General features: G+C 56.1%; 47 protein-coding genes, 2 tRNA genes and 1 other RNA gene. 19 read left to right on the forward strand and 31 right to left on the reverse strand.

The genetic code is table 11. The features are described 5' to 3' along the window. Positions 1-181 precede the first annotated feature (181 nt). The 4 genes from rlmB to ispD form a co-directional block, all read right to left on the reverse strand. Positions 182-1,168, reverse strand: a complete 987-nt coding sequence (gene rlmB / locus HMPREF2958_RS01045) for a 23S rRNA (guanosine(2251)-2'-O)-methyltransferase RlmB (RefSeq protein WP_070695885.1) — start codon at positions 1,166-1,168, stop codon at positions 182-184. 61 nt (positions 1,169-1,229) lie between these two features. Next, entirely contained in the window at positions 1,230-2,660 is a 1,431-nt protein-coding gene (cysS, locus tag HMPREF2958_RS01050; protein WP_070695886.1) for a cysteine--tRNA ligase, read from the reverse strand. Positions 2,661-2,741: 81 nt separating this feature from the next. Further along, entirely contained in the window at positions 2,742-3,266 is a 525-nt protein-coding gene (ispF, locus tag HMPREF2958_RS01055; protein ID WP_070695887.1) for a 2-C-methyl-D-erythritol 2,4-cyclodiphosphate synthase, read from the reverse strand. A 34-nt stretch (positions 3,267-3,300) separates the two neighbouring features. After that, positions 3,301-4,071, reverse strand: coding sequence for a 2-C-methyl-D-erythritol 4-phosphate cytidylyltransferase (ispD, locus tag HMPREF2958_RS01060; RefSeq protein ID WP_070695888.1), 771 nt, complete (start codon positions 4,069-4,071; stop codon positions 3,301-3,303). Positions 4,072-4,357: 286 nt separating this feature from the next. Here ispD and HMPREF2958_RS01065 point away from each other — a divergent pair, with 286 nt between their 5' ends. Next, positions 4,358-5,062 (forward strand): hypothetical protein, encoded by a 705-nt coding sequence (locus tag HMPREF2958_RS01065; RefSeq protein WP_037232124.1) that lies wholly within the window; start codon positions 4,358-4,360, stop codon positions 5,060-5,062. A gap of 90 nt (positions 5,063-5,152) precedes the next feature. On the opposite strand, the gene HMPREF2958_RS01070 is transcribed toward HMPREF2958_RS01065, so the two are convergent. From HMPREF2958_RS01070 to HMPREF2958_RS01090, 5 genes are all read right to left on the reverse strand, one after another. Continuing rightward, positions 5,153-5,839 (reverse strand): response regulator transcription factor, encoded by a 687-nt coding sequence (locus tag HMPREF2958_RS01070; RefSeq protein WP_004006589.1) that lies wholly within the window; start codon positions 5,837-5,839, stop codon positions 5,153-5,155. 41 nt (positions 5,840-5,880) lie between these two features. Beyond that, a complete protein-coding gene (locus HMPREF2958_RS01075) occupies positions 5,881-7,038 on the reverse strand; it encodes a sensor histidine kinase (RefSeq protein WP_070695889.1) in 1,158 nt (385 codons plus the stop codon). A 170-nt stretch (positions 7,039-7,208) separates the two neighbouring features. Then, positions 7,209-7,946: a phosphoglyceromutase gene (locus HMPREF2958_RS01080; protein ID WP_070520904.1), complete on the reverse strand. Its 738-nt coding sequence runs from the start codon at positions 7,944-7,946 to the stop codon at positions 7,209-7,211. A gap of 200 nt (positions 7,947-8,146) precedes the next feature. Further along, positions 8,147-8,491: a DUF2516 family protein gene (locus HMPREF2958_RS01085; RefSeq protein ID WP_070520825.1), complete on the reverse strand. Its 345-nt coding sequence runs from the start codon at positions 8,489-8,491 to the stop codon at positions 8,147-8,149. A 7-nt stretch (positions 8,492-8,498) separates the two neighbouring features. Further along, positions 8,499-9,692: a trans-sulfuration enzyme family protein gene (locus HMPREF2958_RS01090; protein WP_070536715.1), complete on the reverse strand. Its 1,194-nt coding sequence runs from the start codon at positions 9,690-9,692 to the stop codon at positions 8,499-8,501. Between the two features lie 132 nt (positions 9,693-9,824). On the opposite strand from HMPREF2958_RS01090, the gene tmk reads away from it, so the two are divergent. Together tmk and HMPREF2958_RS01100 are read left to right on the forward strand one after the other, a co-directional pair. Beyond that, positions 9,825-10,586: a dTMP kinase gene (gene tmk / locus HMPREF2958_RS01095; protein ID WP_246827974.1), complete on the forward strand. Its 762-nt coding sequence runs from the start codon at positions 9,825-9,827 to the stop codon at positions 10,584-10,586. After that, positions 10,583-11,722, forward strand: a complete 1,140-nt coding sequence (locus HMPREF2958_RS01100; protein WP_070695890.1) for a DNA polymerase III subunit delta' — start codon at positions 10,583-10,585, stop codon at positions 11,720-11,722. The genes tmk and HMPREF2958_RS01100 overlap by 4 nt, the downstream gene beginning before the upstream one ends. 118 nt (positions 11,723-11,840) lie before the next feature. Here the strand turns inward: HMPREF2958_RS01100 and HMPREF2958_RS01105 are convergent, their stop codons facing one another. From HMPREF2958_RS01105 to manA, 6 genes are all read right to left on the reverse strand, one after another. Beyond that, positions 11,841-13,196, reverse strand: coding sequence for a PFL family protein (locus tag HMPREF2958_RS01105; RefSeq protein ID WP_013398474.1), 1,356 nt, complete (start codon positions 13,194-13,196; stop codon positions 11,841-11,843). Between the two features lie 17 nt (positions 13,197-13,213). After that, on the reverse strand, positions 13,214-13,483 hold the full coding sequence (locus HMPREF2958_RS01110; RefSeq protein ID WP_004006581.1) for an ACT domain-containing protein: 270 nt from the start codon (positions 13,481-13,483) through the stop codon (positions 13,214-13,216). Positions 13,484-13,635: 152 nt separating this feature from the next. Then, on the reverse strand, positions 13,636-16,095 hold the full coding sequence (locus HMPREF2958_RS01115) for an RNA ligase (protein ID WP_070695891.1): 2,460 nt from the start codon (positions 16,093-16,095) through the stop codon (positions 13,636-13,638). Positions 16,096-16,268: 173 nt separating this feature from the next. Next, the gene (locus tag HMPREF2958_RS01120) at positions 16,269-16,601 is read right to left on the reverse strand and encodes a HepT-like ribonuclease domain-containing protein (protein WP_070696126.1); all 333 of its coding nucleotides are present in this window, start codon (positions 16,599-16,601) and stop codon (positions 16,269-16,271) included. Positions 16,602-16,603: 2 nt separating this feature from the next. Beyond that, positions 16,604-16,894 carry a nucleotidyltransferase family protein gene (locus HMPREF2958_RS01125; RefSeq protein ID WP_013398471.1) on the reverse strand — a complete coding sequence of 97 codons (291 nt, stop codon included), beginning with the start codon at positions 16,892-16,894 and terminating at the stop codon, positions 16,604-16,606. A gap of 82 nt (positions 16,895-16,976) precedes the next feature. Further along, entirely contained in the window at positions 16,977-18,158 is a 1,182-nt protein-coding gene (gene manA, locus HMPREF2958_RS01130) for a mannose-6-phosphate isomerase, class I (protein WP_070695892.1), read from the reverse strand. Between the two features lie 150 nt (positions 18,159-18,308). Here manA and HMPREF2958_RS01135 point away from each other — a divergent pair, with 150 nt between their 5' ends. Beyond that, positions 18,309-19,712 carry a phosphomannomutase/phosphoglucomutase gene (locus HMPREF2958_RS01135; protein ID WP_070695893.1) on the forward strand — a complete coding sequence of 468 codons (1,404 nt, stop codon included), beginning with the start codon at positions 18,309-18,311 and terminating at the stop codon, positions 19,710-19,712. Between the two features lie 151 nt (positions 19,713-19,863). Here the strand turns inward: HMPREF2958_RS01135 and HMPREF2958_RS01140 are convergent, their stop codons facing one another. The 3 genes from HMPREF2958_RS01140 to HMPREF2958_RS01150 all read right to left on the reverse strand — a co-directional run bounded on the left by HMPREF2958_RS01140 (position 19,864) and on the right by HMPREF2958_RS01150 (position 24,260). Continuing rightward, complete coding sequence (locus HMPREF2958_RS01140) at positions 19,864-21,033, reverse strand: FAD-binding oxidoreductase (protein ID WP_070695894.1); 1,170 nt, start codon at positions 21,031-21,033, stop codon at positions 19,864-19,866. Between the two features lie 504 nt (positions 21,034-21,537). Then, positions 21,538-22,050 (reverse strand): RrF2 family transcriptional regulator, encoded by a 513-nt coding sequence (locus tag HMPREF2958_RS01145; protein ID WP_070695895.1) that lies wholly within the window; start codon positions 22,048-22,050, stop codon positions 21,538-21,540. Between the two features lie 359 nt (positions 22,051-22,409). Beyond that, positions 22,410-24,260: a phosphoenolpyruvate carboxykinase (GTP) gene (locus HMPREF2958_RS01150; protein WP_070695896.1), complete on the reverse strand. Its 1,851-nt coding sequence runs from the start codon at positions 24,258-24,260 to the stop codon at positions 22,410-22,412. A gap of 481 nt (positions 24,261-24,741) precedes the next feature. Here HMPREF2958_RS01150 and HMPREF2958_RS01155 point away from each other — a divergent pair. From HMPREF2958_RS01155 to HMPREF2958_RS01175, 5 genes are all read left to right on the forward strand, one after another. Then, positions 24,742-24,814 (forward strand) — tRNA-Arg (locus tag HMPREF2958_RS01155). Between the two features lie 507 nt (positions 24,815-25,321). Beyond that, entirely contained in the window at positions 25,322-26,656 is a 1,335-nt protein-coding gene (locus tag HMPREF2958_RS01160) for a hypothetical protein (RefSeq protein ID WP_070695897.1), read from the forward strand. 21 nt (positions 26,657-26,677) lie between these two features. Next, on the forward strand, positions 26,678-27,862 hold the full coding sequence (locus tag HMPREF2958_RS01165; RefSeq protein ID WP_070695898.1) for a cell wall biosynthesis glycosyltransferase: 1,185 nt from the start codon (positions 26,678-26,680) through the stop codon (positions 27,860-27,862). 217 nt (positions 27,863-28,079) lie between these two features. Next, on the forward strand, positions 28,080-28,400 hold the full coding sequence (locus HMPREF2958_RS01170; protein ID WP_004006570.1) for a 2Fe-2S iron-sulfur cluster-binding protein: 321 nt from the start codon (positions 28,080-28,082) through the stop codon (positions 28,398-28,400). Position 28,401: 1 nt separating this feature from the next. Then, a complete protein-coding gene (locus tag HMPREF2958_RS01175) occupies positions 28,402-29,283 on the forward strand; it encodes a DUF4232 domain-containing protein (RefSeq protein ID WP_013398462.1) in 882 nt (293 codons plus the stop codon). A gap of 284 nt (positions 29,284-29,567) precedes the next feature. On the opposite strand, the gene HMPREF2958_RS01180 is transcribed toward HMPREF2958_RS01175, so the two are convergent. Then, positions 29,568-30,152: a malonic semialdehyde reductase gene (locus tag HMPREF2958_RS01180; RefSeq protein WP_048753354.1), complete on the reverse strand. Its 585-nt coding sequence runs from the start codon at positions 30,150-30,152 to the stop codon at positions 29,568-29,570. Between the two features lie 323 nt (positions 30,153-30,475). Further along, positions 30,476-31,060: a malonic semialdehyde reductase gene (locus HMPREF2958_RS01185; RefSeq protein WP_013398459.1), complete on the reverse strand. Its 585-nt coding sequence runs from the start codon at positions 31,058-31,060 to the stop codon at positions 30,476-30,478. Positions 31,061-31,250: 190 nt separating this feature from the next. On the opposite strand from HMPREF2958_RS01185, the gene HMPREF2958_RS01190 reads away from it, so the two are divergent. Both HMPREF2958_RS01190 and HMPREF2958_RS01195 read left to right on the forward strand, forming a co-directional pair. After that, positions 31,251-36,857, forward strand: coding sequence for an Lhr family helicase (locus HMPREF2958_RS01190; protein ID WP_070695899.1), 5,607 nt, complete (start codon positions 31,251-31,253; stop codon positions 36,855-36,857). A 186-nt stretch (positions 36,858-37,043) separates the two neighbouring features. Beyond that, positions 37,044-37,982, forward strand: a complete 939-nt coding sequence (locus HMPREF2958_RS01195; protein ID WP_070695900.1) for a Dyp-type peroxidase — start codon at positions 37,044-37,046, stop codon at positions 37,980-37,982. Positions 37,983-38,137: 155 nt separating this feature from the next. On the opposite strand, the gene HMPREF2958_RS01200 is transcribed toward HMPREF2958_RS01195, so the two are convergent. Next, entirely contained in the window at positions 38,138-38,764 is a 627-nt protein-coding gene (locus HMPREF2958_RS01200; RefSeq protein ID WP_048752344.1) for a TetR/AcrR family transcriptional regulator, read from the reverse strand. Positions 38,765-39,131: 367 nt separating this feature from the next. On the opposite strand from HMPREF2958_RS01200, the gene HMPREF2958_RS01205 reads away from it, so the two are divergent. From HMPREF2958_RS01205 to HMPREF2958_RS01220, 4 genes are all read left to right on the forward strand, one after another. Continuing rightward, positions 39,132-40,229, forward strand: coding sequence for a pseudouridine synthase (locus HMPREF2958_RS01205; protein WP_048752343.1), 1,098 nt, complete (start codon positions 39,132-39,134; stop codon positions 40,227-40,229). 73 nt (positions 40,230-40,302) lie between these two features. Continuing rightward, positions 40,303-41,565 (forward strand): glycoside hydrolase family 76 protein, encoded by a 1,263-nt coding sequence (locus HMPREF2958_RS01210; protein ID WP_048752341.1) that lies wholly within the window; start codon positions 40,303-40,305, stop codon positions 41,563-41,565. Between the two features lie 185 nt (positions 41,566-41,750). Continuing rightward, on the forward strand, positions 41,751-43,052 hold the full coding sequence (gene tgt, locus HMPREF2958_RS01215) for a tRNA guanosine(34) transglycosylase Tgt (protein ID WP_070695901.1): 1,302 nt from the start codon (positions 41,751-41,753) through the stop codon (positions 43,050-43,052). A gap of 25 nt (positions 43,053-43,077) precedes the next feature. Then, on the forward strand, positions 43,078-43,578 hold the full coding sequence (locus tag HMPREF2958_RS01220) for an SRPBCC family protein (RefSeq protein WP_070626864.1): 501 nt from the start codon (positions 43,078-43,080) through the stop codon (positions 43,576-43,578). Between the two features lie 146 nt (positions 43,579-43,724). On the opposite strand, the gene HMPREF2958_RS01225 is transcribed toward HMPREF2958_RS01220, so the two are convergent. Next, positions 43,725-44,435, reverse strand: coding sequence for a hypothetical protein (locus tag HMPREF2958_RS01225; RefSeq protein WP_070695902.1), 711 nt, complete (start codon positions 44,433-44,435; stop codon positions 43,725-43,727). A 256-nt stretch (positions 44,436-44,691) separates the two neighbouring features. Here HMPREF2958_RS01225 and HMPREF2958_RS01230 point away from each other — a divergent pair, with 256 nt between their 5' ends. Then, complete coding sequence (locus tag HMPREF2958_RS01230) at positions 44,692-45,243, forward strand: RBBP9/YdeN family alpha/beta hydrolase (protein ID WP_070695903.1); 552 nt, start codon at positions 44,692-44,694, stop codon at positions 45,241-45,243. Between the two features lie 209 nt (positions 45,244-45,452). Here HMPREF2958_RS01230 and HMPREF2958_RS01235 read toward each other — a convergent pair whose 3' ends face one another. The 7 genes from HMPREF2958_RS01235 to HMPREF2958_RS01265 all read right to left on the reverse strand — a co-directional run bounded on the left by HMPREF2958_RS01235 (position 45,453) and on the right by HMPREF2958_RS01265 (position 54,384). After that, complete coding sequence (locus tag HMPREF2958_RS01235; protein ID WP_070695904.1) at positions 45,453-46,289, reverse strand: hypothetical protein; 837 nt, start codon at positions 46,287-46,289, stop codon at positions 45,453-45,455. A 415-nt stretch (positions 46,290-46,704) separates the two neighbouring features. Further along, on the reverse strand, positions 46,705-47,499 hold the full coding sequence (locus HMPREF2958_RS01240) for a DUF6318 family protein (protein ID WP_246827975.1): 795 nt from the start codon (positions 47,497-47,499) through the stop codon (positions 46,705-46,707). Positions 47,500-47,672: 173 nt separating this feature from the next. Then, the gene (locus tag HMPREF2958_RS01245; RefSeq protein WP_070695906.1) at positions 47,673-48,866 is read right to left on the reverse strand and encodes an MFS transporter; all 1,194 of its coding nucleotides are present in this window, start codon (positions 48,864-48,866) and stop codon (positions 47,673-47,675) included. A 253-nt stretch (positions 48,867-49,119) separates the two neighbouring features. Beyond that, on the reverse strand, positions 49,120-49,620 hold the full coding sequence (locus HMPREF2958_RS01250) for an acyl-CoA thioesterase (protein WP_070695907.1): 501 nt from the start codon (positions 49,618-49,620) through the stop codon (positions 49,120-49,122). A gap of 495 nt (positions 49,621-50,115) precedes the next feature. After that, the gene (locus HMPREF2958_RS01255) at positions 50,116-51,660 is read right to left on the reverse strand and encodes an amino acid permease (RefSeq protein ID WP_070695908.1); all 1,545 of its coding nucleotides are present in this window, start codon (positions 51,658-51,660) and stop codon (positions 50,116-50,118) included. A 177-nt stretch (positions 51,661-51,837) separates the two neighbouring features. Beyond that, on the reverse strand, positions 51,838-53,292 hold the full coding sequence (locus HMPREF2958_RS01260) for an amino acid permease (RefSeq protein WP_070695909.1): 1,455 nt from the start codon (positions 53,290-53,292) through the stop codon (positions 51,838-51,840). Positions 53,293-53,658: 366 nt separating this feature from the next. Beyond that, the gene (locus tag HMPREF2958_RS01265) at positions 53,659-54,384 is read right to left on the reverse strand and encodes a queuosine precursor transporter (protein ID WP_013398444.1); all 726 of its coding nucleotides are present in this window, start codon (positions 54,382-54,384) and stop codon (positions 53,659-53,661) included. A gap of 199 nt (positions 54,385-54,583) precedes the next feature. On the opposite strand from HMPREF2958_RS01265, the gene HMPREF2958_RS01270 reads away from it, so the two are divergent. Together HMPREF2958_RS01270 and HMPREF2958_RS01275 are read left to right on the forward strand one after the other, a co-directional pair. After that, positions 54,584-55,477, forward strand: a complete 894-nt coding sequence (locus HMPREF2958_RS01270; RefSeq protein WP_004006552.1) for an alpha/beta hydrolase — start codon at positions 54,584-54,586, stop codon at positions 55,475-55,477. A gap of 142 nt (positions 55,478-55,619) precedes the next feature. After that, positions 55,620-56,306 carry a TetR/AcrR family transcriptional regulator gene (locus HMPREF2958_RS01275; RefSeq protein WP_048754552.1) on the forward strand — a complete coding sequence of 229 codons (687 nt, stop codon included), beginning with the start codon at positions 55,620-55,622 and terminating at the stop codon, positions 56,304-56,306. A gap of 117 nt (positions 56,307-56,423) precedes the next feature. Here the strand turns inward: HMPREF2958_RS01275 and HMPREF2958_RS01280 are convergent, their stop codons facing one another. Next, the gene (locus HMPREF2958_RS01280; protein WP_004006550.1) at positions 56,424-56,732 is read right to left on the reverse strand and encodes a type II toxin-antitoxin system VapB family antitoxin; all 309 of its coding nucleotides are present in this window, start codon (positions 56,730-56,732) and stop codon (positions 56,424-56,426) included. Between the two features lie 137 nt (positions 56,733-56,869). After that, positions 56,870-56,954, reverse strand: a tRNA-Ser gene (locus HMPREF2958_RS01285). A gap of 150 nt (positions 56,955-57,104) precedes the next feature. Between HMPREF2958_RS01285 and ffs the strand changes: the two genes are divergently transcribed. Next, positions 57,105-57,199, forward strand: an RNA gene (ffs, locus tag HMPREF2958_RS01290) — signal recognition particle sRNA small type. Positions 57,200-57,671: the final 472 nt, after the last annotated feature.

Consider the following 57,671-nt stretch of genomic DNA (forward strand, 5'->3'; position numbering starts at 1 on the left):
ACTATACACACCCACACCCACCACCGCAACCCGACAGGTGAGTGTTTTACACCACTAGCAAAACAAGCCGTCAAGCACGGTATGTATTCGGGCTCTGCCGCTGCAACCCCATTGCGTCGTAAATACACGAGCGCGTGTGGAACCTGAACGTCAGGCTCCACACGCGCATCGGATAAGAGCGTTAGTGAGACTCGGCGCGATGGCGGGATACGTCATAGAGAGTAATGCCCACTGCCATTGCGGCGTTAAGAGATTCCATAGCCGAATCAATAGGGATCGATACGATCTGATCGCAGGTCTCCGTCACCAAACGCGAAAGACCCTTACCCTCGGAACCAACCACCACGCACAGAGGCTCAGAAGCGAGCTGTAGATTCGGCAGGTCTATATCTCCCCCACCGTCCAAACCAATCACAAAAATACCCTGCTCTTTTGCCTGTTGCAGCACGCGCGTCAGGTTCGTTGCCATCGCCACCGGAATGCGCGCCGCCGCACCCGCACTCGTTTTCCAGGCGCCCGCAGTCACCGCGGCAGAGCGACGCTCGGGAATAATGACCCCATCTCCACTAAAAGCGGACACACTACGAATAATCGCGCCCAAATTCCGGGGATCGGTAATACCATCCAAAGCTACGAAAAGCGGAGGTGACTTGAGTTTACCGGCATGCCAGCGCTCCATAACGTCCAGTACCAAATCGGTAGCATCCGGGTACTGATAAGGCGGAATCTGCATTGCGATCCCCTGATGCACGGCACCATCCGTCAGGCGATCCAGCTCGCTGCGGGGGATCTCCAGCATGGGCAGGTTCTTCTTATTCGCCATCGTCATAATGTCACGCACGCGGTCATCGACCTCAATACGGCTCATCACGTACAAGTGCTTCGCCGGGATATTGGTGCGAAGTGCCTCCAGAACCGCGTTGCGACCGGTAACAAGTTCATCACTCACGCGCTTGCCGCCCAGACGAGTCTGGAACTTACGGTTCGTACCGGTAGCCGCACGGCGCTCCGCCGCGCGCTTCATCTTATACGCCTTGTGATAAACGCGATCCTCAGCCTTCGGGGTGGGGCCCTTACCTTCCAACGCACGCCGGCCATGACCGCCGGTACCCTTCATCGCACCCTTTTTCTTTGCGGTAGCGCCGGGGCGCGAACCTGCCTTAGCCATATCTGTATCCTTTAGTTCAACGTCTGTCGTGCCCGCTTCGGGGCGAGTTTCGGGGAATGTGTTATGCGTTAAGGCTCCACGTAGAGCCCTGCGCGCCGTCCTTGACCGTAATACCTGTGGCGGCGAGCACATCGCGCATCCTGTCGGCGGTCGCCCAATCCTTCTCGGCGCGGGCACTCGCGCGCTGCTCCAAAATAGTGTGAATAAGCGCATCTAATGCCTGATGCTCCGCACCGGAAGCCCCCGAACCGTCAAGATTCATGAGCGAAATCAGCCCCAGCACATTCGTCATCGCCCACACCGCATTTGCAAATTCAGAGGCGTCCGTACCGGCGGCAAGCGCGGCGTTACCGGCGCGGGTCTGCTCGTGCAACACCGCGAGCGCGCGCGGAATATTCATATCGTCATCGAGCGCATCCGCAAAGTCCTGTGGTACGCGACGATCCTGCGGATTCGGGTCCATAAGCTCCAAGGTAGCGGCAAGAAACGCCTCCACACGCTCGATAGCAACCCGTGCCTCTTCTAATGAAGTAGGGCGGTAATCCAGCACCGAGCGATAATGTGCCGAACCCAAATAATAGCGCACTACCAGCGGGCGAGCCTGCTGCAGCATTTGCACGGGAGAAATGGTGTTGCCGATTGACTTCGACATTTTCTCGCCCTCGTAGGTGACCATACCGTTGTGCATCCAGAAGTTAGCGAAATCATCGCCCGCCGCCGTGGACTGCGCCAGTTCATTCTCGTGATGCGGAAAACGCAGATCCAGCCCGCCACCGTGGATGTCGAACCGCTTCCCCAGGTATTTACCCGCCATCGCAGAGCATTCCAGATGCCAGCCGGGACGACCGCGACCCCACGGTGAATCCCACGCTGCGGTCAGCGGTTCGCCTTCCTTATACCCCTTCCACAGGGCAAAATCGCGGGGATCACGCTTGCCGCGCGGGTCTGCGTCGGTGGAATCCTGCATATCGTCCACGCTCTGGCGGGTGAGCGCGCCATAGTGTTCCCAGGAACGCACATCGAAGTAGACATCCCCAGAATCATCAAGCGCCGGGTATGCGTGCCCGCGGTCGATGAGACGCTGAATAAGTTCAAACATTTCGGGGATATGACCGGTCGCACGCGGCTCATAGGTTGGCGGGTCAATACCCAACGTCGCATATGCGCGCGCAAAAACTTTCTCGTATCGATACGCGAGCGCCCACCACTGCTCGTTGGGGTGTTCCCCAGTGTAGGTGGGCTGTGCAGATTCAACGGACTTCGCCAGAATTTTATCGTCAATATCCGTAACATTGCGCACGGTGGTGACTTTGAACCCGCGGTAGCGCATCCACCGCGCAAGCTGGTCGAAGACCAGGGCGGAACGGATATGCCCCACATGCGGTTCGCCCTGCACGGTGGCACCGCAGTAGTAGATGCGTGCCTCGCCGGGGACTACCGGTTCAAAATCGCGGATGCTTGATGTTGCTGAATCATAAAAACGCATAGTCACAGTACCTAGTTTACGGGGTATAGCACCCGAGTGGCGGGTACCGCCGGATTCTCTTTAATAATCTTCCGTCGGGGGTGGGAACTACACCACCGGGTAAAGGAGTGCGGTAGCAACGGCTGCAACGCCTTCGCCGCGTCCGGTCAGGCCCAAGCCGTCGGTCGTGGTCGCGGTAACGGTCACCGAAGCCCCAGCCGCTTCACTCAGAACACGATTGGCTTCTGCGCGGCGCGGCGAAAATTTGGGGCGGTTACCGATCAGCTGCACGCTGATGTTGCCGACCTCGAAACCTGCCGCTCGCACGATTGCCGCCGCTTCCGAGAGAATACGCACTCCGGATGCGCCCGCCATATCTGGACGATCTACCCCGAAATTACTGCCCAAGTCTCCGGTACCGGAGGCGGCAAAGAGCGCATCGGCGGCCGCGTGCGCAACAACATCGCCGTCGGAATGCCCGCTGAGCCCGCGTTCGCCCGGCCAGTACAGCCCCGCGATCCACAGCTCGGTGTTTTCCTCCCCAAAGGCATGCACGTCTACCCCGGTTCCTACGCGGGGTATAAGGGGGACCTGAGGGGCGGGGCAGTTCTGTGTGCTGGTTGTATCTGTCATGGCGTGCCTTTCATCACGGTTTTGTGTTTAGCCTTTACGAGCAGGCGGATTCCGGCGCGGTTGGGTAAAGTGCGCGCGCTATGCGCAGATCGAGCGGGGTCGTGATTTTGAAAGCGTCGGTATGCCCAGTCACGGTATGTACCTGTTCTCCGTATGCCTCGACCGCCATTGCATCATCAGTAATTTGCTCGGCGACTGAAGCCTCAAGCGTGCGGCTGTGCTCATGCGCGGCACGCAGGGTGTCGATCCTGAAGCCTTGCGGGGTTTGTACGGCACGCATAAGCGCACGGGAGGGCGTGCCGGTGACGGTGCCGTGCGCATCCACGGTTTTAATAGTGTCGATCACGGGAACGACGGGGATAACGGCCCGATGACCGGCAGTCAGTGCTTGGGCGACCGTGCAGAAAACCTGGGGAGGCGTAAACGCGCGGGCGCAATCGTGAATAAGCACCCGCTCGATGGATGGGTTTTCGGCGGCGAGCGCATCGAGGGCGGCGATGACCGATGCGGTGCGGGTGTTGCCGCCTTCCGTAACGAGAGCATCAAATTCGGCAGCATCGGCCAGCAATTGCGGGCACCGGTGTGCGCAGTCAGTCGGAACTGTTACGACGATACGTTCTGCAATACCCGAGGCACGCGCGCGCTCAAGCGCCCAGTACAGCAGGGTTTTTCCGTGCACATCGACGGCGGCTTTGGGCATCTTTTCTTTGAGGCGGCTGCCGGAACCCGCGCCGAGCACGACGATGGCGGTGCGAGCTGTCGGGGAAGCATTCGTGGCTAGAGCCTCTGGATAGTTTTCAGTCACATCTAAGAGGGTACCCGATAGTGCGCTTCTGAGGTTTTGAGATGTTTGCGCAGGTTTATGACGCTGAGTGAGACTCGCAAAGTTCCACGGTGATTTCCCGAGGACGGCATAAAACCGGCGTCATGTGCAGGTCTCATACTGACGATTTGTCATCACATTGCTAAACTAGAGTGCGAGAGTCAAATCTTGTGTCGCTTCTGTGCGCTCGAAGGACTGCGCGTGCAAGGCGGCTTTATATGCACGCACACAGAGTCGCAGGGCTCATCAGAATCTAGGAGGACGCGCCGTGAAGTTCGCCGTTTCCCACTCTCTTAAGCGCGCCGGTGCGGGTGTGGCTATTGCAGCCGCGCTCATATCAGCAACCGGCTGCGGTTATATCTATACCCAGCCGACAACCCTGCAGTATGCTGCATCCGACGGGGTTAAGGCCGATCTTAACGGCGTTGAGCTTCGCAATATCATGATGGTTTCATCCGGCAAAGGCGCGGATGGTCGTCTGCTCGGCACTATCCTGAATAAGAGCGACCACGATATTACCGTTACCTTCGCGTTCCCCAGCGGCGAGAAATCCGTCAAGGTTGCCAAGGGCCAGCAGGTACGTTTAGAAAGCAATGATTCTCAGGTGATCGTGCCGAAGATTTCGCAGACTCCCGGTGAGACCCTGGCGAATACTCAGGTTTCTTCGAACGATCAGTCCACAAACCTGAATATTCCGATCTTAGACGGAACTCTCAAGGAGTACGCTTCCTATATGCCGAATGCGGCGAGCTCGCGTGCATCCTCGCAGTCCTCTCATGCGGCGACTCCCAGTGCCAGCACGCCTGCAAAAACCCCAACGCCGAGCGCATCGGCAACTGCCGTTCCCACGAATACGGCGACCGCTGTGCCTACGGCTCCTGAACCGGCAGAGACTCCTTCATACGACGAATCTGAGGAAGTCCCCGCTCCGGCCCCTACGGCGAGCGTGCCCGTCTACGAGAACGTGCAGTAGCTCTGGTGAGGGTTTCACCCTCTCAAGGTACAGAAAAAGGCTCTTTATATGACATAAAGAGCCTTTTTCTGTATGGAGATGGGCGAGCCTCTACGCCTCAAATTTATAGCCCAGCCCGCGCACCGTAATCACATAGCGAGGTGAGGATGCCTTCGGCTCGATCTTAGAGCGCAGGCGTTTAATGTGCACATCTAATGTCTTCGTATCGCCCACATAATCCGCGCCCCAGACCCGCTCAATCAGCTGGGCGCGCGTCATCACGCGACCGGTGTTGCGAAGCAAAATCTCTAAAAGTTCAAACTCTTTCAGGGGCATGGAAACTTCCTCACCGTCCACGGTGACGACGTGACGCTCCACATCCATACGCACCGGACCAGCCGCCAAAGCTTTCTGATCCTGCTCATCGCCGTGGTCGGGGCTCTGCCTCCGCAGCACCGCCCGGATGCGTGCCATCAGCTCCCGCGAAGAGTACGGCTTGGTCACATAGTCATCAGCACCCAATTCAAGCCCGAGTACCTTATCAATCTCGGAATCCTTAGCGGTCAGCATGATGATCGGAACCGAGGAGGATGCGCGAATTTTCTTGCACACCTCCATGCCGGACATTCCGGGAAGCATCACGTCAAGGAGCACTAAGTCTGGGTCTTCTCTCTCAAAGGCAGGTACCGCATCCAGACCGTTATCGACTACAACGGGCGTAAAACCTTCACGCCCGAGCAGGAAGGACAGCGGGTCATAGAGCGCCTCTTCATCCTCAACAAGCAGAATTTTCGTCATCGTTACCTCTGTTTTAAGTCCTGTAGCTAGTGTAGCTCAGCTCACGAGTTATCGGCGGATTCCAGGATTTCAGGGGTCGAATGGTCTGCCTCGGCAAGCGGCAGACTCAGCGTAAATGTGGAGCCCTCCCCCAGGGTCGAATCCACGGTGACCATGCCACCGTGCTGCGCCATCACGTGCTTGACGATGCTCAGACCCAGACCGGTACCGCCGGTTTGCCGTGAACGGGCCGGGTCTACACGATAAAAACGCTCAAAAATACGTTTCTGGTCTTCCTCAGAGATTCCGGCACCCTGATCTGTCACCGAAATCAGCAGGTTCTCGTGCGAGGTTTCGACCGTGACATCAACGCGGGTATCTTCGGGAGAATACCGCACCGCGTTCTCAACAAGGTTGTGCACCGCGATCCCAAGCAGCTCGGGGTCTGCGTAAACCTCACGGTCGGCGTGGGCATCCGTGTGGATGATAATGTTCTTGGCTTCGGCGGCGAGCTTGGAACGGTCCACCGCCTCCGCCACCAAGCTGTTGATAGACACCAATTTTCCGCTGCCGATCACATCGGCGGACTGCAGACGGGAAAGTTCGATAATATCGCGGACCAGCGCGGTCAGACGCTTTGTTTCCTTGTGCAGACGACTCGTAAAATAGTCGATGGATTCCGGGTCATCGCGGGCTTCCTCAATGGCTTCTGCGAGCAGGCTAATTGCCCCCACCGGAGTTTTCAGCTCATGCGAAACGTTCGCCACAAAATCGTTGCGTACCCGCTGCACACGCGAGATTTCGGTGCGGTCATCGGCGAGCACCAGAATATATTCGTTTCCCACAGGAGCCACACGCAAATCGATCACCAGGGATTCGTCCTCGCCCCGGGCGATCTCAAGTTCTTTTTCCACGAAAATACCGCGGTGCCGCACGGTACGGATCATCTCGGCAAGCTCAACCGAAAGCACAGTGTGCCCGCGCACCAGCCCCATGGCGTAGGCGCCCGGCGAAGCCTGCACGACGCCTCCGACCTCGTCTACCACCACATAGGCACGCCCAATAACCGCGAGCACCTGCGCCGCGCCATCGCTCAGAGCAGGTTCGGCAACGGTCGTGCGATGTCGTTCACGCTCGAACCGCCTCAGAATACCCATGCTCAAAAGACCCAGAGCCAGTCCGAGAACGCCGGAGGAAAAAGCGATAAGACCTGCGTTCAACGGGCGATTCCTTCCTGAAAGTGCCTATCTGATGTGCGGTGTGCATTGTATCTGAAGCGAAAACCTGACCGCTGCAGTGCCGAGGCGCTCTAAAAACGGTGAGAACCCACCGCCCCGGTCAGTTCAACACTACCGGAACGATGGGTTCTCCTACCATGCGCGTTAAATAATTACTTACCCTGGTTTGCGACAGCCGCGATAGCATCCTTCGCAGCTTCAGGGTCAAGGTACTCGCCCGGCTTGAGAGGCTTAAAGTTCTCGTCCAGCTCGTAGTACAGCGGAATGCCGGTCGGAATGTTCAAACCAGCGATATCCTCATCGGAGATGTTCTCCAAATGCTTTACGAGCGAGCGCAGGGAGTTACCGTGCGCCGCGACCAGCACAGTCTTACCGTCGGCAAGGTCGGGCTTAATATCGGATTCCCAGTACGGAAGCATGCGACCGAGAACGTCTTTGAGGCACTCAGTGCGGGGTGCGTTCTCAACATCCGCGTAGCGGGGATCGTTTGCCTGCGAGTAGGGGTCGCTATCGTCCAGCGGCGGAGGCGGCACATCGTAGGAACGACGCCAAGTCATGAACTTCTCGTCGCCGTATTCTTCACGGATCTCAGACTTGTTCTTACCCTGCAGAGCGCCGTAGTGACGTTCGTTCAGACGCCAGGTACGCTTGACCGGAATCCAGAGGCGGTCGGCCGCATCCAGGGCAATATTTGCGGTGTTGATAGCGCGGCGCTGCAATGAGGTGTGCACAATATCGGGAAGGATGCTGCGCTCTTTCAGCAGTTCGCCGCCGCGCTGAGCCTCAGCACGGCCTTTATCAGTCAGATTAACATCGACCCAGCCGGTGAACAGGTTCTTCTCGTTCCACTCCGACTGGCCGTGACGCAGGAGTACTAATTTGTATGTCATAGCTTCTATTTTTTCATGCGGGCGGCGGTTTGTCATGCTTATGCCAGCAACACCACACCGCCATCTTGCCCTATATCTCGCGGTAGAAGACGAATCGGCGCGTAGCGCACCCTGCACGGATGCGCCACGCGCCGAAAAGGTCAAAGTCACCCTATACTCGGGTGAAAGATACGGGCTGCACGCCTTGACGAAACGAGCGCCTAGTAGCGGCGGTTACCGCCCACGGCAGGCCAGACTCCCGCTAGGAAAACACTCGAAATAGTGGCGGCGACCAGCTGGAAAAGTACCACGCTGCTTGTAGCGCTGGGGTTATATGTAAAGCTCAAGGCGCTCAAGGCGCTCCAAATCCCCAGCAGACCAACCGCAGCGGAACAGCCGGTCATAGCCATCCAGAAATTCTTAGAGCGTTTGCCGTTGAACGTGTACATATTCGCGGGTGCCATGACGGACCGCACAAAGGCGAGAATACAAATCCACGCCACCACGAGGGCAAGCACCCCGTCAATAATCAGGGTGGCATAAAACAAAAGCAGAGGAGCAGTCATATTTTCCTTACTGGATGACCTGCTCGATGGCGGTCACCAAATCCTGGTAGAGATCATCAACATTCTCAATGCCGACCGATAGACGCAGCAGCGACGGCGGAATGGAGTCGGGTTCGCTCCCGTGCCGACGACGACGTTCAATCAGGGATTCTACACCACCCAGGCTTGTTGCAGGAGTCCACACGCGCAAAGCCTCCACCACACGCTGCGTTTGTTCATCGCTGGCACGCAAGACCACGCACAGCACCGCGCCGAACCCGCCGTGCATCTGCTTCTTGGCCAACTCATGCCCATTACTGCCGGGCAAACCGGGGTACCGTACCTCTTCTACCGCCGGATGCTCACTCAAGCGCTCAGCCAGCCTCTGCGCGTTATGTACCGAGCGCTCCACGCGAAGCGCTAGGGTTCGCAGACCGCGTAAGCCGAGCCACGCCTCCACGGGTCCGGGAATAGCCCCGTTAGTGATGCGATGGTGCAGCATTGCCTGATATAGGTCCTCGTTCGAGGTGACCGTAACGCCCAGGAGCACATCCGAATGCCCCGCTAAGAACTTGGTCGCAGAGTGAACCACCACGTCAGCACCGAAGGAGAGAGGCTTCTGCAAAATCGGGGTGGCAAAGGTGTTATCGACAGCAGTCACCACACCCAAACGTTTCGCCGCCGCGCAAATAGCGGGCAGGTCGGCGACCTCAAGCATGGGGTTCGTGGGACTCTCCAGCCAGGCGAGTACCTTCGGAGCCGCATAATCCACAGTTTCGGGGGTTACACCGGTGCGGGCGGCAGCATCTTCGAAGGCCGCGATCACCGAATCGGTATCTTCCAGATCGATGCGCACGACCTCAGCAATACCGCGTTTCTGCAAATCCTTGCTCATGGTAATAGAGGCCATGTAGGCATGTTTAGGAATGAGGATAACCGACCCGACCGGTACCAAATCCAGAATCGAGGCAATCGCTGCCATGCCCGAAGGGAATAAGAGACCGTGTGTGCCACCTTCCAACCCGGCGACGACCTCTTCCATAGCCTCCCAGGTGGGGTTGGCGAACCGCGCATACACTTTATCGGAGACGGTATCAACGGTACCGGCTCCACGGTAGGTTGAGGACAAAATAATCGGCGGGTTCACCGGCGCATCATGCTCATGCGCGGGACGGCCACCACTCACCACATAGGTCTCTGCTGACATCTTCTCTTCACTCATGCTTTTAAGAGTGGCACAGCGAAGGCTCACATGCACGCCGAACACCGCAGAAAGTCACGTTCTGGCTCGGCAACGCCGTGAAAACGTTCACCTTCCTTTATCGCGTTCGGCAGGCACGGTACCCTTAGTAGGGTGAACGATTCCCTGCACTACACGCCACAGAGTACGCCCGCGCAGCCGGGTTCAGCGCCCGATCGCCGCGGGCTTTTTATCGTCTTTGAGGGCGGTGACGGTGCGGGCAAAACTACCCAGCTTGCCCGGCTTCAAGCTGCCCTAGAGGCTCAAGGCTACACCGTGATTGCTACCCGAGAACCGGGCGGAACCCCCCTTGGTGAGGCTCTGCGGGAACTCGTTCTTAAACACGGTTCCAGTGAGGTCGATGCCCGTGCCGAAGCGCTGATTTTTGCTGCATCCCGCGCGGCGCATGCGGCGCAGAAGATTCGTCCCGCGCTCGCTGCTGGGGCGGTAGTACTCAGCGACCGTTATCTCGATTCTTCCGCAGCTTACCAGGGCATTGGGCGTAATCTGGGCAAAGATACCATCACGGATTTAAGTCGCTGGGCAACCGAAGATCTGATACCGCACGCCACAATTCTGCTGGATGTTCCCCTCACCGATGAGTCCCAGCGCATGAGCGACCGCGGCACCGTAGACCGGATTGAGGCGGAAGGCGCTGATTTCAAAGCCCGCGTGCACACCGCTTTCGCTGATATTGCGCGGCAGAACGCCGACGGTGCGCACTATGTAGTGGATGGTTGTGGAAGCGTGGATGCGGTGCACGAACGGGTGCTTGAGGTTGTTCGCCCACTCCTGGAGTCCCGAGAGTTAGCCCACGATAACGGTGATACGGATGATAATCTTACCCCCAGTGGTTTCGGGGAGGACGCCCGATGAGCCTGTGGGATGAGCTGATTCTGCCCGCGGAAACGCTTGACCAGCTGCGCCGCGACGCATCCGCCGAACGCCCCACGCACGCCTGGCTTTTTACCGGTGCGGCGGGGGCGCCGCATCGGCGAGCTGCCCTTATTTTCGCGGCAGCATTGCTGTGTGAACAGCCCGATCCTGCCGATCGCGGATGCGGCACCTGTAAGGGCTGTGTGACCGTGCTGAACGGTTCGCACTCGGACTTTACGCATTTTCGCACCGAGGCAATCAGCATTAGCATTGACGATGCCCGAGACCTTGTGATGAAGGCGCAGGATAGGCCGTCGGTTGGGCGGTGGCGCGTGATCCTTATGGAAGACACCGAACGCATGCCCGAGCGCACCTCTAACGTGCTCTTGAAGGCTATCGAGGAACCGCCGCCGCACACGATTTGGCTGCTGACGGCTCCCTCCCCCACCGATGTGCTCGTGACGATTCGTTCGCGCTGCCGCCCCGTACAGCTACCGGTTCCTGCTATCGCCGATGTTGCCGCCAAGCTCGTTGCCGACGGGGTTGAGGATGCGCTGGCACGCCACGCGGCAACCCTCGCGCAGGGTGATGCCGAGGTTGCCGCCCGACTGGCCCACGACCCCGCAGCCCTGCAGCGGCGCGAAACTCTACCGCTTCTCATCATGAACATTCGTTCTATTTCTTCGGCGTATGCGGCAGCGGACAGGCTTATCACGCTCGCGGAACAGGACGCCGCCGAAGCCGCTGCAGCGCGCGATGAGAAGGAACGCGCCGAACTTTTGGCGATCCTGGGCATCACCGAAGGGGCGCGCATCTCCCCCAGCCTGCGCTCGCAGGTGCGGCGACTGGAGGACGAGCAGAAACGGCGTGCGAAGCGCATCCAATCGGATACACTGCTGCGGTCGATGACGGAGATTCAGACGGTGCTGCGCGATGTGCTCACCCTGCAGCTAAACTCCGGGTCTGTCCTCATGAATGAGCATGCCCGGGATGCGCTCGCCGAATTCGCCGCACGCACAAGTGCCACGCAGACCCTGGAACATGTGCAGGCGCTTGAGGTTGTGCTCGGCAGGCTGCATACTAACGCGAACGCACGCCTGCTCATTGAGGGGTTTATGGGTAGGTTTGTTCACTAGCTAGCCGTGTCCCGTCCCCTCATAACAAGAGCCTTGGCATGAAAAAGCGAAGTTTCTAACGCTTTATTCACATCAAGGCTCTTTTTAGCACCGGAAAGAACGGAAGTCGCAGACGCTCCTAGTTCCTAAACCCGTGCACCGGCGAGGGTATCCTGCCGCAGCGAGCGATGAACGCCTCTGAGGATGGGGTATGCACCGGCATAATCGGGGCGCGCCCCAGCAACCCGCCGAACTCGACGGTATCGCCCACGCCCAGGCCGACGGCTGGAATCACGCGCACTGCGGTGGTCTTGTGGTTCATCACACCGATCGCAGCCTCATCGGCAATCATGGCGGCAAGCGTCGCGGCGGAGGTATCGCCCGGCACCGCAACCATATCCAGCCCGACCGAGCAGATCGCGGTCATCGCCTCCAACTTATCGAGTGTAATATGCCCGGCAGCAGCAGAATCGATCATGCCAGCGTCCTCGGATATCGGAATGAACGAGCCGGAGAGCCCGCCCACATGCGAGCAGGCCATGAGCCCGCCCTTCTTGACCGCGTCGTTGAGCAGAGCAAGAGCCGCCACGGTACCGTGAGTTCCCACAGTTTCCAAGCCCATTTCTTCAAGAATATGCGCGACTGAATCGCCGATCTCAGCGGTAGGCGCCAGCGAAAGATCCACAATATTGAAGTACACACCCAGGCGTTCGGCGGCTAAATGACCGACCAGCTGACCCACGCGAGTAATCTTGAAAGCGGCGCGTTTGATAGCCTCGGCGCACGCATCAAAACGCTCGCCACGCACTTGCTGTAGGGCACGCTGCACCACACCGGGGCCGGAAACGCCCACCGAAATAGTGGTGTCTGCCTCCTGTACTCCGTGGAAAGCACCCGCCATGAAGGGATTGTCGCTCACGGCGTTAGCAAAGACCACAAGTTTGGCGCATCCGAAGCCGTTGGTATCTGCGGTGAGGTCAGCCGTTTCACGAATGATTTCGCCCATGCGTTTAACACCGCTCATGTTAATACCGGCGCGGGACGAACCAATATTCACCGACGAACACACGACATCGGTCTCGGCGAGCGCGGCGGGAATAGAATCCATAAGCACGTTATCGGAAGGGGTAGCACCTTTGTCGATCAGCGCGCTGAATCCGCCGATAAAGTTCACGCCCACGGCTTTTGCTGCGGCGTCGAGTGTGCGAGCATACTCAAGATATTCGCTTTCTCCGCTGGCTGCCGCTACCACGGAAATTGGGGTTACGGCAATGCGCTTATTTACGATCGGTATGCCCAGCTCAACTTCGATACCTTCACATACGCTCACCAGGTTTTTAGCGCGGGAGGTGATTTTGTCGTAGATTTTGCTGCGTGCCACATCGCCGTCAGAGTCGGCACAGTCTAGGAGCGAGATGCCCATGGTGACGGTGCGGATATCGAGTTTTTCTTCCTCGATCATGCGGATGGTTTCGAGTATTTGGTCGTTCATCATTGAGGTTATCCCGCGCCTTAGATGCTGTGCATCGCTTTGAAGATGGTTTCCGCTTGAATACGGATTTGCACCTTTTGTGCGTGTTCGACGGCGGTCATAGACTCCTGCAGGTCGATGAGGTTCTGTTCGGTGTCGTCAAAGGAGCAGTGCATAATCATGGTGAAGTACTCGCCCATAATGGTTTGAGAAACGTCAAGCACGTTCACGTGGCGTTCCGTGAGCTTGGTGGTGACGGCGGCGATAATGCCTTCGTGGTCGATTCCGGTTACGGTCAGAATAATTTTCACGGTGATTCCTTTACTCGTGTAAACCCGGTATTCGCACGTTTGCTGGCACGAATGCTTGTTTAGGAATTGTAACGCACGTATAGCTATGCAGACCCGTGCAACATGCTTGAGGCGGCGCTCACGTTCTCGCGGGCACCGCCTCAGTTTGTGGGCTAGTCCAGCCGTCCGTGCGTGTTAACGCCGTGCAGCAGGTCTTTTAGATGCGGTGCCAGCCGCGGTAAATCCCATGTATAGTGCCTGCTGATGGTGGAGACAATATAGTCGCTGAGGTTCAGCCCCAGGCGTTCGGCGTTGCGTTCCAGCTTCTCACGGTCGGCTTGGGTACCCCTGCGCTGTTCGGATGGCTCGCGCAGGTAGTCCACCAGCGCGGGAATTGCGCGGGCGCGTTTCGTGGCAGAGTACCCGGGCGCCTTGATTTTGACCATATAGCCCGTAGAGTCACGGATAACCCAGCCCTCAGCGTTGCTGGTACGTGCATCCTGGAGCAGGCGGGTGAAATCGGCGTCGTCTTTGAGGGGAATTTCTTCGACCGTAGAAATACGCACGGGGCCGTGCTCCTCGGTGGGGCGCGGCTGCGCGAAGGCTTTCGGCGAGAGCCACAGGTCTTCAAAGCGGGCCGGTTTCACCCTGAACTGCGCGGTGTTCGCAATCAGATCGAGCAGGTAGAGCGTGACGTTTTTATAGGGCACGATGTGCGGGTCGCGGAACGGATCGACCACCTCAACGGTTAGGGATGCATCCATGCGGGTGAGCGCTTCGGTGAGCCGGGCGCGTTCTTCCTGGGTGAGGGCGGCGTGCAGGATGCTTTCGGCATGGCGGCTGTAGGCGGTTACCCCGCTCTTGCTATAGACGGCGAGCATACCGTCGAAAACCGTGATAATCGCTAGGTATCCGTTCTCTTTGGCGCGTGCAACGGCAGGGTAAGTGAGGCGTTTGCGAACTTGCGCTTCGCTCTCATGCCCGGGCTCGTCCATATTGAAGAATTTTTCGTACCCGCGCCCCACAATTTTGCCGGTTTCGGCGTGGATAAAGAGCCCGCGCGCTTTGGCTGTGGTCTTATCCCAGGCACCTTTGTAGAAGGCTTTGCGCGTGAAATTGCACGCGAGCACTCCCGCAGGTTCGGTTGCGCGCACGTTCACGTTGGGGTTGGCACGCATCTCCTCTAGCAGGCGATGCCCGTCGTTGAGGGGTTCTGTGGCACCGTTTGCGGTATTTTTCGAGGCGCCCGCCGCCCTACTCCCCGAGGCGTAAGGATCGGGGATGAGGGAGCTCGATGGAATTTTCACGATTTCGCGCTTCCATACGGCTTTTTCGGGTACACCGGATGCGCTGTCCTCGCGGCTGAACACCACGGCGCTCAGCTCACCGCCGGTAAATTCGACGCTGCTTTCTAACGGAATGAGATTACTGTACCCTTCTGAACCGAGTGCCGCCGGGCGATGACCGTAAATTTGGGTGATACCGGCGGCCCGACTTAGGTTGTTGAGCGTGTCTTCGTAGCCTGCGTACTGGGTTTTACCCGCCCGCGCCTGCGGATACGGATTAGAACCCAAATAGAACGTTTCATCTGCATACAGCCCCGTGAGGTACCCCTCCCCCACGTCTTCCAACATGCGATGGGAATCCGCGAAGAGCTGCGGCGCAACCCCGGCGTGGGTCACGAAATAACGCTCCTGCCCGAGAGTAAAGGGCATCATATTCACGGCGGTGTTGAGCATAGCGATCACTCGGCTGTTGTACACGCCGTGGGCGGCGAGAGCATCCAGGGTTTCGCGGGCGTCACGGTAGCGGCGCACGCCCCTAATAGTGTGCATGATGGAGCGTTCGTGGTTGCCCATCACCAGGTGCACGTTGGGCAGGGTGCCAAGGGCGGGTTCGAGAATGTCAAAGACCTTTTCGGGGTTCTGTCCGCGATCGAAGAGGTCACCGGCGAATATCCAGCAGATGTTTTCATCGCTCAGCCCGGTTTCGGGTGAGAGAGTGTCGATGAGTTTTTCGAGTTCGCTACCCATGCCCTGAATATCGCCGACCACGACTACTTTATGGTAGTTATCGAGCGCGCGCACCGGGGTGAAGAGTTCGGCGAAAACCTGGTTGGGGGCGATGTACCCGGCGACCACATCCCGGTAGTTTTTGAGGATGCTGTGCCAGTTCTCGCGCAGCTCGCGGTGGTTGTTGTAGGCGGTCTCGATAACCTCTTCAGGTACGCGCTTGGTGTATTCTCGGGTTCTGTTGCGCGCATACAGCTCGTCGAGGGTGAGTTCGCCCTGAAAATCGATGAGGTATGCGGTGTAGCAGTATTTGCGCGCGAATTCGAGGAAGGTTTTCATATTGCGCAGCAGCACGTTCATATTGTCGATAAATACGGTGTTGCCGTGCCGCATATTTTCTTCCACGCAGTCGTTCACCCGGCGGATAGCCTTCGATTCGGCGCTGGTGTTTTGTGATAGAGCTAGCGCGGGCTGATTATCGAGTGTGTAGGTGATGTATCCGCATTTGCGGCGCTCGGCATCCCAGGAATGCGTCAGGTCTGCGAGCTCAGGATGCGCGGCGATCCAGGTGCTCTTACCGGCACCTGCCGCACCGGCTAAGAGGAAGATTTTACGTGCCATCGGTGCTGTCTTTCTTCGTCGTCGGAGGTTGTGGTTGGGTAATTTATGTCAGGGTTTTGCCGGATATTCCATTCCAGTATCTCTGAAATATTTATATGTTACATCTGAAGGTGCACCGAGGCACGAAAGAATATATCTAAAAATTATATTCTTAATATTTTAGTTCCATGAAGCTAAAACTCTTGTTCCAGCAGAGAAGGTAACCAATTTTTTACAGTATCCCACACGATATCGAGGTTTATATCAAAGTACCCATGAGCCAACCGGTTCCTCATATTTCGCATGCTGCGCCACGGAACCTCAGGAGTCGTACGAGTATAGTCTTCGTAATTATCCATGATTTTTATTGCAGCTTCGCCGATAATAATAAGATTTAGGATAACTGCCTGTTGAGTCTTTTTATCTTTTAAAAACTCTTGATGAGTCATATTTTCCGTAAAAGAATATGCATCACCGGCTGCCTGTTGTATGTGCTCTATGTAATCAGAAAGACGATTTTTGCTCATCATTACACCGGCTGAGCCTCAGCAAGTACGCGTTCACGGAATTTATGGGGCAAATCTTGGGGAGTGAGAACTTCTACTCGGGTTCCAAGTGCCTGCACCAAATCTGCTTCCAGATCTCCGAGATCTAGAAGAGTAGCTCCAGGCAGAGCATCCACGAGGACATCAAGATCGCTCTCCTCATGATCGGTACCATGTAGAACAGAGCCAAAAACACGGGGATTTACTGTAGGATATTTTTTCACAATCTCGCGTATAGCACGCCGATGTGTTTCAAAAGCTAACGAAGGCCGCATAGCGCTACTCCTTTCTTAAGATACAAGTCTTATAGTAAATACTCACAAACTTGCTCTCAATATTCCCCACACAATAAACACGCTACACATACCGGGCGATATACACTTCGCCCTCCCCCGTGATGGTGGCGGAGGTGGCATCCCCAGCATGCAGGACCGACTCGGTGCCGCGCAGCGTTATGTTCTGCTCGCCCACAGAAATCGTGACCGAACCCTCCACCACCAGCGCGGCAGAAGTGCCTTCAAAGGTATATTCAACTGGTTTGTCAGCGAGCACCCGTATATGCTGCACGCTCATGCGTTCATCCCACATGGCGTATTGTTCCACGCCCAAGCCGTTCGCCGCCGGGCGCTGTAGTACCGGCGCATCCTGATGCTCGCCGAGCACCTTAATAAGTTCTTCCGCATCAATATGCTTTGGGGTAAGACCTGCACGCAGCACATTATCCGAGGGGTTCATGAGCTCAATCGCCGTACCAGAAACATATGCATGCACCTGACCATCCGGGGTAAAAGCAGAGTCCCCAGGCGCAAGGTTCATCAGGTTCATCACAAACGCGACGAGTAGCCCTTTATCACCCGGATACTTCTGCGCCACCAGGTTCACTAGGTCGGCGGCATCCGACACCGTTGCAGAGACACCATCCTGTATAACCAGCTTTTGCGCCGCAGTTACCAAACCCGCTATGGCGCGGTCAGCAGCATCCTGCGGAAGACGAATGATCTCGGTCAGCAATTGCTTCGGGCTTAGCTGCACGCGAGAGCTTAGCCAATCGGCACCAAAAGCTTCAGCCAGCTCCTGCAGCTCACCCTGCGGGCGCACGCCCGTCAGTACCTTCATGGGGGTTAAGGCAATTACGTTCTCAGGTTTAGAGTACCGGTCTTTATAGTTACGATACGGTGCATCAGCCGGAATCCCGCGCGCCTGTTCATCTTCGAACCCGGCGAGGGCCTGCTGCGGTGTAGGGTGAACCTGAATCGACAGCGGAGCATCGATAGCCAAAATCTTAAACAGGAACGGGAACCAATCGCTCACGCGGTCAGGGCGCAAAAAACGGTCCGGATGCGCCGCCACCAGCTCGTTCAACGGCGACACGGACCCATCGACCATGGCCTCAGACGGAGCCGCAGGATGCGCCCCCACCCAAACCTCAGCCTCCGGCTTTTCTGTGGGTACGGGCACACCGCGCATGCGACCCAGAACTTCGTGCGAACCCCACGCATAATTCTGAATCTTATTCTTCAACGGAAAAATTTCGCCCATGTCGTCTTGGCCTTTCTAGGAACTTTTACACGCAACATCACCAAAACTACGGTATACGTGATATAAAACCCATAAAATTCAGGGAATTCTCTGGATACTCCCACCAATTATAGAGGTACATTTCGAAGATATACCCGCTAAAATAAACGAGTGACTACTATTAACCTCAAAGACTCATTTAAGGCGTACGACGTTCGCGGTATCGTCGGCGAAACTATTACCCACGAAACTGTGCGTGCAACCGGCGCCGCTTTTGTTGATGTGCTCGGTCTGGCTGGTCAGACCGTTTTGGTGGGCGGTGACATGCGCCCCTCCTCCCCCGAATTCATGGATGCATTCGCTGAAGGTGCCACCGCACGCGGCGCAAATGTCCAAAAAATCGGTCTCATTTCAACCGATGTGCTCTACTTTGCATGCGGTATTGAGAATGCGGCAGGCGTTACTTTCACCGCAAGCCACAACCCTGCCGAATACAATGGCATGAAAATGGCTAAGGCCGGGGCGGTGCCTGTATCCTCCGAAACCGGTCTTTTCGATATTCGTGATCTTGCCCAGAAGTACCTCGACAAAGGCTCTATTCCTACCGTTGAGAATCCCGGCGTCGTCACCGAAAAGGACGTTCTCAAAGCCTACGCCGAGTACTTGCGTAAGCTCGTAGACCTCTCCAATATCCGTCCCCTCAAGGTTGTTGTGGATGCGGGTAACGGCATGGGCGGTAAGACCACACCCGCCGTCTTGGGAGATGCTCTTCTGCCTGCGCTTCCGCTTGAGATTGTGCCCCTTTACTTTGAGCTTGACGGCACCTTCCCGAACCACCCGGCTAACCCGCTTGAACCCGCTAACCTTGTTGATCTGCAGAAAGCGGTTGTTGAGCACGGCGCAGACATCGGTCTTGCCTTTGACGGCGATGCCGACCGCTGTTTCGTGATTGACGAGAAGGGCAACGCGGTTACTCCCTCCGCCATTACCGCGCTCGTGGCAGAGCGTGAAATCGCACGCGCTAAGGCGGAAGGCAACGAACAACCGGTTATTATCTACAACCTCATCACGTCCAAGGCTGTACCCGAGCTCGTCGAAAAGCTCGGTGGACGCGCCGTGAAAACCCGTGTGGGTCACTCCTTCATCAAGGCAGTCATGGCTGAAGAATCCGGTATTTTCGGCGGTGAGCACTCCGCGCACTACTATTTCAAGGACTTCTTCAACGCAGACACCGGCATGCTCGCCGCGATGCACGTGCTCGCGGCTCTCGGCGGCGGTAACCAGGCGCTCTCCGAGATCAGCGCCAGCTACTCCCCCTATGTCGCATCCGGCGAGATCAACTCCGAGATTGAGGACAAGGCAGCCGCTGTGGACCGTGTGCGCGCGCACTACGCTGGCGCGCCTGTAGAAGTCGAAGACTCCGACGGTACCACCTTCACCAACACCGAAGAAGGCTGGTGGGCGAACCTGCGGCCTTCCAACACTGAGCCGTTCCTGCGTCTGAACCTTGAAGCACCGGATACCCCCACAATGGAGCGCGTGCGCGACGAGATTCTGGCTCTGGTGCGCCAGTAGTTCTTTGAACTCACATTATTTTGGGCGGATGCCGATTATTATCGGTATCCGCCCTTCTTCTAAGCATTACTGGTGCTGGGTTATACGATCGCCTTATAGCCCTGTCGCGTTCCCTATTCCGTATCCAAACTTTTACACGCCAAAATAGCCTTTATGAGCGTAGCATCCACTGATCCGGCCCAAAGATCTCGTAATTGATATTCTGCGCCGGTACACCTGCATCCACGAGAGCGGAACGTACGCCCTTCATGAACGGCAGCGGACCGCACAGATATACATTCGCTTCCGCAGGTACGCCCAGCTTTGCGATGTCCACACGGCCACGGTAATCGCCAGTTTCTTCGTCTTCTATGAACGAGATGAGCTTGCCGTGAGGAAGTTTTTCGATCAGCTCGGTCATTTCCTCACGCAGCGGCCATGTATCAAGGCGACGGTCAGCGTGAACCACGGTTACCTGACGCTGAGAACCGGACTCAATCAGCTCATTGAGGAAGCTAATCATAGGGGTTACGCCGATACCCGCCGAGAAAAGGTAAAGGGGCGCATCCGCAGAGCCGAAGCCCTCCAGGGTGAGGTCACCATAAGGATTGGAAATCTCGACGACATCGCCAATCTTGAGCCCGTGAATGATCGAAGTCATTTCGCCGTTCGGATCGAGCTTCACGCCGATACGACGCTGGTTTTTATCGGACGGAAGCAAGGTGTATTGGCGGGGCTGGCGCAGACCATCACGTGCCTTCGTAATAATGGAAATGTACTGACCTGCTTTCGCCTCAGTCATGGGGGTGTCATCGGCAGGTTCAAAGGTCAGCACGACCACGTTATCGCCGGTTTCTTGGCGATCAACAACTTTGAAGGGGGCGTGGGTAACATTATTTGCCTGGGATGCATAGAGTCCCTTTTCGATCTTGATCAGGGCGTTCGCCATGAGCCAGTACACTTCACTCCAGGCATCCACGACCTCTTCAGTTGCTGCTTCGCCCAGGTCTGCGGCAATCGCCTCAAAAAGATACTTGTAGACAGTCGGGTATTCATTCTCTTGAAGCCCTAAGGACGCGTGCTTATGCGCAACACGGGAAAGCACCTCGTCAGGGTAGGAATCGGGGTGCTCCATAATGTAGGAAGCGAAGACCGCAATGGAGCCAGCAAGCGCCTTCGGCTGGGTGCCTTCGAGCTGAGACGACCGAGAGAAGAGCCCATCCATCAGGTCTGGACGGGCGGCGAACATACGCTCGTAGAAGTCTGGTGTAATGTGCCCGATACGCTCTGCGACAATCGGCAGGGTTGCCTCGATAACTGGGCGTGATTTTTCGGAAAGCATGAGGGATGTGCGCCTTTCTTTCTTAGATTTTCGTGATATTTTGTTTGTAAACCTTTTTTAGATTATCACCTTTTATTGTTCGCTAAGATGGTGTTTTCTTGCGGCGTGAGATACTTAGAATGTCTTTATGTCATATAGTGTGTTTTGTATAGTGACGTTTATGTGATTATTTTCACCGCGATATACCGTGATGTGAATAAAAATAATTTTGTACCCTGACGCTAGGTTTCACGCAGGGTGAACAGCAGTGTTGTTCTACAACGTATAAACTGGCATACCAGTCACCTGCCCCTCTTACGGAGGCGGACTCAGGTCACATACCTGCCTTCTTAAACGGACACCGGGCACATACGGTCAATGTATATTCTTACGGTGCCAACCCTTGACAGAGGCAAGCTATCAAAAGAGAAAACTCCACGCTTTCACGGTTTATCCGCTACTTTCTCTCGCATAGTGCATCTACTCTCTGAGCAACAAACATTTGTCACCCTGAGACTTTAGTCTTTAATGCGATGCTACGGCGGTCCGGGGAGGTACGGGCGGCAGCTCTCGCTCCGTCGGTTCGTGAACGAGCGGCCCCAACCCCAGCTCCACAAAAACGGGTCCAGCAGGCCGCGCTCCGGCGGGAAGTTCAGAGATAACAACGTCATCAACAGAAGCGTAGAAAGCTTCACGGGCGCGGGCTAAAACCGTTCGCAGACGACAAAAACTATCTAGGGGGCAGTTGCCGTTTTCGTCTTCGCATTCGATCATAGGAATATCGCCCTCGGTACTACGAAGTACCTGCCCCACGGTCGCTTTGCGCCCCGTCTCCGATAGCAGGACGCCGCCGGATCGCCCACGGGTAGATTCAAGCAGCCCTTGATTGACGAGGAACGCCACAGATTTTGCGACGTGATTATAAGGGGTTCCGACTCCCTCCGAGATCCTCTGAGTCGAGAGTTTTTCCCCTTCCTGCAAGGAAGAAAGAAGCATCATAATACGTAGTGATACGTCTGAAAAAGCCGTCAGGCGCATGCTTCGTATCTCCTTTCAACAGTTTATTGAGGGCTAATAATATAGGGTTTGTCCGTTCTACCGGAAAATTCTAGTCTTCGTACCACCCGCACGAAAATTAGGTATGGCTTTACTGCACACAAAATGCGGAGTCTGTATAGCAATATTTTAAGGCATTGGTGGATATTTACACCTTTTCTGCATAAAGTGTGCACCATCCCACACACCTGAGTATGCCATATCATGCTGTACGCGCTGCACACCCGATCGGTGGGATGTGCTTTACAACAATGTAAGAGCAGGCTTCCACAAACGGTGGGGTGGGATACGCATTGTCAGCGCATCCCACCCCACCGTGATGTCATATTGTCGAATGTTCCTTAGTCTTCAAGAGACTTTGCCAAGGCGTCACGCTCAGCCTTGACCTCTGCGGGGAGCTTATCGCCGAACTTTGCCAGCCATTCGTCAATGCCGGGCAGCTCGGCCGCCCATTCATCCTTTGAAACGGCGAGTGCCGCGTTAAGTTCTTCATCGCTAACGCTCAGACCGGTCAGGTCGAGGTCTTCCTTCGTGGGTACGGTGCCCAGGAAAGTCTGCGTGCCGCCGCCCTTGCCGTCGAGGCGGTCGAAGATCCACTTGACCACGCGGGAGTTCTCACCAAAGCCGGGCCATGCGAAGCTGCCGTCGGGAGTGCGGCGGAACCAGTTCACGTAATAGACCTTCGGCATGTTCTCGGCGCCGTGCTTCTTACCTAGATCGATCCAGTGCTGGAAGTAGTCGCCCGCATTGTACCCGATGAAGGGAAGCATTGCCATGGGATCGCGGCGAACCACACCAACGGCGCCCTTTGCGGCTGCTGTGGTCTCAGAGGAGAGGGTGACCGCACGGAAGACGCCCTGCTCCCAGCTATCGGACTCGGAGACCAACGGCACGGTAGTCTTGCGGCGACCACCCAGCACGATGGCGCTCAGCGGCACGCCCTCGGGGTCGTAGTACTCGGGGGCAAGCATATCCACCTGGGATGCGGGGGTGCAGAAACGCGAGTTGGGGTGCGCTGCGGGACGCCCCGATTCAGGGGTCCAATCCTTGCCGGTCCAGTCGGTCAGGTGCGCGGGTGCCTCGTCGGTCTTGCCTTCCCACCATACGGAGCCGTCATCGGTGAGTGCCACGTTGGTGAAGATAGTATTGCCCTTAGAGATTGCCTTCATGGCATTGGGGTTAGTGGAGTAACCGGTGCCGGGCGCCACGCCGAAAAGACCCGCCTCGGGGTTAACGACGCGAGCCTGGTGGTTCTCATCAAATTCGATCCACGCAATATCGTCGCCGACCATTTCGGCCTTCCACCCGTCGATGGTGGGATCCATCATCGCAAAGTTGGTTTTACCGCAGGCAGAGGGGAATGCGGCGGAGATGTAACGGGTAACGCCCTCAGGGTTGGTGACCTTGAGGATGAGCATATGCTCAGCCATCCAGCCCTCATCATGACCAATAACCGAGGCGATACGCAGTGCGTAGCATTTCTTACCCAACAGCGCATTGCCGCCATAACCCGATCCGAAGGACCAGATTTCGCGGGTTTCGGGGAACTGCACAATGTACTTCTCAGGGTTGCAGGGCCAGGGCACGTCTGTCTGCCCGGGCTCAAGCGGGGCGCCTACGGAGTGAAGCGCCTTCACGAAAAAGCCCTGAGTTTCGTTCAGTTTTGCGAGCACATCCTTGCCGATAGTTGCCATGATGCGCATTGAGCACACCACATAGGCGGAGTCGGTAATTTCGACCGCCATCTTGGGGTTCTTTGCTTGCAAAGAGCCCATGACGAAGGGAATGATGTACATGGTGCGCCCGCGCATCGAACCTTTGAAAAGGCCGGTGAGAGTCTGCTTCATCTCCACGGGGTCACGCCAGTTGTTAGTGGGACCGGCTCCTTCTTCGGTCTGTGAGCAGATAAAGGTGCGCTCTTCCACACGTGCCACGTCGTCGGGGTCAGAGAACGCTGCATACGAGTTGGGGAACTCATGGTCGCTTAGGCGTATAAAAGTACCTGCATCGACCAGCTCTTGGGCTAGCCGGTTGTATTCCTCTTCGGAACCATCAACCCAGTAGATACGGTCGGGCTCGGTGAGTGCTGCAACATCGCGCACCCAGGCTAAGAGCTCGGGGTGGGTTGTGGGAGCGTTCTGCAGGCTCTTTTCAAGTTCTGCAGAAAGAGTACCGGTTGAGATGTCAGTCATTGACCTATTTCCCCTTTGAGTCTTGAGAATTGCCGGGCACCTCACTGGCACGGCAGGCAGTGTGTTGTGAGGATGTTTTAAACTAACGAGGGCGTGTAGCTTCCTTAAATACACGCCCGTGGAATTTTCCACATCCTCGTGTTCATCTAGAATAGCGCATTTAGCTGATGAGTCGAGTATTTTATATTCGACCCCCTACAGCACTCTTGTTCTTAAGTTGGTTTACCTGTGGATGCGGCATAGCTTCACCGAATAATCCCGAGCGTTCCCACGAATTCCAAAATTTTTTGAAAAATTTTCCCACCCCGCAAAAACATTGAAATTACGCGGTTTTTATGCCGTTTTTAGGAACTTTGTGAGTAATAGTTGAGGGTTTTTGTTAGAACTAACACTCTTTTTCGACTTGCGCGCTATCAAGGGTGCCCGTATAGTATTGTTTGTTGCTGCGACGGGTGGTTATAAGCCCGGTCGCGAGGAGCATGCGCCTGTAGCTCAACGGATAGAGCGTCTGACTACGGATCAGAAGGTTGGGGGTTCGAATCCCTTCAGGCGTACGAACGAAGCCTTTCCTGTCAAGGAAGGGCTTTTTTGCTGTCTATCAAAGCCTGCAGACGTGACAGTTTGAAAGTCCTCGGCGAGTAATCGCCGGGGATTTCGCCGTTTCTATACCCTAAAACAACTATTGAATAGCGTATAATTGACGAGTATAGAGAACCACGATCCGATCCTTCTGAGTCACAACATGCAGGCATTCACATCTACAAACAGCTTCACCTCAGGCACTATACCCATGCCTTCAGAAGCGGTGACTATCGGGGGTCTCAACACAAAACCAGCCTATGAAATTTCGGCTATCCATACGATCAGTGCAACCAGACGCATCGCGTAAATACTTTGGTCTGCCCCTCAGTTTCCGGTGTGCCACCAGCTCTAACACCGCTTTTATCTGCTAGGGGATTAAAAACACCGTCATCCCAAGACAGGCTTCAAAAATACCGGTAATCTGGATACACCCCAATTTTCCAGGGAAAGTATTTCAACAGCGAAGGAGCGTCAACATCATGGTTCAGCTCACAATACCGCAATCCCTAGTGGGTTCCCTCATAGATATTGCTCAGCTAAAAGATATTACATACTATCCGGCAAATCACCGATGCGCCCACTGGGCAGTCTATAGCGAAGATCAGACCGAACTTCTGTGTCCTTGTGCACCCGCCGAATCTGCATCCGTCGAGAAGCTGTTCAGCGCCGCATCCGAGATACTGTATAAGAATTTTCGACACCGTATTGAAAACGCCGACGATATTGTTTCTTTCTCAACCCAAGAGCACGAAGAAGTTAGTGCAGCTCAGGCCGACGAGGTTGTCACCGGTTCTCTGCCACTAGTTCCCGAAACCACGATTGGCGCCGCGGTGGATGCTCCCGCCGACATGATGGAGGAACCTGCGAGTGATGATAGCGCAGATACGACCCAGACTGGCCCTATACCCGTTCCTACGGTGCCCACTCCCCTAGAGCAGGCCCAGCCGGTACCTTCCCATGAACAGCCGCAAGTTCCCACGCCCGGCATCGCCCGCATGCCTTCTCCCGCGATGTTCAAGAAGAAGAGCACACTCACCTATACTCCTCCGCGCATTGAAGAATACCTGCAGCAGCTGCGCACGAACCAAGCAGCACAGTCCTCAGCGGAAAATACAACCCCACAACCCGAGACGGCTTCATCACAAACACCAAAGCCAGCTGGTTCACAGACTTCAGCATCCGGTGCGCAGCCTCCCGCACAGGTATACGGACACACGCAGAAGACCGCGCTGCCTTCTTTGAATGATCCCATCACCAAGGCCGAACGCACCGCCAACTATCGTGTAGATCCGGGACGGTTGGAGACTTTCAAAAAAGACAATATCGATCTGGTGACTATCCGCGAAGTTATCACACTGGGTCGCGCCGAACGCATTAACGGTTGGATTATTCGGTTCCGCCACAACGATTACCGAGTCGATGTCAATACAGCGTCTATGACCGTTATCACCGCCCTTGATGAGTTTGATGATTTTGATGGACGAAGCGGCACAGAATACAGCCCCGAAGCCGCTCGCGAGCTTCTTGGCGTCCCCGATATTACCGCCTGCGATTTCACCTCCGGCGCGCAGAATTATCTTAAAACCCACGGCGGCGAGGCCTTCGATGCTATGGTCTCCGCCATTAGCTCCCCCGAAAAGGTACGGGTAAACCTCGATTGGACGCGCGAATATCACGGAAGCGGTATACAGGTTACAATTTCGCCCGATAACCGCATCGTCATGAGTATTCGACAATCCGCCACAGATACCGACGCCAACGGTGCTGAAGATACCCCGGAAAATTCTCTAGAATCAAACGTCACGGCCTCATAGGGGTTAGGAGGAAAGCACCTTATGAACAAGAAAATAGACATTCCCGTCGAGCTTTATGCCCGTCTGCAGGAGCTCTCCCACCTAGCGCGATACGAATACACCGAGCAGGAGGGCACCTGGACTATACAGAATCCCGAGGGCGAAAGCCTGCTGGATGCGCGGCGCAAAATCTCCCCGGAGGCTGCGGAGCTTTACTTCACCATCATGCCGCTTCTTGCCTCAGAATTTATTGCCCAAAACGAGGCGCTGGTGACCGCCTATCGCAACGCACCCAAGCCTGCGGCGGTCAAGCCCACAATTAAACCCTCAGGTCAGCAGCTTATTCCTCTGCTTGAGGTTCCGCACGAGAACCAACGCATTGCCGAACAGATTGAGAATGATTTCTACGGCGACGTTCCGCCGGGCGATCGAATCTACCCGGTACTGCCGGGTGTCATCGATCATATGATGCGCAACAACCTGGGGTACGCACTCGTCCTTGAGCTCATTACGGCCCCAGACAGCGAACGCCGCGACGAATCCGCTCAGGAAAACCGTTTCGGACGTGAGGTTCAGCATTATTCAAACCGGCGCCTCGGGTACACCGCCGTTCTGAACGCGAATACCTCCGAGGTTATCTCGGTGCATCCTTTTGATGGCTCCACGCTCAGCGCCCCCAGCGGACACTACGAGCTCACCCCTGATGCCGAGAAACAGCTGAGCGCCCTGGGACTCACAGCAGAACTTGTGGAGCGCATCCTCGAAGAGGCGAATGATCGCCGCCCAATTCCGGGCACAAACCGCACCGTATACTCCCTGCACGGCTATTCGGTAGAGTTCTCAAACACCAACCATAAGATTGTCAGTGTGCGCAAGGGTGTGGTGAAAACACGCAACCCCTTCGAGTCGCAGCCCAGGATGCGCGGCACCAAGTCGCAGCGCGGCGTTAAGATTCCCCACGATATTCACGCTTTTAAGAATCTTCTGGAAAGTCACGGTTTTACGATTACGATGGGTGGCAAGCACTACGATATTCGTCACGAAAAATTGGCGCCGGGTATGAAAGCTACCACATCTGTTACCCCCTCCGACAGCCAACGTTGGCATCTAAATTCGGCCCGTCAGATCCGCGAGATTTTTGGTGTGGACCTGCGATACGCCAATCCCAAAGATACCTGTCGCGGTATCGTGCATGCCCTGGAAACAGAGGAAGATTTCGAGGAATAACCTCCAGAACAAAGGCACTCTCATTCACCATTTTCGACTCGTTCACTAGGGTGCACGGGTCACGGATGCGCTGTGCACGGCACCACTGCATCATAGGGTTAACCTTGGTACTCTTCTCGCGGGTACACCTCTGTCATACCCCCGTCGCAAAGTTTTACGGGGTAAGCTCTGAGTTTACAATAGAGGTGCATCTACACAATGTGAGGAGGACACGCGCGTGAGCGTGAAGATCAATGTAACCGGAGAAGACGGTGACAGCCGAGAGATCGAATGGGAGGATCACCAGACTCTATTAGAAGCTGTACAGGCGAACGGGTTCCCCGTGCTCGCAACATGCGGTGGCAACGCATCCTGTGCCACGTGCCATACCTTTATTGATCCAGAACACTACGCGGCTTCAGGCGATCGTACCGACGCTGAGGAGGATCTCCTCGACATGGTAGACGACGTAGCTAACGAATACTCGCGCCTCTGCTGCCAGGTGGAATACGCACCCGGCATGGATGGCGCCTCTATACAATTGCAGGCGGCGATGTAATATGACGAGTTCGGCTAAGATACTCTACTCCGCAACCGCACTTCTTTGCGCCCTTACGCTGGCAGGTTGCGGCGTTTCCGATGCCGATCATTCTGCGCAGACTGACGCTTCACCGAGCGCATCCGCCAGCGTTGCTCAGGGTAAAATTACCCGTGCTTCCGACCCGGCGCATTCTGTGTCCCCCGGTTCTATCAGTACCGCGGGCGGGGATAGTTCTCAAAGCCCTGAGGATAACCCCACAGATAATAACGACTCTCACTCAAACGATGAACATTCCGAGGATGGAGCTAAGAAAAAAGACTCCAATTCTAAGGATTCTCACGATAAAAAGAGTTCATCCGGCGAGGAAAGCAAAGATGCGGATGGCTCTTCATCGAATAACGATGGAGATAACGGCACTGAAGAATCGTCCAGCCCAGAAGCTAAACAGCCAGGGCGTTCAGCAACCGGTTCTTCAGGTTCACTCCTAGCGTCAGCCTGCCAGATCACCGATCTCTCAGTTTCTGTTTCCGAAGATAAGGGCACACCCGGAGCCCGGAAATTCATTCTGACGTTCACGAACGTTTCTGAGGAGCCCTGTGTGCTCAAGGGTAACCCGACGGTTGTCTACGCGGATTCCAATTTCAGTCAGATTGGCTCACCGGCACGCCCGGCGGCAGGTTCGACGAACCCCACCGGCACACTTCTGCACACAGGTGAATCTACAAACGCCCCAGTGACCTCGGTCAACGCTGGTCCGCTGGGTAAGAACTGTTCACCGACGATGGCGCACGGATTCTTAGTTCAGGTTCCCGGTGACGGCAACTGGACGACGGTCTCTGCTTCTTCTGAGGCGTGCACCGGCAAAGTTCAGCAGCTGTCCGTGGGACAGTTCGGTTCGTAACCAATCAGCACACGAATGATGCGCTTCGAGAAGAAGCGATAACAGCAAGAGGCGGTTCCTCATACAGGAACCGCCTCTTCAGCATCTACACAATGCTTTATTTATACACGAGGTTTACCTAAGTTTTCCACCTCATCACCCTGATACAGAAATATTTCTTACCTATCTATGAAATAGACCACCAGATGAAAGGAAAACGCTAGGAGTTCGCCCGCACGTGGTATACGCCACCACGTTTTACGGGCGCGTTGGCGGCAGCATCGCAATTACCTTCGTAATAGCCGCTAGAGGCTGCGGGTTACATCATCGAATCCGAACCGGGTATCGCGCGGGTACTGGGTTGGAACGCCGTACCCTAAATTCACCACAAGGATGGGATGCTCGTCGGTCCCTGCAAAAAATTCTTCGTACAGCCCCTCAAAATCGGCCCATAAGGGACCGGCGTCTAGACCAAGAGCACGCACAACGGTAATAAAGTAACCGGCCTGCAGGTTGGCGCTCTGCTGAGCGGCAAAGGTAACAATTTCCTCGGTCGTGCAATAGTTCCTGATAGTCTCTGCCGCGCGGGGGTTAAACACATCTGCACGGTCTATCCACGCCTTATCGTATGAGAGTATGGCATTGACAGGTGCCTGACGAGCCTTTTCTTGATTAGCTTCGATCAGGTGCTTGACCAGGCGCTCACGGGCCTCGGGGCTCTTGATCCAGGTGATGCGCAGGGGCTGACTATTGAAGGCCGTGGGTCCCAGATAGGTGAGCTCCTGAATCTCCCGAAGCTGATCATCAGTGACGGGCCGATCGGTAAATTTACGCATAGTTCGGGGCTCACGGAAAAGAGCGGTGATTTGGTCCTCAGATAAACGGGTCATCTCTCATATCCTTTCCTATAACCTCAGGTTCTCTCGACACGGTGAATCTATTCGTCCCCCGCAAGGCTACCGCGCCGTTCTTTCCATCATGCACCGGTTCGCACCATAAGGCTACCCCCAGAATTCACGCCGCGGCAGTTCCCCATTCCCTCAGAGCCCAGCAAAAACCGGTGGCTGCCGCATCATCAGATACGGCAGCCACCGGTACATCACATATTCGCAGGTCTCCGAACACATGTACACAGCTACCGGATTCCTGCGGTTTACTCCCGCTGGGGACCGAAGGCGCACCTCGGCGGCTCAGCAAGAGCGAAGCACAGCTTTTAGATGCTGCGGGTTACGTCATCAAACTCAAAACGGGTACCGCGCGGATACTCGGGAGCCACACCATAACCCAGGTTTACGACGAGGAAGGGCTGCTGGTCGGTGCCTTCGAAGAATTCAGCGGCGATACCGTCGAAATCCGCGCCGGTCATGGGGCCCGCATCCAGGCCAAGAGCGCGCACGGCGGTCAGGAAGTAGCCAGCCTGAAGTGCAGAGCTCAGCGCGCCCGCGGGAATACGTGCCTCTTCAGCCTCGTAGTAGGATTCAAAGGCAGCGGCCTGGGGTGCGAATTCCCCAAAGCGCTTCTGCCAGTTCTTATCGAAGGCCAGTACAGCGGTTACAGGAGCCTTGAGGGTCTTCTCCTTATTCCCGTCCATCATGTGCTTGACCAGGCGCTCGCGAGCTTCGGGGCTCTTTACCCAGGTGATGCGCAGGGGCTGGCTGTTGAAGGCCGTGGGCCCCAGGTAGGCGATCTCATGGATCTTCTGCAGCTGTTCATCGGTGACGGGCTGATCAGTGAATGCACTCACGGTGCGAGGTTCGCGAAAGAGAGCGGTGATCTGGTCTTCGGTCAAGCGGGTCATACCTGTGTCCTTTCAGTGAAATAAATTACTTTACATGTAAAATTTTATGATGTACGTAATATACATATTCAATTATTATGGCCCCATCACACGGAAAAGTCTTGTATTCGCGCACAATTGCCCCTGTAATATGTGCCACGCTCAAAAAACTTTCAAGGAGAATCCGGGGCACATACGAGATAATGGGACCATGCCCGACGCTCTAGAACCTTTCTCACCCGCCACTCAGCAATGGTTCCGCAACGCTTTTGGCACTCCGACCGCCGCGCAGGAAGGCGCCTGGGAGAGTATCAGCAAGGGCGAAAACGCGCTTATTATCGCCCCCACGGGCTCCGGTAAAACCCTTGCCGCTTTCCTGTGGGCGCTCGATGCGCTCTACCGCGGCAAAAGCCCAGAATCGGATCAGTGCGAGCTTACGACATCGGCTCAGGCGCGAAAAAACGGGGGCGCTCGGGAAGAAATACAAAAGACCAAGAAACAGCGTGCGGGCGGTACGCGCATCCTGTATGTTTCGCCCCTGAAAGCTCTCGGGGCGGATGTGGAGCGCAATCTGCGCGCGCCGCTTGCGGGGATTGCGCATACGGCGAAGGAATCTGGGCGAACCCCACCCGATATTACCGTGGGTATTCGGAGCGGTGACACCCCGGCGCGCGAGAGGCGGCAGCTGATCAGCAACCCGCCCGATATTCTGCTGACCACCCCCGAATCGCTCTACCTTATGCTGACCTCTGCGGCACGTTCGACACTCACCGGCGTGACAACCGTGATTGTGGACGAGGTGCACGCCCTGGCGGGAACCAAGCGCGGGGCGCATCTGGCGGTCTCCCTGGAGAGGCTCGATCAGCTGGTGGAGCGGCCGGTGCAGCGCATCGGACTGTCGGCAACCGTGAACCCACCCGAAGCCGTCGCCACATTTTTAGGCGGAGTGCACCCGGTAACGATCGTGGCGCGGCAGGTGCCCAAGCGCTGGGATCTGCGGCTCTCGGTACCCGTGCCGGATATGGCGGCACTCGGCGGGGCAAACGATTACGGGCAGGGCAGCTATGCCCCCGGGGAGCAGCGGGCACCACGCGGACAGGACTCGCCCAGTCCAGCCCCGGACGCACTAGAGTTGCCGGTTCAGGCAGCTGATGATGCGCCATCCTATACTCTTGCGGATGCTATCGGCACCTTCCCCGGCGAAGAAGGATTACCCCTTGAGCTACCGAATAACTCCGCCGAACAAGATGGTGCTGCGAGCGCAACGGCGAGTGCAGGAGCACGGAAGCCAGGCGGTGAGGGCGAGCGCGCATCCGGGTATCGTGCCTCGATTTGGCCCTATGTTCAGGAACGCATCGTGGACGATATCGAGAATAATCGTTCTACAATCGTGTTCGTGAACTCGCGTGGGCTTGCCGAAAAACTTACTGCGGCTCTCAACGATATTCATGTGCGCCGCGAGCTCTCACGGCGCGAGCTTGCGGGTGAGCCTCTGCCTGACATTGGTGAGGATCCAGATATTGCGCCGTTGGCGCGGGCGCATCACGGTTCGGTGGCGAAGGATCAGCGCACGCTTATCGAAGAGTCCCTCAAGAATGGTTCGCTGCGGTGTGTGGTCGCCACAAGTTCCCTGGAGCTCGGCATCGATATGGGGCATGTGGATGCGGTTATTCAGGTGGCATCTCCGCCGTCGGTGGCTTCCGGTCTGCAGCGGGTGGGTCGTGCCGGGCACCGAGTGGGCGAGGTTTCGCGCGGGCTTTTTTACCCGAAGCATCGCGGGGATTTGCTGGGCTCTGCCGTGGCTCTGTCCGGTATGCTCGCCGGGTCTTTAGAACCGCTTACCGTTCCCGCTAACCCGCTGGATGTGCTTGCCCAGCAGACCGTCGCCGCCTGCGCTCTGGGACCTATCGGGGTGGATGCCTGGTACGAGGCGCTGCGCCGCACCTCTCCTTTCGCGAACCTTTCGCGCGCGCTCTTTGACAGTACTTTAGAGATGCTGGCGGGCAGGTACCCTTCCGATGAGTTTGCGGAGCTTCGCCCGCGTATTATTTGGGATCGCACCGCCACCGCTGATGCGCTAAGCGGCACAATTGAGGGGCGGCCCGGTGCGCAGCGGCTCGCAGTGACTTCGGGCGGGACGATTCCCGATCGTGGGCTTTTTCCTGTCTATCTGGCCGGTTCTGAGGATTCCAAAGCACCTAAACGGGTGGGCGAGCTGGACGAGGAGATGGTTTATGAATCGCGGGCGGGCGATGTTATCGCCTTGGGCGCGAGCAGTTGGCGTATCGAGGACATCTCGCACGATGCGGTGCGCGTGAGCCCCGCACCCGGCGAACCTTCACGCCTGCCGTTTTGGCATGGTGAGCGGGTGGGCCGCCCTGTGGCGTTGGGCCGTCGTCTGGGACAGTTTACCCGCGAGTTAGCGAAGTCTGCGGGTGCTGACTCCGGAAGCGAAGACGCCTCAGCGACGGTTGCGATACGCGCCGAGCTGACCCGGTTAGGGCTGGATTCTTGGGCGAGCGATAATTTGCTTGCCTATATTCGGGAGCAGCGCGAGGCTACCGGCGTGGTCCCCACCGATACGCGGTTTGTGGTGGAGCGCTGCCGCGATGAACTGGGAGATTGGCGCGTTATTTTGCATTCGCCGTACGGATATCCGGTGCATGCACCTTGGGCTGTGGCGGTGGGCGCCCGCGTGCAGGAACGGTACGGTATTGATGCCAGCGCGCTTGCGGCAGATGATGGTATTGTGCTGCGTATTCCCGCGGTGGAAGATACCCCGCCGGGTGCTGAGCTTTTTCTCTTCGAGCCCGATGAGCTAGAGGAGATCGTCAAGGATCGTGTGGGCGAATCGGCGCTTTTTGCGTCTCGTTTTCGAGAGAGCGCCGCCCGTGCCCTGCTTCTGCCGCGCCGCGATCCGGGCAGGCGTACTCCCCTATGGCAGCAGCGCCAGCGTTCGGCCCAGCTGCTGGATGTTGCGCGCAAATACCCCGAGTTCCCAATTCTGCTGGAAACCGCCCGCGAATGCTTGCAGGATGTATATGATGTTCCTGCGCTTCTTCAGCTGCATCGGGATATTGCCGCGCGGCGCATCAGCCTGTCGCAGGTGCAGACCGAGGGGCCTTCGCCTTTTGCCCGCACCATGCTTTTTGAGTACGTGGCGGAGCATATTTACGATACGGATGCGCCCGCCGCCGAACGCCGCGCTGCCGCCTTGGCACTGGATCCGGCGCTTTTGGCGGAGCTGCTGGGTACCGCTCAGCTGCGCGATCTGCTGGATCCGCAGGTGATTCTTGAGGTTCAGGAGCGTCTTCAGCGCACCGGGGCGAAGTATCGGGCACGCGGGGTTGAGGGCGTGGCGGATCTTCTGCGCCAGCTCGGTCCGCTCACGGCGAGGGAACTGGCGCTACGGCTGCGCGGGAATGAGGGGTCCGGGGTTGAGGCCGCGCCCGAGATCTCTCAGAGCACTCCAAAAGGCAGCGAAAGTCGATCTAAAAAGGCTGATATTTCACATGAAACAGGGCACTCAGCCGAAAATACCGACGGGGGTCTGCCGGAAGAAGACTTTGAAACTACCCCGCACGCCACCGCCGAAGAGGCTCGCACGCTTGCCGAAGAGCTGGTCGCATCCCGCAGGGCGTTCGTTATTAATCCGCGCTCAAATACGGCGGGCAACACGGAACCGATCTATGCCGCCGTGGAAGACGCCGCCAGGCTGCGCGACGGGTTAGGGCTGCCGCTTCCGGTCGGGATTGCTCAGGCGTACCTCATACCGGTCGCCGCGCCGCTCGAAGACCTGATCTCGCGGTATGCGCGCACGCACATTCCCTTTACCGCAGCCGAGGCGAGCGCCCATTTCAGCCGCATCACGCCGACGGGTTCGGGTGCTATTCTGCCGGTTTTACGCGCTTTAGAGACACAGAATCGACTGTTCTCGGGCGAGTACCTGCCTGAGGAACTGCGTGTATCTCGCGCGGAGGCAGCCGATACGATACCGCTCTCCCCCGCGCCCACGGCAAGCCTGGAATGGGTGGATGCCGAGGTGCTTCGCCTGCTTCGTGCCCGGTCGTTGGCGGCGCTGCGCCGCGAGATTGAGCCGGTACCGCAGCGTGCTTATGGCGCGTTCCTGCCCGCCTGGCAGGGAGTGCGTGCGCAGACGGTCAAGGTTTCGCGCAGGCTCGCAGAAACCACCGAATACGGTGCCTATTACGAACCCGAACGCACGGTTCAGGTTCTCACCGAGAACAAAGGTTCATCCGCCGAGGCATTAGAGGGTCGCGAGGGTTTGCTGACGGTCATCGATCAGCTGGCCGGGGTGCGTGTGCCCGCCTCTGCTTTGGAGACCCTCGTCTTGCTAGCTCGGGTGCGTGATTATTCGCCGCAGCTCTTAGATAGTCTGTTGGCCAGCGGAGAGGTGCTTTGGCGCGGCGAAGGCGAAATCTCCGGCAATGACGGCTGGGTGAGCCTGCATCTTACCGAATCCGCCGAGCTGACCCTGCCCGATTCTTCCCGCACGCAGGCCTTGGATGAGCTGGGTCCGGTGGAACACGCCGTCTTTGAGGCGCTTTCTGGCGGCGGGCTGTTCTTTATGCCGCTTCGTGAGCGCGTGAACGACATCTTGACCTCTCGCGCCGCCTCGGGCGAGGTTGTGCATTTTCCGGAGGCTTCGGAGGTGTCTGCCGCACTGTGGCGCCTGGTGTGGGCTGGGTTGGTCACGAACGATACTTTCGCCCCGGTACGTGCCATGCTGGCGGGCGGATCGAGTGCGCATCCGGTGCGGCCCGCTGCTCCCCTAGCGCGCCCGGTGCGCAGGCGCGGTGCCGCACGACTGTCGGCGGCGCGTACTTCTGCGGGTACTTATCCGCGCAGGTATAGCGGCTTGAGCGGCACTCGTGCCAGCTCTTCTGATCCGCAGGTTTCGGCCCGGGATTCCGGGCGTTTCAGCCATATTAGCCTTCCCCAGAGCCGCCCTCATACTGGGGGCACCGAGTCTTCGCAAGAGGCGGATGCGACCGTTACCGCCTATGCGCGTGCGGAACTTCTCTTAGACAGGTACGGTGTGCTCACGCGCGGCGCGCTCGCCTCTGAGGATGTGCCCGGCGGCTTTGCGGCCCTGTACCGCGTCTATGCGGCTGCCGAGGAACGTGCCCTGGTGCGGCGCGGATACTTTATCGAGGGGCTGGGTGCGGCTCAGTTTGCCTTCCCGGCAACGGTGGATGCGGTGCGCTCCTACACTAATATTGGCACCGACACCCCGCAGAATACCGGAGTAAAGCGAACAAAAACCGAGGAAGTATTCGGTTTATTTGAGGGTGTTCTGTTGGCGGCTACAGATCCGGCGAATCCTTATGGTGCGGCGCTCACGTGGCCTTCCGTCCCCAGCTTACTCTCGGCCTCTTCTACACCCGGCGGTACGGAAGAGGCTGCGCGCGAAGGCGCAGAGACCGCCCAGTCCGTGCGGCATCGTCCGGGGCGTAAGGCGGGTGCCTGCCTCATCCTGCTCGATGGCGAAGCGGTGCTCTATCTGGAACGCGGCGGCAAAACCCTGCTGTCTTTCACGGCCGACCCGCTCAAACTTGAGGCGGCAGCCCCGCTGCTGGCGCGCATCGTGCAGGCGGGTATCGCTGAGAAGATCGTGGTGGAGAAACTCAACGATTGTGATATTCTGGCGACCCCGGAACCGCCGACTCATCGGGGAGCATCGAAGACCGATTCTAACCGGCTGCCCGAGCATCCGGTGGTGGCGTTACGGCGCGCGCTGCTTGCGCAGGGCTTTTACACAACTCCGCGCGGTCTACGGATGCGCCGCTCCCTCTAAACGTATCCTCAGAACTCCGCCACCTCAGCAATACATTTTTCATAACGCTTGGGCACTGGGGTGCTGCACATCGACGGGTGACATACCGTTAAACACGCCGAAAACACCTGCCGAGCAGGGAAGGCTTAACCAGTGAATAGGGGTGGGTTCATTGCAGCGGATATATGCAAGCTGTAGGGTGGCTTTATGCTCCCACCAGAATCACAACAGGTAACCGCAGACCCGAATACCAACACCGTTTTTATGGTGTGGAAATTTAAGAACGATATTTCTCAGCAAGCGTTGCTTGAGGGTTTTCAGAGTCTCTGCGCGCTGGTCATTAACGTGAACCACACCGCCGCCAACCGGTATTCTCCCGAAAAGGCGAACTTGGTGATGGGTATCAGCCACAGCGCCTGGTTAAAGCTAGATCTGCCGAAGCCACTGCCGAAAGAACTCGTGGAGTTTCAGCCGATTCAGGGAGCTAAGCATACCGCAGTTTCAACTCCGGGAGATCTGCACTTTCATGTGCGGGCAACCCACCGCAGCGTTGCCTACGATATTGCCGCAATCATCACCGATGCTCTGCGTGATATTGCCGAAACTATTGTAGAAGTGCACGGTTTCCGCTACTGGGATGGGCGTGCCATCATCGGTTTTGTGGACGGTACGGAAAATCCGCATACTCCTGCATCCCGTGAATACTTCGGCGTGGTCGGTGACGAAGACCCGGAGTATCGAGGCGGCAGTTACCAGTTCGTGCAGAAGTATATTCACGATATGACGGCGTGGAATAATCTGCCCGTATCCGAGCAGGAGAAAGTCATCGGGCGCACCAAGCAGGACGATATTGAGATGCCCGACGACGTTAAACCCAGCAACTCGCATTCCGCGCTGTCTAATGTTGGCGATGATTTCAAGGTTATTCGCGATAATATGCCCTTCGGTACCGTGGGTAACAACGAAATGGGCACCTACTTCAACTGTTATGCCAGTACATTCTCAACCGTGGAGAAGATGCTCAAAAATATGTTTATCGGTGTTCCAGAAGGTAACTACGACAGGCTTTTAGATTTCAGCACCGCCACCACCGGCACGCTCTTCTTCGTACCAACCATGGATATGCTGGGGGATTTTTCGGGTTAAGACACACCTCAAACACGGCGGATACCCCACGCGGTCTGCGGATGCGCCGCTCCCTCTAAAATGCCGAGGTCTTTAGGTGCAGAAAGCCCTGCATCGAGGAGAACCGAAATATTTTCGGTAACTCCCGATGTGGGGTCTCATTGAGAAGCTCTAGCTTAGTACCCGCCGGTCATGGTATCTGCCACGCCAACGCAGATGTCGATAGCTTCATCGACGCGCATGGCGCGTGCACCCGCCGGAGTGTTACCGCGCGGGCTGCCCGGCACTACATGCCGGGCGAAGTAATCGACTAGATGCAGCCATCCGCCTAAAATCATGCGGGTGCGGTCGTTAACGGGCATTTCGGTGCGTTCGAGCATCCATTCCAAGTACTCATCAGGAGTACTGGGAGCATCGCTTTCACTGCCGCCTTCAGCAACATGGGCGAAGTAGGAGCGCAGCTCAACACGAAGAGCCTCCACCGGGTTAGGGTGGTGCTCGCTGAGCGCTTCAAGAACAGCCCGTGCTTCGCGCCGGGTTACCGCCGCCGCCAAAGACTCTTTGCCGGGGAAGTAATGGTACAGCAGTGCCCGAGTAATGCCGGCCTCACGAGCGATGCTGCTCATGCAGGCTACCACAACACCGTGCTGCGCAAAATGAGCCGCCGCGACCTGCAGGATTTGTTCTTCCCGTTGCGCCGGAGTCAGACGCTGACCGCTCTGCCACGTCTTCTTAGCTGCTTTTTCAGAGGCTTTTTGTGCGGGTTCGGTGTGCTTAGCTTCGTTGCGTGCATTGTGTTCCATATATCCCTCTAATCGTTCGATTTCTCGAACCTCTTTTTTTAATAGTACCGCGCTAACCCTAAGCCGCTACCTATAAAACTTAATATGAAGTTTAATGCTTATACGCTGATTTTGCCGCGTTATTAAGCAGTTCCATGCTTCACGGTAGTGAAACAAATTTTATGATTTTATTTATTTATTAGACACTTTTGCGAGGAATATTTCGCATTAACTTCACACTGTTCATATACCACCCAAAATATGAGAGGGTCGTGCCATGATGGCCTAAGTATGTGCTGTCTTCAAGGCGCGGTCCTTATACTTTCACGCAGGAAGCTAGAGGTTTCCACCGAACAGGCCAACTCACAAAGCACGCTACAATCAACCTATGCCGCGACGAGTCAATCGCCACCTCTTCACACCACCCCTGCCCCAGCGCGCGGGCATAGACCCCGTATCGCTGACTCTGCCCGCGTATCCAGCACTGCATGAGACGAGCAAAGGGTCGGATGCACACCCCAGCACGGTGGCTCAGTACCTCATCAGTCGGTTCTCACCCGAAGACCCCGCAACAATCCTCGACTGTTTCGCCCGGCACGAGGTGCGCACCGATGATGGCACGATCCTCACCGACCAATCCCCGTATCTGCCCGGACTAAGAATCTGGTACTACCGCCCACTTCCCGAGGAACCGCCGCTGCCGGATGACCTTCCGGTTCTCTATGAAGACGAGCACCTGCTCGCCGTAGATAAGCCGCACTATCTGCCCGTTACCCCGCGCGGCGCCTATGTCGCGCAGACCGCGCTCACCAAACTGCGGGTACGCGAGAATAATCCTCTGCTCACGCCCGTTCACCGGTTGGACCGCCCTACCGCAGGGATTTTACTCTTCGCCAAAACCCGAGACGCGCGCGGCCCCTTCCAAACGATGTTTCAGAACCGGCAGGTCACCAAAACCTACCTTGCTATCGCCCCGGCACCGGGCGAAGACCTGCGTGAGAGTATGCTGGGCGAGGGTATGCAGGTGTGCAGCCGCATCGACAAGGATCGCAATATTCTACAGGTGCGGCAGTACTCAGTCCGCGAATGCGAGCGCGCGGGTCTTAGCGTAAATGCGGAAACTCTGGTACGCATCCGAGAAATCTATCAAGCACCGCAAAGTGTTCCTCTCAAATCTGGCGCACAAAACCCGTATCTGACCTATCCGGCGCCCGGCGAAGAACTCGCCCTCTACGAACTCACTCCGCACACCGGCAAAATGCACCAGCTGCGGGCGCACCTGAACCTGCTCGGAACCCCCATCTTCGGCGACGTTCTCTACCCGCAGGTTCTGCCAACAGCACCAAACGATGCGTCTGTGCCGCTGCAGCTTCTAGCGCATCGTCTTGACTGTGTACACCCCTTCACGAACAAACCGCTCACCCTGTACAGCGCACGCACGCTTTCTCTCGCACCGCGAAATGTGACACGACCCAAGTACCAATAATGCGATAATGTGGTAGCACCTCGCCTCTTGTGGCAGTATCGTAGGTAGCTTTCATAAGCAAGGAAGAAAGAACGTGACCTCCAACCACCCTTCTGAAACAGTCCCCAGCGCCGAGCATGCGCAACGCGCCTCGCGTGCCGCCGACTCTATCCTCAGTCGATACACCCGCCGCGTTTTTGGCGTACCCGGAACCCTGCTCGGTGCAGTGCAGATGCCCGAATCGCGTGGTCTAGGAGCACGGTTTGCCGAATGGCATTACTGGTGGCAGGCGCACTTACTCGACTGCATTATAGATGCGGGCGAACGTGCCGTCCGTGAAGGCGACACCGAACAAGCCCAGAACATGCTCGCTACCGCCAGGAGCGTGGTACGCGGCATCCATACCCGCAACCTGGGATTTGCAAACGACTTCTATGACGATATGGCATGGTTGGCGCTCGCCGTGGGGCGGCTCAATAGGCTCAGTAAAACAATCACCGGCGCCTCGGACGTTACGGCGCAGGATGCCGGATCGGTACTCTTTGAAAGGCTTAACACCGGCCTTCATTCCTGTGGCGGCATGAGCTGGTCCAAAGGCAAACGAGACTTCTGCAATACCCCGGCAACCGCTCCCGCGGCCCTTGCTTTTGCGCGCATCGGGCAAATAAAAACCGCGCAGAATCTTATGTCCTGGCTCAACGATGTTCTTTGGGACGGCGACCGTATGCTCTACTTCGATGGCGCTAACCTGCGCCCGCAGGATGTGATGGTTGATGACATTACCGGCCACCGCGATGTTCCCTTTGACGTAGAACGCAATATCTACACCTACAATCAGGGCACAACCTTAGCGGTGCTTCTGACGCTTGCGGAATCCTCGGAAATTTCAGACGACCGCCGTGAAGAATACCTGCTGCGCGCCGAACGCCTGATCGTCGGAATCGTCAAAAACCTCAGCGAAGATTTCGAGTTCTCAGACGGTTCACATCATCTCGTACTTCACTCCGGTGACAACGGCGACGGTGCGCTCTTCACCGGTATTCTGGTGCGTTACCTAGCGCAGGCCGCAATGTCCACCATGCTCAGCCCGGAGGCACGATCCCTAGCGAGCGCCCTTGTATACGGCAGCGCCCGCGCGGTGTGGGAGGGGCGCCGCGAATTCGACCCCACCCTGCCGCTGAATGAACCTGGTATTGACCCGAACGAAATTCGTGACCGGGCGATCGCCATCTTCTCGCCGAAGTTCACCGTATCCGCGCGCGATGCGCTCGCCGCAGGTAAGCCCGTGGAACTATCCGGTCAGCTTCAGGCGTGGATGACTCTGGAGGCCGCCGCCCGCCTGAGCGCCGAAGATTAAGTCTTTTCCGGTCCTGGTGGGGTGCGCCACTTATCAGGCCCGTCCCGTCATGCTCTTACACACGAGGTGAGACGGCGCGGGTCTGCAGATGCTCTGACGTGCCGCGCCTGTATAATAGCCGTGCGCACCCCTCCCCGGAGTAAGCACATTTCCCCTAGTCGTACCCGTATATTTCAAAGGCACAGATGAACAACGAGTTCCCCCACCCCGACTTCGGTTTTACCGTCACGAGCCGCCTTGCCGAGACCGCATCCCCGTCTGCCGAGCGTGTTGAGGCTAACGGCGGGCAGTTTTTGGGGCGCACGGGTGTGATTCGCACCCCGCACGGCGATATTGAGACTCCCGCCTTCACGCCCGTGGGTACGAAGGCGACCGTCAAAGCGGTGCTTCCCGAAGCGATGAAGGAACTCGGGGCGCAGGCGCTTTTGGCGAACGCCTACCACCTGTATCTGCAGCCCGGACCCGAGATTCTGGATGCCGCTGGCGGGCTGGGGCGGTTTATGAACTGGGACGGGCCAACCTTCACCGACTCCGGCGGGTTCCAGGTGATGAGCCTGGGTTCGGGGTTCAAAAAGGTGATTGACATGGGAACCGTTGCCGATGCGAAGGGGGCCGATGGGCGCCCGATTGGTGACGACGATGTGGCTCACGGCAAGGAGCGCCTGGCGCATATTGATGATGACGGCGTGAATTTTAAGTCCCATATCAACGGGTCGATTCACCGTTTCACCCCCGAAGTTTCAATGCAGGTGCAGCATCAGATCGGGGCAGATATCATGTTTGCCTTCGACGAGCTGACCACTCTGTACAATTCCCGCGGATACCAAGAAGAGGCGCTGGAACGCACCCGCCTATGGGCGCTGCGCTGCATTGCCGAGCATGAACGGCTCACAGATAAGCGCACAGGCAAACCCTACCAGGCACTTTTTGGGGTGATTCAGGGCGCGCAGTATGAGGATTTACGCCGCAAAGCCTGCAGCGATTTAGGCGATATGCCGTTCGACGGGTTCGGTATCGGGGGTGCCCTCGAAAAGGAGAACCTGGGCACCATTGTGCGCTGGTGCGCCGAAGAACTCCCGGAGGCTAAACCCCGCCACCTGCTGGGCATTTCGGAACCGGATGATATTTTTGTGGGGCTGGAAAACGGTGTGGACACCTTCGACTGCGTCTCGCCCACCCGCGTGGCGCGTAACGCGGCGCTCTACTCCCCCACCGGGCGTTTTAACGTGACGAATGCCCGGTTCAAGGCAGATTTCTCGCCCATCTATGAGGGGTGTGACTGTTATACGTGCGCACACTATACGCGCGCCTATCTGCGGCACCTATTCAAAGCGGATGAGCGGCTGGCGGCAACCCTCGCTTCCATTCATAATGAGCGGTTTATTGTGCGCATGGTCGATAATGCGCGCGCCGCGATTGCAGACGGCACCTACTTTGAGTACCGTGACGAATTCCTCGGTAACTATTACTCTGGTAAGAAGCCCTAAATCAACAACCGTCACGGAGTGTACGATGAGCATCACTAAGGTTCCCGACGAAGAACTTCTCATCTTCGACCATGAGATTGCCGCCCCCGTCGAGCAGGTTTTCGGGGCGTTTCTGAACCCGAATCTGCTGCATCGCTGGTATGGGCCGACGGGGTGGCGTACCCGTGCCGAAGATATTGTGCTGGAACCTTATGTCGGCGGCATGCAGCGGCTATCGATGATTAACGAGCTTGATGCCTCGGTATCATGCGTTCTGCAGAGTCGGTTTCTCGCTATTGATCCGCTCAAGGAGCTCGAATATGCCGAACAGCTTCCGGACCATTTAGGGAACCCCGGAGGCGTGGTTGTCTATCAGCGGTTCCGCTTTTTTCCCGAGACGGTTATTACCCCCGATGGCGTGGGCGAGGGTACGCGCATCACCGTGGAGATCGGCCCCATGCCGGTCTCGGTACACGAGGAGGTACGCGCCAGCTGGCGGTCTACTTTCGCGCGGTTGGATGCTCTACTCAAAGAGGATACGGCATAGGCTCAAGCGGTCTTGAGACTTTTGCAGCAGGAAAAACACCGTAACCGGTCATCAAATGACCACGCACAATACGGGTGGGGAGCGGACAGTTCTGTTATAAGAAACTGTCCGATCCCCACCCGTATTTTATGAATATTGGCGAAGTATTAATCTTTGGACTGATATTCCGGGTTCTTTGGGTCAAGTTCTTTATAGGCACGCATGGCAGCTTCTGGGTCGTCCAGACGCGCCGTGATCTTGATATTATGCCCTTCCACAACGCACTCGGGTGCACCGCGATCGGGGGTATAGTCCAAGAACGGACGCCAGTAGCAGGTGGCATCCTGAATGCGCATAACCCAGTGCTGGGTCTGGTTATCGGGGGTGGGGGTACTGTTGATGTACTGGGTCATGATCGACATGGCGTAATCGCAATCTACCACGCCATCAACCACACGTAACTGTGCGTTGCTGCCCCTCAGGTGACCCTGCTGGCTAATGGATCCGCAAGTCTCCCCTGCACGGCGCACGTTCGTGGGATTACCCGCGTTCGGGTCAGCCGATGCGGTAGTGACCGTACCCGTCTTGACCGCTCCCGGGGAGGTCCACACCTGGGCGGAATTCGAGGGGTTTGGGGTGCTGCTTGAGCTTGCGGAAGGCTGCATGGTGGAGTCATCATTGACCACCGGAGTGCGCTCAGGCATAACAGGTTTCACGCTTGTACTCGGGTTTGCCGATGCGCTGCGGCTCGCAGAGCTGCTTTGATGCGGGGAGGAGGCGCTGGCAGTGTTCTGCGCGTTCGTATCGCCGCCGCCCGAGCAGGCGGTCAGCGCCAGCAGGCAGGCGGCACCAAGAGTCACGAAAGAACGAGTTTTCATAGAGATCTCCTCAACAGTGGGGACATAGTTTCATTGTACAACCGTGCAGGAATTCTCAAGATCTTCATGAAGGTTGCACCACTTCCCCGCGGCGACTCTGCTATGCCTCGCTTGCCGTTCCACCCTTCGGCTTCATGCCTTCTGCTTGCGCAAAGCAGTAATACGCCGGTAACGCCCCGGTGTTATGGTGGGCATGCAATAGTACTCTTGGGGCGATTCAATGTTAACGCCCCTCCTCGATAAGGAAAGAGTAGATATGAAGTATGTGCTTAGTCCGGGGTATACAAACTCAGGACCCGACCATTGGCAAACCCACCTTGAAAACACATATACGTCTTTTGAGCGCATAATTCACGGTAATTGGGACTTCGTAGACCGAGAACGGTGGGTTCAGGAGATAGAAAATACGCTCTGTTTGCTCGACGACGAGATAATTGTGATAGGACACAGCTGCGGGTCAAACGCAATAGCGCAATGGGCTAATACTGACTCGCCCCATAAATTCAAAGTCAAAGCTGCTGTTCTCGTGGCTCCGGCTAATGTCGATGATAAACACCTGCCACCTGACATTACAGCTCAATCCCCCTTGCCGTACAACAAGCTGCCGTTTCCTACGTTAGTCATTGGCAGCGATAACGATCCTTTTATGAGCTTGAAAGTCCTTGAGGATTTAGCCGAAGCATGGGGCGCAGAACTAACAGTACTACCATCGGCTGGTCATATCGCCTCCAGTGATGGCTACGGAGTGTGGCCAGAAGTTGCCGAGCTTATTGAGGAGTTTACAAAAACCTCTTTACAGAAAAAGTGAAGTATTTACCAACATAAAAGTATATATAGCAATGTAAACCATCGTAAGATCCGCTTTCTTGAAGCTACACTAACACTACTATCTTTACCACGTAAAAAGGCTCTTGATGCGAATAAAGCGTTGAAAATCCCGTTCCATTCGTATCAAGAGCCTTTTAATGGCGTACCCCAAGCAATTATTCAGAGAGGTTCGGAGAGTTATCCCTCTGACTATGACAACAGCTGATCGAGGATGCCCGGAAGGTCATAATCTGTATGAGCGTTATTAAAGGTCGTCTCTTTCTTGTCGATTTTCATCGGCTGGGTGTTATACCCTTCCCTCGCATACCAGTCGTGACCGGCTGTAGCCGTGTTGAGAGCGTCCCACCATTCCGGTGTAGTAGCGCCGCGAGTATCTTTTTCGTTCACCCACCAGAACATAGGCTGCGTTTTAATGTTCTGCGGCGCCTGAGTCTCCATGCGCCCATTCTTTCCACCGCCACCGCCAACCATGATGGAACCACCGCCGGAACGCCAGGTTCCCTGCTGATCGGCATCAAGCTCGTAGGTGATAAATTCGGCGCCGCCAGAGTATCCCATAAGCCATACTTGCGATTCATCTATATCTGAATCGGCGATAAACATCTGGGCAAAACTGCGGAAATAGTCGCCATTCCCATCAGCGTTTTCCCACCAAGTGGCGTAATCATTCGCCTCATTTGGATCAAACTCATCGGGCGTATCCACAGAGACAAAAACCTTGTTGTGTTTCTGAGCTGCATTCGCCATACCTTGCATGGTGTCACCTTTAGGGTTGTAGAAGAAAGAACTGTCTACGTCGTCCCGGTTATAGTCGCCATCGAAGTAAAACACCACACCCACGGGCTGTGACCAGTCGATATTATCGGCGTAAACGTGGTACTGCGAACTCACATTTTGGGGCGAAGTATAGGTCAGGTTAGTTCCCGATTGCACCTCTGCCTGGGCGGGGGCTGCCATGACCGAGCCAATCAGGGCAGGAACTGCGAGCGCAGTTAGGGCTACAGTACGCATCTTTTTCGTAGACATAAGTACTCCTCAATTTTTATAACGATAGTTTTTCATAGTGTGTTGAGGAATATAATGCTTTCCGTCTTTTGATACAGAGTGCATACGAGGAACACTATCATTAAAGTTTTTATAGTGATATGAAATATAATTAGCCTTATTTTCTTTCACGAGCCGTACACATGGTTCTCTAAGTGCTTTCTGGATATTCTAGCGTTCGCACTAAGCCATATACTATTCTCAAAATTTACATACCCTGCTATCCTTTTAAACTTTGAGAAAACTATAAAATATTATTCATATACACTAAAAAGTTTCTTAGCGTGAACAACGCCGGATATCTAGCGTTGTGTTCACACCAAGAACCTTTTTCTGCGGTCTCAAAACAGAGAAAAGCTACTGCGTGAAGCTGTGTTTCTCCCGAACAAATAACAGGCTATTTATCAAAGGGCTTTCCAACAGTATTAGTAGCGATACCTTCAAAGAACCCCTCCATCTGCCAGGCACCATCAAGATACCTCGCCTTAAGGGTTCCATCGGAGTAAACAATCTTTCCCCAACCATCGGTATTCTCAGGAATTTCATGCACTTCTCCGTTACGCACGTAGAAGTCTCCATGAAACATTTGTAATCGATAAGGCCAGGAATATTCTTCACCCTTTTTCTCGGGGTGATCGGATCCTAGTCTATATATGAAATTACCTGACTCTTCCCAATACTTACCCTCACGCGTTTCTTCCAAAAGAGCAATACTTTTAAAAAGCTTCTGATCGCCCTCAGTCATTCCAGACTGCTTAATATACGTATCGTCACCCGTTTTCATGGCATAACTTATTCCAGCCGATGCATATGCCCAGCTATAGTACAGCCCAAGTTCAGAGTTCTCACTCATTTCTTGAGGCCTTTTAGGATGCGACCACCCATATCCCTGCTTTTCGCGCGTGGAATACATATAGCCCTCGCCCGTATGCTCCATATCCGCGTTGTTAAGCTCCACATTAAATCCTCGCTGGAAGCTATTCAGCCTGCTTGGGCTAGCGCTGGGCGAAGCGCTTGATGGAGTTTCTGATGACGACGAAGACGTGGAACTCGCGGATGAAGAGCTTGCGAGAGGCGAAGCAGAGCTTTCGGTATTTGACGTATTCCCACCACATGCACTCATCAAGACAGCCCCAGCACCAGAACCAAGGAACAGGAGCGCGGTACGACGATTAACAGCTAAAGATAACATTGCTTAACCCCTCTCTAGGGTGTATTCAGCGAGAAACTAGACATATATAAAGTATCATAGGTCACATATATCTGGTCGGATTGCCTCAGACTCTGCACCGTGACCTTAACTACTCCTTATGCTTACCCTCACCCTAAACGCTCTCTGCCTACCGACTCCTCTTCTAGCCGCATCTAAGCGCGATGGATGTGCCCCGTGCGGCTACGCGCCAGCGCATACAGCAGCAGATTCACCACCGCCGCACCGGTTGCCGTCGCGCCGCCGATCATGACAATAGTGCGCGCATCCCCCAGTATTCCCGGCGTACCGAGTAGGTCACCCACAAGCACCATCGAGCTGAACAGTGAGCCGATAAGAGCCCAGCACTGCCCCTGACGATGCTCGGGCACCTGCATATACACCATGTCACGAATACCCATATTGTGGATCAAGTTGAAGAACCCGCCTACCAGAAACCCAGCTCCCACAATCCAAGGATTCGCCACCAGCCCTTCCAGCAGAATCGCGGCGCCAATAAAGAATCCACCCCACAAAATCGCGTTCACCAGCTGCGGCTTGTACCATCCGCGCCCATAGAAAACGCTAGCGATGAGCGCCCCGACAGCCCACATCGCCAACACGAGCGAATACTCGAATACAGTGTTCGTGATGGATTGCAGGTAGAACACCCCGGCGATGCCTTCCATCGTGGTGGAAGCAACCACGACCGCCATCACAGGTAAGAAAATCACGAGGGCGCGAGCGCTGGAAATAGCCGAGAATCCTAGGAAAATATCTTTCAAACTATCGCGTTTAATCGCATCGGAAAGTTCATGACCGCGCCGTGCTGGCACGTTAAACCAAGCGATGACTGCCGCAGTCAGCAAGAGTACCGAAGAGCCTACTATAGTGGCGGTCATGTTCCAGGTGGCGAAGAAGGCGCCCACAGGCGGGGCTACGATCGAGCAGAACGAACCGATTCCCACAATAGAGGCGGATGCGCTCGACGGGGTCATACCCGGCGCCTTCGGCAGTAGTTTGAATTCGGCGGCGTTAGTGAGATTTCCGGCGGCTCCGTTGAGCACGCTCATGGCAACGATAGTGACCGGATGCGGGAAAAACGCGATGACTGCCACGCAGAGCGAGGATACGGCCAGGGAGCCAGACCAGCAGGCCCGACCCGAAAAACGATCGGCAACCCAGCCCGTAAAAGGACCGAAGAGTATGCCGGTGAAGAACCCGCCGACAGCCATGACGGTGAGCCACCAGGGCTCGGCAATGCGCGAGATATAAACGATGAGGATCAAACCGAAGGATGCGTCTGCGAATCCATCGATCAGGGTGATGAGCAGAAGGGGAGTTTTGAAGTATTGAGTTAGTTTTTTCATGCTTTCGTTTCGGTTCAGAGGGATAGTTGCCTATGCCTCTGCGCCGCCGAACACTATCTGCTGCACGATACACACCTCCTCACGTGGTATTTTGCCTTGAGCCCTCGCGGGTAAACCATCGGGCATGTTTTCTAAATCACATTGTATACGATAGGGTGACCGGGCTGTTGGCCCCCCCCCAACCGCACATACCGCGAGCAGATGGAGCTCGGTTATTTTTTCGTCAAAATACTATCTGCTCGCGGTCAAAGTGCTACGGCATACACTGTGTCAAAAGCTCCCGCTGTTCGGGGGTGAGGCGAGAGAGGCGGGCGGCAGGTGCATCCCAAAAAGCCAGTACAGTGAAGGCACGCACGCACTCGGCATGATCCACCGGGGAATAGATACTGTAACCTACCCGCACCGAGGCGGCGCTCACCTTTTCGACGCGCACATTTACCTTCAGAGGCTCACCCGTATAGGGAAGCTGACCCAAATAACGCACCCCGTGTTCGGCGATCAGAGCCTGCACTCCATCGGGCATGGTTTCAAAAAGCGGGATGGGCGGTGCGGGCAAATTCTGCGGTTTCTGCCCTGAAGACGGTGGCGGTCCGAAGACGGCGATGCGTGCCTCTTCGAGAAGGCCCAGTATTGCAACGTTATTGACGTGCCCGTAGGCATCCATATCACCCCAGCGCGGCGGCACCTGCACGGTCAGACCGGATTCGCCGGTTATCGAAGTTGATGGGTTCGCAGTGGATTGATGTGCGTTCATGCTCTTAACTCTACCTTGTGCATTTTTATGCATAAATACGTATATGGGTAAAGTTTTACAGTCGTACTTCCCCTAACTTGCACTACTGTTAGGCTTATGCAGCGCACTGTAAGAAATTCTCACTAGATCGTCATCTGCTGATACCAAAACATCTTAAATAGCCTTAAATATGATGTTCCCCGGAAGCATCACCGCCTCCGGGGAACACCCAACACACAGACATTTGAACGCATACAAGATCATACGGTTCACCAATAACTATAGACCCTCTTGTAAGCCTATGATGCATTATTGCGGGTTTGTTACAGAAAAACTTTTTGTGAATTTCGCGGTCTTTTGAGAATACCCACAAAACCTTCAAGTGCTACATGATAGATAAAATCATCATTACTTGAGGTTTCCCCTGCAAATTATTATGGTGATGGCTACGGCAGAGCACTCATCACTCCGCACTTCAGCGACGAAACCCAGCATGCGCCGCATCAGCAAAGCACTCTAACGACCGAATTCGGAGGCTGTCTTCAACGCCTCCTCTTCCTCATCTAACGCCGTGGCGTGCTCAGTGGAAGCCTGCTGTGCCTCGGCAAACGCATCCTCATCAACCGTGAGCGTATGTTTCACACGCGCGAAATACACAATCGTCAGAACCAGGAAGTACCCCACACCCACAATCGCGGGAATGAGCGAACCACGCACCATAAACAGGGCAACCCACACGGCGAAAAGCACCATGATGCCCACGCCCGCTGTAACGCGCCCGCCCCACAGGCGGAATGTCGAGCTTTGACCCTCAACCCGCCGGTACACAATATACGCAAGCAAAATCAGTACCCACACGGTAAGCGCACACACCATAATCAGGAAGATCATGGAGAGGAATGCTTCTTGCGGGCTGAACAGCGCCAGCAGAATAGCGATAACAACACCGCTGGTGGAAACCCATACGGCACGCGAAGGCACCCCGGAGGCGTTCACCGCAGCCAGCGCGCGAGGCGCCATACGGTCGGTCGCCAGCGAGTGCATCAGGCGGGCACCGGCATACAGGTTAGCGTTTGCCGAAGACAGCGCCGCAATAAGCACCACAAAGTTCACGAAATGAGCCGCGCCCGTAATGCCCAACTGATCGAAAACCAGAACAAACGGGGAGGTTTCAACCTTCTCGCCCAGCTCGCCCGCCGAACGCCACGGAATAATCGACACCACAATAAACAGCGCCAGCACATAGAACGTTGCCAAACGAATCATCATAGCCTTCGCACTGGAACGCACCGACCGGGCGGGATCCTTGGCTTCTGCGGCGGAGATAGAGATCATCTCAATACCGCCGAAGGAGAACATCACGACCGCCAGTGAAAGCCAGACCGCGCCGAACCCGTGGGGCATAAACCCGCCATCATTGACAAGATTAGCGGTGCCGACCGCCGCATGTGAGGGCAGTCCGAAGAATACCAGACACAGACCCACCAGAATAAAGGCGATCACCGATATAACTTTGATGGACGAGAGGAAAAATTCGAGCGCACCAAAGGATTTCACGCTCGTGATGTTCAGAATAATAATTGCTACACCGAATACTGCGATGCCCGCCCACAGGGGCAGCTGCGGCCACCAGTAATTCAGGTAGGTGGCCACAGAGACCAGTTCTACGCCGGTGATGACCACGGTTGCGGTCCAATAGGCTAATCGTGTGAGAAACCCGGCATAGGGGCCAAGGTACCTGGTGGCGATAGCGCCGAAACCGCCTCGCACCGGATAACGCACCGCCATCTCGCCAGTGGCCGCGCCTATGACGGAGGCGAGCGCCGAGCCGATAGCATACGCAAGAATAACGGCTGGTCCGGCCATAGCGATTGCCCGCCCGGACCCCAGGAATAGGCCGGTGCCAAGCGCCGAGCCCATAACGATCATGGTCATCTGTCCGTGCGAGAGGGAACGCTTGAGTTCGGCGCGGGCGGATTTATTGCGTGGTGCTCCGCCAGCTGGATGCGCAGCGCCGCTTCTATGCCTCTTAGCAGGTTGAGGGGTGTGGCCGTCGGTCATGTTTAAGCCTTCTTCGGGTTCTGAGTGCCTGGACTGTGATGTTGTGAAAATGTCAAAGAATGAGTGTGTTTCTAGGGTAGTACATCGCCCGTATTAACCGCGAGCAGATAGTATTTTGACGAGAAGATAGCGCTATCTTCTCGTCAAAATACTATCTGCTCGCGGTATAGCAACAGACTATGCGTCTTCCTTCTGTTGTTCGGCAAGCGCGTCAAGATCGGCACGCGGGAAACCGCCGCGTTTTTTCGCCAACACCACGTAGAAAACGGAGATAATGGCGAAGAACACCACGCCCGCCTGCACGGATACTACGGCGCTCGAATCAGGAAGCATGAAAAGGGCGACCAGCGTGGCAAGCACCCCGGCAAGCCCTACACCCGCCGTAATGCGCCCACCCCAGACAGTGAATCCTGAGGAGTTCCCCTGGTGCTTCTTGTATGCCTGATAGGTCAGCAGAATCATAATCCACACCACCAGGACGCATAGGGTGACCAGGGCCATCAGCAACTCGAAAATATTACTGATTTCTGCCACCGCCATGACAGATGCGATCACCACACCCAGGAAAGAGAGCATAAGCGCGGTGACGGGCACGCCGTTATGGTTCGTGGTGCCCGCAAACGTGGGTGCCATTTTATCGCCCGCAAGCGCGTGGAGCAGGCGGGTTGCCGCATACAGCGAGGCGTTCGCGCCCGAAAGCGCGGCGATCAAAATCACGAAGTTGGTAATATCTGCCGCATAAGGAATGCCCAGTTCAGAGAACACCATCACGAAGGGCGATTGGTTGAGGTCTTTGCCGGTCTGCGCCGCCTGCTGCCAGGGCATCAGGCACAGAATAATCAACATTGAGAGCACGTAGAAACTGGAGAGCCGCCAGATCATGGCCTTGACGCTAGTGCGTACCGAACGGGCCGGGTTCTGCGCCTCTGCGGCGGAGATGGAAAGCATCTCAACACCACCGAAAGAGAACATCACAATTGCCATCGAAACCCAGACGGCGCCGAGTCCGTTGGGAAGAAGCCCACCGTCGTTCACGAGGTTTGCGGTACCCACCGCAGCGTGTCCGGGCAGGCCAACGAACACAAGAAGCAGCCCCAGCACGATAAAGACGATAACCGCAATTACTTTAATGGAAGAGAGGAAAAATTCTAGGGCTCCGAAGGATTTAACGCTCACCAGGTTCAGGATGAGAATCAGGATGCCGGAGGCTGCCACCGTCACCCACAGCGGAATTGCGGGGAACCAGTACGAGAAATATTTGCCGACCGCCACGAGTTCGGCGCCGGTCAGCGGCACAGTGGTTGCCCAATATGCCCAACGGCCGATATACCCGGCGTAGGGGCTGAGGTATCTGGTTGCGATGGTGCCGAACCCGCCGGGAACGGGGTGGCGAACCGCCATTTCGCCCGCGCATGCCGCGATAATAGCGGCGATCATGGAGCCAACAGCGTAGGCGATGATAGCACCGGGTCCCGCAATTTTAATGGCGGAACCAGAGCCCAGAAAGAGGCCGGTCCCCAGGGCGAGACCCATCGCAATCATAGTCATTTGACCGTGCGAGAGGGAACGTTTCAGTTCGCCGTTTTCTGCCGGTGCCGTCTTAGGTGCTGAGGCGTCCTGTGCTTTACTCATCAGGTGGTGCTTTCCATTTTTTCGTTCATCGGTTGGGCGCCTGCCCTCGTATGTCGCGTCGAAACCGAGCGCGGCTCGGTACCCGGTCTGTAGCAAATGTGGCAAAGGCGTATCGAATAACTATCCCGCGCCGAGCATCATCTATGCAACTTTTTGCATGGGTTTGTGCGTGGCGAAACAGATTTTCCCTATGATTCTCAGAGTTTGGTTATTTTTGGGTGTTCCACGACGTAATGCAAATTTGTGCATAGGATGCGCCACCCACCGCACAAGGATACAGCGCCACAAATATTAATGGCGAGAAGCGGACAACCCATCTGCTTCTCGCCACATCATCAATTTTTCACGGCGGTGTGCAGCATCAGCCTAACCGTCGTACTCGATCTCGTGCCGTTTGAACCAGCCAATCACCGGGTAACTGATAGGCATGAGCACAATCTCAACCAGGCACTTATACACATACCCGACCAGGGTGTAGCTGATGAATTGATCCAAGCTGGTAATCCCCAGAATAGGCGAAGCAATCGCACAGAAAATAATGGTGTCCGCCAGCTCACCCACGAGGGTTGAAGCGATCATACGCGCCCACATAAACCGCCCGGAGGTGGCCTTCTTCATGGCGACCATCACCCAAGCGTTCAGAAGCTGACCCGTCAAATACCCCAGCAGCGACCCGGCAAAAATCTGCCATACGGGACCGAGAATAATGGCGAACGCCTCTTGATTCTCATAGTAGCTGGCGGGCGGCAGGGCAACAGTCAGCAGGAAGCATCCGGCAGCAAACGCCGCTGCCACAAACGAGGCGATAATAGCCCGGCGAGCACGCTTAAACCCGTACACCTCAGAGAGCACGTCGCCGAGTACATAGGCCAGCGGGTACAGGAAGAAACCGCCGTCACTGGGGATAAAGTTGCCGTTCGTGAACGGCGGAAGCTCAAATGGGAGCGGCCCGAATTCGATACCTTTCGTAGCCGCAATATTCGAAATAATCAGAATCACGCAGGATGCGCCCAGCAGCAGGTCAAAATAGCTGCGACGCTTTGCCCACGGCGGGGTCGTAATATCCTGCGGTGCCTTAGCGGGTGTAGACATAGTTCTCCCTGAAAGATTTGATGTGAATGTTGTTTTGAGATTATGCTCGTCTGCCACCCGAGCACTCACTATCTTACCCAGTAACTCCGTTTGAGTGAGAACCTAAAAAGGCTCTTGAGGTGATAAAGCGTAGTTTCGCCAATTTATTCGCATCACGAGCCTTTTTACGGTGCAGGCTGCCTCCTCTTAAACTATAAATATGGGTCACCAAGAACCTGCTCGCTCATCCGTGCGCCGCACAACCGCGCACATCCCGCGTTTGCCCCGAAGCATTTCGGCGGCGATGCGCGGTGCCCGCCGCGCCGGTTCGGTTCTGGAACCCCTGCTCGTTTCCTCCAGCGAACTCATCGGGTACCTTCCCTATCGTGCCTACGGACGAACCCTGCACTATCGGGTCGATAACGCACACTATCTTGAAGCATCCCAGACCGAGCCGCCCGGAATTCTTTTCTTCTTCGACGGCGATTACCTGCTTCGTTCCAACAGCAGGCTGCTCAGCCGCACCTCCAGTTTGCGACGCGACCTCGCCGATATTGCCCGCGAACACCGCATGCTGTGCGTGCCCGTGTTAGCACCAGGAACCCTTGAAGCACCCGTTTTCAATGACCCCACAACCACCTGGTGGGTGCGCGCCCGCAGGAACGGCCGTGTTTTTCGTGCCCTTGCCGCCGACCTCGCCGAACGCTACGGATACGATCGCACGCGCATCTGGCTTGCCGGGTATTCGGGCGGAGCGGAATTTATTACCTACGAACTGTTGTCGCATTCCAACGACTGGCTGCTGGGCGGGGGCGCATCTATGATCGGCGGAGGCGGTTCCGACGGTATTCCGCAGCGTTTCCGTGGGCCCAGCCGCTCCCTAAACGGGATGCTGCTCAGCTGGCATGTGGGAGACCGCGACGGCAAAGCACCGGCTTCTGCGGGCCAGATCTGGTCAGCACAGCGTGCAGCTCATGAGGGTGAAGAGTTTTACCGGGGACGGCAGGCACGCACTATGCTGCGTATTCTGCCAAAGCAGGGGCATCGTGGGTATCCGCTGACCTCTTTGATTCGGGACGATTTGCGTGCCGCCACACGGCTGGGCTACCTCTAAGCCGGGGCTTCTAAATTTTCCGAGCACAGTATTTTCATTCCTAGTCAGGGCGTGATGCGCTCGTTGAGAAATATCTCAAGTTTTTCGGTAATTTTTTGTGCCACAGTCGCAATTTATTGACGTTCTGCGGTAAAGTGTCACTATGCCTCGTATTTCTGCCGCAACAAACGCCGCTCAGCGCGAAAACACCAAACGTGCCATCCTCGAATCTTTCGGGAAGCTCCTCTACTCCCGAGGACTCCCCGGACTCACCATGACCGACGTCGCCAAAAACGCCGGTATTGGGCGCACAGCAGTCTACAATTACTTCGCTGACATGGGCGAACTCCTGGTTGCCTACGCCCTTGACGAAACCGAACGGTTCCTGCACGAACTTGATGAAGGGATCACCGGAGTCACCAACCCCATCGATCAGCTCGCCGTCTATATTCGCTTGCAGATCGAAGACCTCGCCCGCAGACACCTTCCCCCCGGACCCGCCATGCGCTCCATGCTCTCACCCGAGTCTTACGCGCGCCTCGGCAAACACGTAAGCGAACTGCAAATGGTTTTGGCAAACATCCTCTCCGACGCCATCACCGAAAAATACATACCCGAAAACGACATTCGCGAACTTGCGATGCTCGTACACGGTTCACTCTCCTCAAGCGCCGGACGCGCCGAAGACGCCCCCGACGCACAAACCCGCGAACGCCAGATTCAAAGCACCATCAGGTTCATCCAGATGGGGCTGGGCGCCCGGTTTGATGCGGACGGAAACCCCCTCAAAATCGAAGAAACTCAAGCAAACAAAAGCGAGAAAACGACCAACCTGACCGTCGCATCCTAAAGGCGCGCCCCGTTCGGCAGAAAACGAACCAGCGTTAAACGCGAAAGCCCCCGACCGCTACGTCAGGGGCTTTCTTCATCTCCACAAGTTGGCTACGGGGAGCGAGTGCGCATCCGGCTAAAAACCCGGAACCTGATCCAAATCAAGCACCCGCGCATACATCACCGCACGCCGATGCAAAGCATTACGCAACGCCCGATGCACCCCATCCTCCAGATACAAATCATCACGCCACTTCACCACATGCGGAAACAAATCCCCATAAAACGTGGAATCCTCCGCAAGCAGCGTCTCAAGGTCAAGCGTCTTCTGCGTCGTAATCAGCGCATCAAGACGCACCTGCTGCGGAGGCACATTACCCCAATCAGCATGCGACAAATGATGCTCAGGATACGGGCGCGAAGAACCAACCTTCTTGAAAATCATATCTACATTCTAAAATGCCGCTCCCCCAGGCCGAAAAGCCACGCCCACAACACACGGCACAACGCCACAATAAAACCCGGTCAGCACACCAAAAAACAAAAATCCCCGACCTCGAAAACTCGAAGCCGGGGAAAGAGCGGAGGATGGGGGATTTGAACCCCCGAGGGCGTGAACCCAACACGCGTTCCAGGCGTGCGCCATAGGCCGCTAGGCGAATCCTCCAACAAAACACCCAAAAGGGCGAACGGATAAAACTATACAGGGAACCCAACACTAAGGCAATTCTGCCCCAACGAAAGTGCCCAATGCCACTAGGCACCCCAAGGCCCCGACACCAAGTTCACAACCACCACAAAATCAGGTAGACTGGTACGTGCCTCTTACGTGGCGTTATCTTGGAAAACTCCCCCAGGACCGGAAGGTAGCAAGGGTATTCGAGCTATGACGGGTGCGTAAGAGGTTTTTTATATCCAAAAACATTCGCAACAGAAACACACCGTCATAGTGCGCTCACGCGCCCGCTCCGCTCACGCTTCGCGGCTTCAACCTCAGATTTATTTCCTCGCGCGCTCGGAATCTGATAGGAGACGAAGCTATGGCAGGTGAAGCACAGGTTTATTTCCTCGCGCGCTCGGAATCTGAGGCTTCAGCGGTTGCGTAAGAGGTTTTTACGTTAAACTTCGCATATCGTTGCAAAGTTCATCGCATCAGTTTGATGCGCTCGCTTTACAGGGCCCCTGTCAGCTACGCTCGTTCCTCGCTTGCTGACTTCCCTAGGCACTCGCATCATCAACCTTCTCCGATGAACCCAATATCTCGTTTCCCTTGGGGCGGAGGGGCAAGTGTCTCTGGGATTTTAGTGTTTTTTGGCAAAATGATGTTTTCCACTCCCGAATGAAGAAAACGCTCCCGCTTTATGCCTTCAAGAGACTTTTATCT

The sequence above is a fragment of the Rothia sp. HMSC036D11 genome (assembly GCF_001814205.1).
In the GTDB taxonomy this organism is placed as follows: domain Bacteria; phylum Actinomycetota; class Actinomycetes; order Actinomycetales; family Micrococcaceae; genus Rothia; species Rothia dentocariosa.

Coding starts and splice junctions, on each gene's coding strand:
- HMPREF2958_RS01270 (WP_004006552.1), top strand. CDS start 54,584: ATGGGTCACCAAGAACCTGCTCGCTCATCCGTGCGCCGCACAACCGCG.
- tgt (WP_070695901.1), top strand. CDS start 41,751: ATGAACAACGAGTTCCCCCACCCCGACTTCGGTTTTACCGTCACGAGC.
- HMPREF2958_RS01250 (WP_070695907.1), bottom strand. CDS start 49,620: ATGAACGCACATCAATCCACTGCGAACCCATCAACTTCGATAACCGGC.
- HMPREF2958_RS01090 (WP_070536715.1), bottom strand. CDS start 9,692: ATGAGTGAAGAGAAGATGTCAGCAGAGACCTATGTGGTGAGTGGTGGC.
- HMPREF2958_RS01100 (WP_070695890.1), top strand. CDS start 10,583: ATGAGCCTGTGGGATGAGCTGATTCTGCCCGCGGAAACGCTTGACCAG.
- HMPREF2958_RS01200 (WP_048752344.1), bottom strand. CDS start 38,764: ATGGAACACAATGCACGCAACGAAGCTAAGCACACCGAACCCGCACAA.
- rlmB (WP_070695885.1), bottom strand. CDS start 1,168: ATGGCTAAGGCAGGTTCGCGCCCCGGCGCTACCGCAAAGAAAAAGGGT.
- HMPREF2958_RS01105 (WP_013398474.1), bottom strand. CDS start 13,196: ATGATGAACGACCAAATACTCGAAACCATCCGCATGATCGAGGAAGAA.
- ispF (WP_070695887.1), bottom strand. CDS start 3,266: ATGACAGATACAACCAGCACACAGAACTGCCCCGCCCCTCAGGTCCCC.
- HMPREF2958_RS01245 (WP_070695906.1), bottom strand. CDS start 48,866: ATGAAAAAACTAACTCAATACTTCAAAACTCCCCTTCTGCTCATCACC.
- HMPREF2958_RS01150 (WP_070695896.1), bottom strand. CDS start 24,260: ATGACTGACATCTCAACCGGTACTCTTTCTGCAGAACTTGAAAAGAGC.
- HMPREF2958_RS01165 (WP_070695898.1), top strand. CDS start 26,678: ATGAACAAGAAAATAGACATTCCCGTCGAGCTTTATGCCCGTCTGCAG.
- HMPREF2958_RS01085 (WP_070520825.1), bottom strand. CDS start 8,491: ATGACTGCTCCTCTGCTTTTGTTTTATGCCACCCTGATTATTGACGGG.
- HMPREF2958_RS01125 (WP_013398471.1), bottom strand. CDS start 16,894: ATGCGGCCTTCGTTAGCTTTTGAAACACATCGGCGTGCTATACGCGAG.
- HMPREF2958_RS01080 (WP_070520904.1), bottom strand. CDS start 7,946: ATGACATACAAATTAGTACTCCTGCGTCACGGCCAGTCGGAGTGGAAC.
- HMPREF2958_RS01260 (WP_070695909.1), bottom strand. CDS start 53,292: ATGAGTAAAGCACAGGACGCCTCAGCACCTAAGACGGCACCGGCAGAA.
- HMPREF2958_RS01265 (WP_013398444.1), bottom strand. CDS start 54,384: ATGTCTACACCCGCTAAGGCACCGCAGGATATTACGACCCCGCCGTGG.
- HMPREF2958_RS01255 (WP_070695908.1), bottom strand. CDS start 51,660: ATGACCGACGGCCACACCCCTCAACCTGCTAAGAGGCATAGAAGCGGC.
- HMPREF2958_RS01185 (WP_013398459.1), bottom strand. CDS start 31,060: ATGACCCGCTTGACCGAAGACCAGATCACCGCTCTCTTTCGCGAACCT.
- HMPREF2958_RS01225 (WP_070695902.1), bottom strand. CDS start 44,435: ATGAAAACTCGTTCTTTCGTGACTCTTGGTGCCGCCTGCCTGCTGGCG.
- HMPREF2958_RS01120 (WP_070696126.1), bottom strand. CDS start 16,601: ATGAGCAAAAATCGTCTTTCTGATTACATAGAGCACATACAACAGGCA.
- HMPREF2958_RS01220 (WP_070626864.1), top strand. CDS start 43,078: ATGAGCATCACTAAGGTTCCCGACGAAGAACTTCTCATCTTCGACCAT.
- HMPREF2958_RS01230 (WP_070695903.1), top strand. CDS start 44,692: ATGAAGTATGTGCTTAGTCCGGGGTATACAAACTCAGGACCCGACCAT.
- HMPREF2958_RS01070 (WP_004006589.1), bottom strand. CDS start 5,839: ATGACGAAAATTCTGCTTGTTGAGGATGAAGAGGCGCTCTATGACCCG.
- manA (WP_070695892.1), bottom strand. CDS start 18,158: ATGGGCGAAATTTTTCCGTTGAAGAATAAGATTCAGAATTATGCGTGG.
- HMPREF2958_RS01180 (WP_048753354.1), bottom strand. CDS start 30,152: ATGACCCGTTTATCTGAGGACCAAATCACCGCTCTTTTCCGTGAGCCC.
- HMPREF2958_RS01160 (WP_070695897.1), top strand. CDS start 25,322: ATGGTTCAGCTCACAATACCGCAATCCCTAGTGGGTTCCCTCATAGAT.
- HMPREF2958_RS01190 (WP_070695899.1), top strand. CDS start 31,251: ATGCCCGACGCTCTAGAACCTTTCTCACCCGCCACTCAGCAATGGTTC.
- HMPREF2958_RS01175 (WP_013398462.1), top strand. CDS start 28,402: ATGACGAGTTCGGCTAAGATACTCTACTCCGCAACCGCACTTCTTTGC.
- HMPREF2958_RS01195 (WP_070695900.1), top strand. CDS start 37,044: ATGCTCCCACCAGAATCACAACAGGTAACCGCAGACCCGAATACCAAC.
- HMPREF2958_RS01145 (WP_070695895.1), bottom strand. CDS start 22,050: ATGCGCCTGACGGCTTTTTCAGACGTATCACTACGTATTATGATGCTT.
- HMPREF2958_RS01240 (WP_246827975.1), bottom strand. CDS start 47,499: ATGTTATCTTTAGCTGTTAATCGTCGTACCGCGCTCCTGTTCCTTGGT.
- HMPREF2958_RS01235 (WP_070695904.1), bottom strand. CDS start 46,289: ATGTCTACGAAAAAGATGCGTACTGTAGCCCTAACTGCGCTCGCAGTT.
- HMPREF2958_RS01115 (WP_070695891.1), bottom strand. CDS start 16,095: ATGGCACGTAAAATCTTCCTCTTAGCCGGTGCGGCAGGTGCCGGTAAG.
- HMPREF2958_RS01205 (WP_048752343.1), top strand. CDS start 39,132: ATGCCGCGACGAGTCAATCGCCACCTCTTCACACCACCCCTGCCCCAG.
- HMPREF2958_RS01280 (WP_004006550.1), bottom strand. CDS start 56,732: ATGATTTTCAAGAAGGTTGGTTCTTCGCGCCCGTATCCTGAGCATCAT.
- HMPREF2958_RS01275 (WP_048754552.1), top strand. CDS start 55,620: ATGCCTCGTATTTCTGCCGCAACAAACGCCGCTCAGCGCGAAAACACC.
- HMPREF2958_RS01140 (WP_070695894.1), bottom strand. CDS start 21,033: ATGCTTTCCGAAAAATCACGCCCAGTTATCGAGGCAACCCTGCCGATT.